The organism is Nonomuraea sp. NPDC049750 (assembly GCF_040659625.1).
Lineage (GTDB): Bacteria > Actinomycetota > Actinomycetes > Streptosporangiales > Streptosporangiaceae > Nonomuraea.
In genome coordinates this window covers 54,671-109,767 of the sequence record NZ_JBFANB010000034.1, presented here as the reverse complement: position 1 = coordinate 109,767, position 55,097 = coordinate 54,671, and the positions used below count along the sequence as shown (strand labels likewise).

Annotated in this window: 54 protein-coding genes (2 of these 54 running past the window's edge); 29 read left to right on the top strand and 25 right to left on the bottom strand. The window is 70.1% G+C overall.

The window, feature by feature from the left end; genetic code table 11:
• Window positions 1-471, top strand: partial view of a DUF47 family protein gene (locus AB0J16_RS49595; RefSeq protein ID WP_225294450.1) — the 3' portion only. 147 nt of this gene lie to the left of the window's left edge; only the last 471 of its 618 coding nucleotides appear in the window; its start codon lies off the left edge, out of view; its stop codon occupies window positions 469-471.
• 5 nt (window positions 472-476) lie between these two features.
• Window positions 477-1,481 carry an inorganic phosphate transporter gene (locus AB0J16_RS49590; protein WP_357959007.1) on the top strand — a complete coding sequence of 335 codons (1,005 nt, stop codon included), beginning with the start codon at window positions 477-479 and terminating at the stop codon, window positions 1,479-1,481.
• Here the strand turns inward: AB0J16_RS49590 and mshD are convergent.
• Window positions 1,414-2,382, bottom strand: a complete 969-nt coding sequence (gene mshD, locus AB0J16_RS49585; RefSeq protein WP_358553297.1) for a mycothiol synthase — start codon at window positions 2,380-2,382, stop codon at window positions 1,414-1,416. The two genes, AB0J16_RS49590 and mshD, sit on opposite strands and share 68 nt — an antisense overlap.
• A 108-nt stretch (window positions 2,383-2,490) precedes the next feature.
• Between mshD and AB0J16_RS49580 the strand changes: the two genes are divergently transcribed.
• Entirely contained in the window at window positions 2,491-4,275 is a 1,785-nt protein-coding gene (locus AB0J16_RS49580) for a bifunctional metallophosphatase/5'-nucleotidase (protein WP_358553295.1), read from the top strand.
• 99 nt (window positions 4,276-4,374) lie between these two features.
• Here AB0J16_RS49580 and AB0J16_RS49575 read toward each other — a convergent pair whose 3' ends face one another.
• Window positions 4,375-5,835, bottom strand: a complete 1,461-nt coding sequence (locus AB0J16_RS49575; RefSeq protein ID WP_358553293.1) for an MFS transporter — start codon at window positions 5,833-5,835, stop codon at window positions 4,375-4,377.
• Between the two features lie 256 nt (window positions 5,836-6,091).
• Between AB0J16_RS49575 and AB0J16_RS49570 the strand changes: the two genes are divergently transcribed.
• From AB0J16_RS49570 to AB0J16_RS49550, 5 genes are all read left to right on the top strand, one after another.
• Window positions 6,092-6,904: a DeoR/GlpR family DNA-binding transcription regulator gene (locus tag AB0J16_RS49570; protein ID WP_358553291.1), complete on the top strand. Its 813-nt coding sequence runs from the start codon at window positions 6,092-6,094 to the stop codon at window positions 6,902-6,904.
• Window positions 6,905-6,990: 86 nt separating this feature from the next.
• Window positions 6,991-8,040, top strand: coding sequence for an alcohol dehydrogenase catalytic domain-containing protein (locus AB0J16_RS49565; protein WP_358553289.1), 1,050 nt, complete (start codon window positions 6,991-6,993; stop codon window positions 8,038-8,040).
• 1 nt (window position 8,041) lies between these two features.
• On the top strand, window positions 8,042-8,878 hold the full coding sequence (locus AB0J16_RS49560; RefSeq protein WP_358553287.1) for a fructose-bisphosphate aldolase: 837 nt from the start codon (window positions 8,042-8,044) through the stop codon (window positions 8,876-8,878).
• Window positions 8,879-8,885: 7 nt separating this feature from the next.
• Window positions 8,886-10,325, top strand: a complete 1,440-nt coding sequence (locus AB0J16_RS49555) for an FGGY family carbohydrate kinase (protein ID WP_358553285.1) — start codon at window positions 8,886-8,888, stop codon at window positions 10,323-10,325.
• Window positions 10,322-11,302, top strand: a complete 981-nt coding sequence (locus AB0J16_RS49550; protein ID WP_358553283.1) for a D-glycerate dehydrogenase — start codon at window positions 10,322-10,324, stop codon at window positions 11,300-11,302. Before AB0J16_RS49555 ends, AB0J16_RS49550 begins: the two co-directional genes overlap by 4 nt.
• Here the strand turns inward: AB0J16_RS49550 and AB0J16_RS49545 are convergent.
• The gene (locus tag AB0J16_RS49545; RefSeq protein ID WP_358553280.1) at window positions 11,259-12,650 is read right to left on the bottom strand and encodes an ATP-binding protein; all 1,392 of its coding nucleotides are present in this window, start codon (window positions 12,648-12,650) and stop codon (window positions 11,259-11,261) included. The two genes, AB0J16_RS49550 and AB0J16_RS49545, sit on opposite strands and share 44 nt — an antisense overlap.
• A gap of 270 nt (window positions 12,651-12,920) precedes the next feature.
• Here AB0J16_RS49545 and AB0J16_RS49540 point away from each other — a divergent pair, with 270 nt between their 5' ends.
• Window positions 12,921-13,910 carry an NAD-dependent epimerase/dehydratase family protein gene (locus AB0J16_RS49540; protein ID WP_358553278.1) on the top strand — a complete coding sequence of 330 codons (990 nt, stop codon included), beginning with the start codon at window positions 12,921-12,923 and terminating at the stop codon, window positions 13,908-13,910.
• Between the two features lie 72 nt (window positions 13,911-13,982).
• A complete protein-coding gene (locus tag AB0J16_RS49535; protein ID WP_358553276.1) occupies window positions 13,983-15,389 on the top strand; it encodes a cytosine permease in 1,407 nt (468 codons plus the stop codon).
• 82 nt (window positions 15,390-15,471) lie between these two features.
• On the opposite strand, the gene AB0J16_RS49530 is transcribed toward AB0J16_RS49535, so the two are convergent.
• Entirely contained in the window at window positions 15,472-17,241 is a 1,770-nt protein-coding gene (locus AB0J16_RS49530) for an alkyl sulfatase dimerization domain-containing protein (RefSeq protein ID WP_358553274.1), read from the bottom strand.
• A gap of 79 nt (window positions 17,242-17,320) precedes the next feature.
• Between AB0J16_RS49530 and AB0J16_RS49525 the strand changes: the two genes are divergently transcribed.
• The 4 genes from AB0J16_RS49525 to AB0J16_RS49510 are packed head-to-tail and all read left to right on the top strand — an operon-like array spanning window position 17,321 to window position 20,268.
• Window positions 17,321-17,962, top strand: a complete 642-nt coding sequence (locus tag AB0J16_RS49525; protein WP_358553272.1) for an HAD family phosphatase — start codon at window positions 17,321-17,323, stop codon at window positions 17,960-17,962.
• Window positions 17,963-18,002: 40 nt separating this feature from the next.
• Window positions 18,003-18,476: a GNAT family N-acetyltransferase gene (locus tag AB0J16_RS49520; RefSeq protein WP_358553270.1), complete on the top strand. Its 474-nt coding sequence runs from the start codon at window positions 18,003-18,005 to the stop codon at window positions 18,474-18,476.
• A gap of 18 nt (window positions 18,477-18,494) precedes the next feature.
• Window positions 18,495-19,433 (top strand): ribose-phosphate pyrophosphokinase, encoded by a 939-nt coding sequence (locus AB0J16_RS49515; RefSeq protein ID WP_358553268.1) that lies wholly within the window; start codon window positions 18,495-18,497, stop codon window positions 19,431-19,433.
• A gap of 58 nt (window positions 19,434-19,491) precedes the next feature.
• A complete protein-coding gene (locus AB0J16_RS49510; RefSeq protein ID WP_358553266.1) occupies window positions 19,492-20,268 on the top strand; it encodes an SDR family oxidoreductase in 777 nt (258 codons plus the stop codon).
• Window positions 20,269-20,295: 27 nt separating this feature from the next.
• Here AB0J16_RS49510 and AB0J16_RS49505 read toward each other — a convergent pair whose 3' ends face one another.
• Entirely contained in the window at window positions 20,296-21,054 is a 759-nt protein-coding gene (locus tag AB0J16_RS49505) for an SDR family oxidoreductase (RefSeq protein ID WP_358553263.1), read from the bottom strand.
• 10 nt (window positions 21,055-21,064) lie between these two features.
• On the opposite strand from AB0J16_RS49505, the gene AB0J16_RS49500 reads away from it, so the two are divergent.
• Window positions 21,065-21,793 carry a nucleotidyltransferase domain-containing protein gene (locus AB0J16_RS49500; RefSeq protein ID WP_358553261.1) on the top strand — a complete coding sequence of 243 codons (729 nt, stop codon included), beginning with the start codon at window positions 21,065-21,067 and terminating at the stop codon, window positions 21,791-21,793.
• A 65-nt stretch (window positions 21,794-21,858) separates the two neighbouring features.
• Complete coding sequence (locus AB0J16_RS49495) at window positions 21,859-22,497, top strand: maleylpyruvate isomerase N-terminal domain-containing protein (RefSeq protein ID WP_358553259.1); 639 nt, start codon at window positions 21,859-21,861, stop codon at window positions 22,495-22,497.
• 13 nt (window positions 22,498-22,510) lie between these two features.
• Here AB0J16_RS49495 and AB0J16_RS49490 read toward each other — a convergent pair whose 3' ends face one another.
• Window positions 22,511-23,092, bottom strand: coding sequence for a helix-turn-helix domain-containing protein (locus AB0J16_RS49490; protein WP_358553257.1), 582 nt, complete (start codon window positions 23,090-23,092; stop codon window positions 22,511-22,513).
• A 73-nt stretch (window positions 23,093-23,165) separates the two neighbouring features.
• Here AB0J16_RS49490 and AB0J16_RS49485 point away from each other — a divergent pair, with 73 nt between their 5' ends.
• Together AB0J16_RS49485 and AB0J16_RS49480 are read left to right on the top strand one after the other, a co-directional pair.
• Window positions 23,166-24,341 (top strand): FAD-dependent monooxygenase, encoded by a 1,176-nt coding sequence (locus AB0J16_RS49485; RefSeq protein ID WP_358553255.1) that lies wholly within the window; start codon window positions 23,166-23,168, stop codon window positions 24,339-24,341.
• A gap of 68 nt (window positions 24,342-24,409) precedes the next feature.
• The gene (locus AB0J16_RS49480) at window positions 24,410-25,234 is read left to right on the top strand and encodes an NmrA family NAD(P)-binding protein (protein ID WP_358553253.1); all 825 of its coding nucleotides are present in this window, start codon (window positions 24,410-24,412) and stop codon (window positions 25,232-25,234) included.
• On the opposite strand, the gene AB0J16_RS49475 is transcribed toward AB0J16_RS49480, so the two are convergent.
• From AB0J16_RS49475 to AB0J16_RS49450, 6 genes are all read right to left on the bottom strand, one after another.
• The gene (locus AB0J16_RS49475) at window positions 25,224-26,228 is read right to left on the bottom strand and encodes an ABC transporter ATP-binding protein (RefSeq protein ID WP_358553251.1); all 1,005 of its coding nucleotides are present in this window, start codon (window positions 26,226-26,228) and stop codon (window positions 25,224-25,226) included. The two genes, AB0J16_RS49480 and AB0J16_RS49475, sit on opposite strands and share 11 nt — an antisense overlap.
• Window positions 26,225-27,199 carry an ABC transporter ATP-binding protein gene (locus AB0J16_RS49470; RefSeq protein WP_358553248.1) on the bottom strand — a complete coding sequence of 325 codons (975 nt, stop codon included), beginning with the start codon at window positions 27,197-27,199 and terminating at the stop codon, window positions 26,225-26,227. The genes AB0J16_RS49475 and AB0J16_RS49470 overlap by 4 nt, the downstream gene beginning before the upstream one ends.
• Window positions 27,196-28,080, bottom strand: a complete 885-nt coding sequence (locus AB0J16_RS49465; RefSeq protein WP_357959081.1) for an ABC transporter permease — start codon at window positions 28,078-28,080, stop codon at window positions 27,196-27,198. Before AB0J16_RS49465 ends, AB0J16_RS49470 begins: the two co-directional genes overlap by 4 nt.
• Window positions 28,077-29,129, bottom strand: coding sequence for an ABC transporter permease (locus AB0J16_RS49460; protein ID WP_358553246.1), 1,053 nt, complete (start codon window positions 29,127-29,129; stop codon window positions 28,077-28,079). The genes AB0J16_RS49465 and AB0J16_RS49460 overlap by 4 nt, the downstream gene beginning before the upstream one ends.
• Complete coding sequence (locus tag AB0J16_RS49455; protein WP_358553244.1) at window positions 29,126-30,940, bottom strand: ABC transporter substrate-binding protein; 1,815 nt, start codon at window positions 30,938-30,940, stop codon at window positions 29,126-29,128. The genes AB0J16_RS49460 and AB0J16_RS49455 overlap by 4 nt, the downstream gene beginning before the upstream one ends.
• Window positions 30,941-31,058: 118 nt before the next feature.
• Window positions 31,059-32,687, bottom strand: a complete 1,629-nt coding sequence (locus AB0J16_RS49450; protein WP_358553242.1) for an ABC-F family ATP-binding cassette domain-containing protein — start codon at window positions 32,685-32,687, stop codon at window positions 31,059-31,061.
• Window positions 32,688-32,715: 28 nt separating this feature from the next.
• Between AB0J16_RS49450 and AB0J16_RS49445 the strand changes: the two genes are divergently transcribed.
• Together AB0J16_RS49445 and AB0J16_RS49440 are read left to right on the top strand one after the other, a co-directional pair.
• Window positions 32,716-33,063, top strand: coding sequence for a DUF2809 domain-containing protein (locus AB0J16_RS49445; protein WP_358553240.1), 348 nt, complete (start codon window positions 32,716-32,718; stop codon window positions 33,061-33,063).
• Window positions 33,064-33,183: 120 nt separating this feature from the next.
• Window positions 33,184-34,713 carry an amino acid permease gene (locus AB0J16_RS49440; RefSeq protein WP_358553238.1) on the top strand — a complete coding sequence of 510 codons (1,530 nt, stop codon included), beginning with the start codon at window positions 33,184-33,186 and terminating at the stop codon, window positions 34,711-34,713.
• A 5-nt stretch (window positions 34,714-34,718) separates the two neighbouring features.
• Here AB0J16_RS49440 and lipB read toward each other — a convergent pair whose 3' ends face one another.
• The 5 genes from lipB to AB0J16_RS49415 all read right to left on the bottom strand — a co-directional run bounded on the left by lipB (window position 34,719) and on the right by AB0J16_RS49415 (window position 38,197).
• On the bottom strand, window positions 34,719-35,354 hold the full coding sequence (gene lipB, locus AB0J16_RS49435) for a lipoyl(octanoyl) transferase LipB (RefSeq protein WP_358553236.1): 636 nt from the start codon (window positions 35,352-35,354) through the stop codon (window positions 34,719-34,721).
• 201 nt (window positions 35,355-35,555) lie between these two features.
• A complete protein-coding gene (locus tag AB0J16_RS49430) occupies window positions 35,556-36,215 on the bottom strand; it encodes a polysaccharide lyase (RefSeq protein WP_358553323.1) in 660 nt (219 codons plus the stop codon).
• A 282-nt stretch (window positions 36,216-36,497) separates the two neighbouring features.
• Window positions 36,498-36,680, bottom strand: a complete 183-nt coding sequence (locus AB0J16_RS49425; protein WP_219529398.1) for a PspC domain-containing protein — start codon at window positions 36,678-36,680, stop codon at window positions 36,498-36,500.
• Window positions 36,681-36,740: 60 nt separating this feature from the next.
• Window positions 36,741-37,247 carry an HAD domain-containing protein gene (locus tag AB0J16_RS49420; protein WP_358553233.1) on the bottom strand — a complete coding sequence of 169 codons (507 nt, stop codon included), beginning with the start codon at window positions 37,245-37,247 and terminating at the stop codon, window positions 36,741-36,743.
• A 32-nt stretch (window positions 37,248-37,279) separates the two neighbouring features.
• On the bottom strand, window positions 37,280-38,197 hold the full coding sequence (locus AB0J16_RS49415; RefSeq protein WP_358553231.1) for an AraC family transcriptional regulator: 918 nt from the start codon (window positions 38,195-38,197) through the stop codon (window positions 37,280-37,282).
• Between the two features lie 74 nt (window positions 38,198-38,271).
• Between AB0J16_RS49415 and AB0J16_RS49410 the strand changes: the two genes are divergently transcribed.
• Entirely contained in the window at window positions 38,272-39,084 is an 813-nt protein-coding gene (locus AB0J16_RS49410; protein ID WP_358553229.1) for an NAD(P)H-binding protein, read from the top strand.
• A gap of 115 nt (window positions 39,085-39,199) precedes the next feature.
• Here the strand turns inward: AB0J16_RS49410 and AB0J16_RS49405 are convergent, their stop codons facing one another.
• From AB0J16_RS49405 to AB0J16_RS49380, 6 genes are all read right to left on the bottom strand, one after another.
• Window positions 39,200-39,961: an ATP-binding cassette domain-containing protein gene (locus tag AB0J16_RS49405; protein WP_358553227.1), complete on the bottom strand. Its 762-nt coding sequence runs from the start codon at window positions 39,959-39,961 to the stop codon at window positions 39,200-39,202.
• A gap of 73 nt (window positions 39,962-40,034) precedes the next feature.
• A complete protein-coding gene (locus tag AB0J16_RS49400) occupies window positions 40,035-40,976 on the bottom strand; it encodes an ABC transporter ATP-binding protein (RefSeq protein ID WP_358553225.1) in 942 nt (313 codons plus the stop codon).
• Entirely contained in the window at window positions 40,976-41,818 is an 843-nt protein-coding gene (locus AB0J16_RS49395; RefSeq protein WP_358553223.1) for an ABC transporter permease, read from the bottom strand. Before AB0J16_RS49395 ends, AB0J16_RS49400 begins: the two co-directional genes overlap by 1 nt.
• Window positions 41,815-42,729, bottom strand: a complete 915-nt coding sequence (locus AB0J16_RS49390) for an ABC transporter permease (RefSeq protein WP_358553221.1) — start codon at window positions 42,727-42,729, stop codon at window positions 41,815-41,817. Before AB0J16_RS49390 ends, AB0J16_RS49395 begins: the two co-directional genes overlap by 4 nt.
• A 2-nt stretch (window positions 42,730-42,731) precedes the next feature.
• Window positions 42,732-44,339, bottom strand: a complete 1,608-nt coding sequence (locus tag AB0J16_RS49385; RefSeq protein WP_358553219.1) for an ABC transporter substrate-binding protein — start codon at window positions 44,337-44,339, stop codon at window positions 42,732-42,734.
• A complete protein-coding gene (locus AB0J16_RS49380; RefSeq protein ID WP_358553217.1) occupies window positions 44,336-45,469 on the bottom strand; it encodes a C45 family peptidase in 1,134 nt (377 codons plus the stop codon). Before AB0J16_RS49380 ends, AB0J16_RS49385 begins: the two co-directional genes overlap by 4 nt.
• Before the next feature lie 114 nt (window positions 45,470-45,583).
• Here AB0J16_RS49380 and AB0J16_RS49375 point away from each other — a divergent pair, with 114 nt between their 5' ends.
• A complete protein-coding gene (locus AB0J16_RS49375; RefSeq protein WP_358553215.1) occupies window positions 45,584-46,465 on the top strand; it encodes a MurR/RpiR family transcriptional regulator in 882 nt (293 codons plus the stop codon).
• Window positions 46,466-46,506: 41 nt separating this feature from the next.
• Window positions 46,507-47,337 carry an undecaprenyl-diphosphate phosphatase gene (locus tag AB0J16_RS49370; protein WP_358553213.1) on the top strand — a complete coding sequence of 277 codons (831 nt, stop codon included), beginning with the start codon at window positions 46,507-46,509 and terminating at the stop codon, window positions 47,335-47,337.
• A 4-nt stretch (window positions 47,338-47,341) separates the two neighbouring features.
• On the opposite strand, the gene AB0J16_RS49365 is transcribed toward AB0J16_RS49370, so the two are convergent.
• A complete protein-coding gene (locus AB0J16_RS49365) occupies window positions 47,342-48,499 on the bottom strand; it encodes an MFS transporter (RefSeq protein ID WP_358553211.1) in 1,158 nt (385 codons plus the stop codon).
• 83 nt (window positions 48,500-48,582) lie between these two features.
• Between AB0J16_RS49365 and AB0J16_RS49360 the strand changes: the two genes are divergently transcribed.
• The 3 genes from AB0J16_RS49360 (at window position 48,583) to AB0J16_RS49350 (ending at window position 52,513) form a co-directional block, all read left to right on the top strand.
• On the top strand, window positions 48,583-48,900 hold the full coding sequence (locus AB0J16_RS49360; protein WP_358553209.1) for a helix-turn-helix transcriptional regulator: 318 nt from the start codon (window positions 48,583-48,585) through the stop codon (window positions 48,898-48,900).
• A 76-nt stretch (window positions 48,901-48,976) separates the two neighbouring features.
• Window positions 48,977-51,646 carry an ATP-dependent helicase C-terminal domain-containing protein gene (locus AB0J16_RS49355; RefSeq protein ID WP_358553207.1) on the top strand — a complete coding sequence of 890 codons (2,670 nt, stop codon included), beginning with the start codon at window positions 48,977-48,979 and terminating at the stop codon, window positions 51,644-51,646.
• 102 nt (window positions 51,647-51,748) lie between these two features.
• Window positions 51,749-52,513, top strand: coding sequence for a hypothetical protein (locus AB0J16_RS49350; RefSeq protein WP_358553205.1), 765 nt, complete (start codon window positions 51,749-51,751; stop codon window positions 52,511-52,513).
• Between the two features lie 93 nt (window positions 52,514-52,606).
• Here the strand turns inward: AB0J16_RS49350 and AB0J16_RS49345 are convergent, their stop codons facing one another.
• Entirely contained in the window at window positions 52,607-53,782 is a 1,176-nt protein-coding gene (locus AB0J16_RS49345; protein ID WP_358553203.1) for a pyridoxal-phosphate dependent enzyme, read from the bottom strand.
• A gap of 58 nt (window positions 53,783-53,840) precedes the next feature.
• On the opposite strand from AB0J16_RS49345, the gene AB0J16_RS49340 reads away from it, so the two are divergent.
• The 3 genes in view from AB0J16_RS49340 to AB0J16_RS49330 are tightly spaced (at most 19 nt apart) and all read left to right on the top strand, a layout consistent with a single transcriptional unit that may run on beyond the window.
• On the top strand, window positions 53,841-54,671 hold the full coding sequence (locus AB0J16_RS49340; protein ID WP_358553201.1) for an SPFH domain-containing protein: 831 nt from the start codon (window positions 53,841-53,843) through the stop codon (window positions 54,669-54,671).
• Window positions 54,664-54,825, top strand: a complete 162-nt coding sequence (locus tag AB0J16_RS49335; RefSeq protein WP_225294533.1) for a hypothetical protein — start codon at window positions 54,664-54,666, stop codon at window positions 54,823-54,825. Before AB0J16_RS49340 ends, AB0J16_RS49335 begins: the two co-directional genes overlap by 8 nt.
• A gap of 19 nt (window positions 54,826-54,844) precedes the next feature.
• Window positions 54,845-55,097, top strand: the 5' portion of a protein-coding gene (locus AB0J16_RS49330) for an amidase (RefSeq protein WP_358553199.1). It continues 1,193 nt past the right edge of the window; 253 of the gene's 1,446 nt are visible here — the first part of the coding sequence; its start codon is at window positions 54,845-54,847; the stop codon falls past the right edge of the window.

The following is a 55,097-nucleotide window of genomic DNA, read 5'->3' as shown; positions in this document are numbered from 1 at the left end:
TGCGAGCACGCCGGGGACGAACGCACCCATGCGATCATGAACCGCCTCAATGAGAGCTTCATCACTCCGTTCGACCGTGAGGACATCTACCGCCTCGCCTCGAACCTCGATGACGTGATGGACGCCATGGAGGCGGCATCCGATCTCATCGTGCTCTACCAGATCGATCACCTCCCCAAGGACGTCGTCCGCCAGGTGGAGGTGCTGGAGCGGGCCGCCGAACTGACCGCCGAGGCGATGCCGCGCCTGCGGTCGATGAAGAACCTCAACGAGTACTGGATCGAGGTCAACCGGTTGGAAAACCAGGGCGACCAGGTCTACAGAAGGCTGCTGGCCAAGCTGTTCAGCGGTGAGTACGACGCGTTGACGGTCATGAAGATGAAGGAGGTCGTCGACGCGCTCGAAGAGGCGGCCGACGCCTTCGAGCACGTCGCCAACACGGTCGAGTCGATCGCGGTCAAGGAAAGCTAACCTCTGTGGACCTTTCGCTCGCCCTCGTCATCGGCGTGGTCGTCATCGCACTGGCCTTCGACTACACCAACGGGTTCCACGACGCGGCGAACGCCATCGCGACCTCGGTCTCGACTCGCGCGCTCACGCCCAGGGCCGCGTTGTTCATGGCCGCCGCGATGAACTTCATCGGCGCCCACCTGGGCACCCAGGTCGCCGCGACCGTCGGCAAGGGCATCATCGACGCGCCGGACGGCTCGCATGGCCTGGTCATCGTGGCCTCAGCGCTCATCGGCGCCATCTGCTGGAACCTGATCACCTGGTACTTCGGCCTGCCCTCCTCCTCCAGCCACGCCCTCATCGGTGGCCTGGTCGGCGCGGCCCTCGCGTCGGCCAGTGCCGTCCACTGGGACGGCGTGCTGGAGAAGGTGGTGGTCCCGATGGTGCTCTCGCCGCTGCTCGGGTTCACGCTGGCCGGCGCGATCATGATCGCAATATATTGGATCTTCCGCAACAGCCAGCCCGGCAAGACCAACCGCGGCTTCCGCTACGCGCAGACCGTCTCGGCCGCCGCCATGGCGCTCGGCCACGGCCTGCAGGACGCGCAGAAGACGATGGGCGTCATCTTCCTGTCCCTCGTCGTCGGCGGCTACATCAGCCCGGGGTCGGAGATCCCGCAGTGGGTCATCCTCGCGTCGGCGGGGGCGATCTCGCTCGGCACGTACTCCGGCGGCTGGCGCATCATGCGTACGCTGGGCCGCCGGATCATCGCGCTCGACCCGCCGCAGGGCTTCGCCGCCGAGTCCGCGGCGGCAGTGGTCCTGTACACGGCGGCGATCGGGTTCGGGGCGCCCATCTCCACCACGCACACGATCACCTCGGCGATCATGGGCGTCGGCGCCACCAAGCGGCTCTCGGCCGTGCGCTGGGGCGTCGCGGGCAACATCGTGACCGGGTGGATCCTTACGATTCCGGCTGCGGCTCTGGTGGCCGCTGTGTCCTACTTTGCCCTGCATTGGGTGGTGGAATAACGGCATACATCACGTCGACGTCCCAGCGGTCGAAGCCCAGGGACTCGTACAGGCGGATCGCCGCCGTGTTGGCCTCGTCCACGTAGAGCATCGCCTGGGCGAGGCCACGCGCGCGTAGATGGTCCAGACCCGCCAGCGTGAGCGCCTTGCCCAGCCCGGTGCCCTGCTGGGAGGGGTCGACGCCGACGACGTACACCTCGCCGATCGGTTCGTGGCCGTGCTCCGACGAGCCGTGGATCTTGGTCCAGTGGAAGCCGGCCAGCCGCTCGCCGCGGAAGGCCAGGAAGAAGCCCTCCGGGTCGAACCAGGGCTCCTGCTCGCGCTGGCGCAGGTCGCTCGCGGTCCAGGCGCCCTGTTCTGGGTGGTGGGCGAAGGCCGCGGCGTTGACCTTGAGCCACGCCTCCTCGTCCTGACCTGGTACGAAGGTGCGCAGCCGTACTCCCTCAGGCATCTCGAAAGCGGGCAGCGGCGAGGACAGGGACCGGCGCATCTGCCAGAGCGAGCGCACGCGCTCGAACCCCGCCGACGCCGCCAGGACGCCCGCGCCCTCATGATCGCCGTGCGCCCACAGGCGCAGGCTGCCACCCGACACCTCGAGTACGGCCCGCAGCAGCCGCGTGCCATGCCCCTTCCGGCGGCGAGCCGGGTGGATGGCCAGTTCGCCGCTGGGACCCTCGACCTCGTCGGTGGGATCTATGTGGGCATAGCCCACCAAAGCCTCATCTTCGTCGTACAAGAGCAGGGAACGGGCCTGCGGATCACCGCCATAGCGCAGGTGGAGCATGACATGCTCGTTGAGCGGGCGGACGCCGTCGGCCTCCGTCGCCGCGTCCACCACGCCGAGCACCTGAGCGATTTCGCGGTCATCAAGTCGTTGTCTGATCTCCACGTGCGCTGTCACAGTCCGAACTCTAGGGGTACTGCTGGCAAATAACGCCATGTGGCGGGCCGATGAATCGTTACCTTTGCGACATTGGCTGCATAGGTTCCGGCCGTAACGTCTTAGGCCATGACCTCACGTTCCCTCCTCCGGCTAGTGCTGGCCGGAGCCGTCGCCGCGGGCGGGTTCGCCGCGGCGACCGCCCCCGCGAACGCGAGCAAGGCACCCAAGACCGTTCCGGTACGGCTGCTCGCGCTCAACGACTTCCACGGCAACCTCGAACCCCCGACCGGATCCTCCGGCCGGATGGTCGACGAGAACGGCGCCACCGTCGAGGCGGGCGGCGCCGCGTACGTCGCCACGCACATGAAGGCCCTCAGCGACAAGAACACGATCGCGGTGGCCCAGGGCGACCTGATCGGCGCGAGTCCGCTGATCTCGGCGGCCTACCACGACGAGCCGTCCGTCGAGTTCATGGGCAAGCTCGGGCTCAAGGTGGCCGCGGTCGGCAACCACGAGTTCGACGAGGGATACACGGAGCTGCGCCGGATCATGAAGGGCGGCTGCCACCCGGTGGACGGGTGCTCGCCGGCCGGCACGTGGAAGGGCGCCCAGTACGACTACGTCGGCGCCAACGTGCTGTTCAAGAACCCGAACGAGAAGTCCGACGCGCTCGCGGCGCTGGGCGCGCCGCAGAGCCAGGTCAAGAAGCTGATGAGCGACTGGGGCGTGCCCGCCCTGCCGCCGGTCAGCGTCAAGTGGATGAACGGCGTGCCGATCGGCTTCATCGGCCTGGTCACCCAGACCACCCCGAACATCGTCACCGCCGAGGGCATCAAGAACCTCAAGTTCGTGGACGAGGTCAAGGCCGCGAACCTGGCGTCCAAGCTGCTCAAGCTGGTGGGCGTCAAGGCCCAGGTCGTACTTGTGCATGAGGGTGACCAGGTGACGGCGGGCCAGTCGCCGGACGCCTGCAGCGCCGTCCCGGGCGCGGGCAACCGCATCGCCACGCAGGTCGACCCCGAGATCGACGTGATTCTCAGCGGCCACTCGCACCAGGCGTACCTGTGCAAGGTCAAGGACCCCGCAGGTCAGGACCGCCTGTACTCGCAGGGTGGCTCGTTCGGCCGCGTCATCACGAAGGTCGATCTCAACGTGAACGTCAAGACGCGGGACATCGACCGCGCCTCGGTGGTGGCGGACAACCAGATCGTGACCCGTACGGTCACCCCGGATCACGAAATTTCCGCCTTCGTGCAGACCTGGAAGGACCGGGTCGCCCCGGTCGCCAACAAGCCCGTCGGCCGGATCACCGCGGACATCACCAACACCGCGGCCCCCAGCGGCGAGTCCGCGCTCGGCGACCTCATCGCCGACGGCCAGCTGGCCGCCACCAAGACCGGCGGAAACGCGCAGATCGCCCTGATGAACCCGGGTGGCGTTCGGGCCTCGCTCACCTTCGCCGGCTCCGCGGCGGGCGAGGGCGACGGCGTGGTCACCTATGGCGAGGCGTTCACCGTGCAGCCGTTCAACAACCTGATGCAGGTCGTGACGCTGACCGGTGCGCAGCTCAAGACGGTCCTGGAGCAGCAGTTCACCGGCGGGCCGAATGCCCAGCCGTTCACCAAGATCCTCCAGCCGTCGGCGAACTTCACCTATACCTACAGCAGCGGCGCGGCGTGGGGGTCCAAGGTGTCGAACATGAAGATCGACGGCGTCGCGGTGACAGACGCGCAGACGATCCGGGTCGCGGCCAACAACTTCCTGGTCGGCGGCGGTGACGCCTTCCTCGGCTTCAAGGACGGTACGGACCTCTGGAGCGGGCCGCTGGACATCGACGCCTTCGTCGACCAGCTGGGCCGCGACAATCCGATCGCCCCGCCCGCCACGACCCGCATCACCGTAACCCCCTAGCGAACTAGCGAGGGGCCCGCTTCTGACAACGAGAAGCGGGCCCTTCTTTCTTCGTCGCCTGACGCTCTCTTCCGCCCGATGCTCTTCTTCGCCTGATGGTCAGCCGGCGATCGGCTCCACCTTGCGGATCAGGAGGCCGAAGCAGAGCGCGCCCAGCACCGCCACCACACCGGTCACCAGCAGCGGGACCACGAACGACCCCGTGGCCTGGGCGAGGGCGCCGATGACGATCGGGCTGAGCGCGCTGGCGATGTTGGCCGCGAAGTTCTGCAACCCGCCGAGCGTGGCGACCTGGTGCGCGGGCGCGACGTCGGCGGGCAGGCACCAGAGCGACACGATGGCGAACGCGATCGCGGCGTAGCTGATGCTCAGCAGGGTCAGTGCCAGCGCGGCGCTCTCCACCAGGACGGCGGCCGCGACAGTGGAACTCAGCAGCATGCCCGCCACCAGGCAGGTCTTCCTGGCCCTGGTGAGGCTCCAGCCGCGCTTGAGCAGCCAGTCACCGGCGATCCCGCCCGCCCAGCCACCCGCCACGGCCGTCAGACCGGGGATCATGCCGAAGAAGCCCAGCTTGAGCAGGTCGAAGCCGCGATCCTGGACGAGGTAGCTCGGGAACCAGGTGAGGAAGAAGGTGACCACGAAGTTCAGGCAGGAGAAGCCGCCGATCATGCCCCAGACCACGCGGTGCCGCAGCAACCACGCCACGCTCCCACGCCGCTCCGGCGCGAAAGAAGTACCGGGCGTGCCGGTCGGGGCGCCACCGGAGGCGCCGGGCGAGGTAGCGGACGAGCTCTCGACAGACGTACCGGTCGAGGTAGCGGACGAGCTCTCGACAGACGTACCGGTCGAGGTAGCGGACGAGGTGTCGACAGACGTGCCGGTCGAGGTAGCGGCGGACGTGCCGGTGATGTGGGCGCGTTCGGCGGCGTTCGGCTTGGGGTGGGACTTCGGTGAGCGGTAGTACGACCACCACCCGATCGTCCACAGCACCCCCAGAGCGGCCATCACCACGAACGCCGCATGCCACCCGAACCCCGCGATGATCGCCGTGATGATCGGCACCGCCAGCGCGGACCCGATGCGGGCGCCACTGTCATAGAAAGCGGTCGCCCTCCCCCGCTCACTGGGCGGGAACCACAGCGACACCGCCTTGGCGCTGGCCGGATAGGCGCCGCTCTCGCCGATGCCGAGGCCGAGCCTGAAGCCCAGCAGCACGCCGAAGCTGCTGGCCAGCGCGGTGAGCCCGGTGAACACCGACCACCACAGCACGCACGCCCCGTACATGATCCGGGCGCCGAACCGGTCGATGAGCCAGCCCGCGGGCAGCTGCATCACCGCGTACGTCCAGGAGAACGCGCTGAGGATCAGCCCCTGCTCGGTCGGGGTGAGGCTCAGGTCCTGGGTCATGAAGGGCAGGGCGACGGAGAGCGCGGCCCGGTCGACGTAGTTGATGGCGAGTCCGCCGAAGCAGAAGGCCGCCACCACCCACCGCACACGGGTTGCCCGGCCCCTGTCGGGAGCCGGTGATCGTGGCGCTGCGGCGGTCTCGTGCTTCACCATGCTGACCTCCTCGCGAGATTACGGCACGGCACCAATTTGATCGTTTCGCTCAGATCCTGCCGTGCTGTGATGTGGTTAACAGGATGCTCGTTACACGCAACCTCGCTGTCAAGACCTGGAAACAAACGCGCAATCAGGGCGTCGTTCCGAGTTAAACGCTCATATCAATGAGCGATTCGCGCAGAGACTTGACAAGCAACTCTGCTCGATACAATCATCAAAATGACCGATTCAATCATCCAGAAGGTGGTGCACGGTGAGCCGTTTGCCCAGCAGGGCGCGCCGCGAGCGCATCATGGAGCTCCTCGCCGCCCACACGGACGGCACCGTCGAGGTGGAGCGGCTGAGCGAGACGCTCGACGTCTCCCTCGCCACGGTCCGCCGCGACCTCGCCCAGCTGCGCGAGGAAGGCCGCATCACCAGGACGTACGGCGGGGCGGTGCTCGGCGGCGGCACCACCGAGATCTCCGTACGCCAGCGCCGCATGAAGCACGTACGGCAGAAGGACGCGATCGCCCGCCAGGCCGCCGAGTACGTCGAGGACGACCAGGTGGTCCTGCTCGACGCCGGCACGACCACCGAGCGGCTGGCCCGCTACCTGCTGGGCAAGTCCGGGCTCACCGTCTTCACCAACGGCCTCGGGGCGGTCAACACGCTGGTGGAGGAGGAGGGTGTCGACGTCGTGGTGATGGGCGGGCGGCTGCGCCGCATCAACCAGACCATGACGGGTCCGGGGGCCGAGGAGATGGTCAGGGGGCTGTACGCGGACATCGCCTTCCTGGGCGCCGACGCCGTGCATCCGACCCGGGGCATCGCCTCGCGCACCTTCGAGCAGAGCTCGCTGAAGACGCTGATGAGCCAGCACACGCGCCGGCTGGTCGTGGTGGCCGACTCCGCCAAGCTCCTGGACGACGCCAGCTCCTACTGGTCGCCGATCGATCGCCCCTGGACGCTCCTCACCGACGACGGGGCCGACCCCGAGGCGCTGGCCGCCCTGCGCGCGGCGAGCGGCGGCGACCTGCGGATCGTGGTGTGCCCGACGACGGACCTCCCACCGACCGACAGGTAATGACCATCGCACTCCCGCCGACCCGCACGCACCGACCCCCACCGACCCGCAGGCAGCGACGACCGACCCCCACCGAGCGAGAGGCCATGATGAAACAGGCAGTGTTGCGCGCCCCAGAGCGCCTGGACGTGTCCCAGGTCGAGCGGCCCGCGCTGGAGCCGGGCGACGTCCTGGTCCGCGTGGAGAGCTCCCTTGTGTGTGGCACCGATATCCGCATCTACCAGGGCACCAAGAAGCGGAACGTCACCTATCCCACCGTGATGGGTCACGAGTTCGCCGGGACGATCGCCGAGGTGGCCGGCGCCCTGCCGGCCGGGCTGTCCATCGGGGACCAGGTGGCGGTCTATCCGCTGGTGCCGTGCGACGCCTGCGTGGCGTGTGTCAAGGACCGCGGCAACATCTGCCGCAACCGGGTCGCCTTCGGCTACCAACTGCCCGGCGGTTTCTCCCAGTACGTCCGGGTGCCCGCGCAGGCGGTCGAGGCGGGCAACCTGGTGCCCGTGCCCGGCGTGTCCGCCGCGGAGGCCGCCATCGTGGAGCCCCTGGCCTGCGCCTACAACGGCCAGCTGCTGGCCGGCGCGCCGGGCGCGGAGACCATGCTGGTCAGCGGGTGCGGGCCGCTGGGGCTCATGCACGTACGGCTGGCCAGGGAGCTGGGCGTCCCGCGGGTCGTGGCGGTCGATCCGATCCCGGAGCGGCTCGAAGCCGCGCTGGCGTCCGGGGCCGAGCTCGCGCTGTCCCCCGGCGAAGGCGCCGCGGCCGACGTGCTGGAGTGGACCGGCGGGGCGGGTGTCGACGTGCTCATCGCCGCCGTGGGGCGGCTCGACGCCGTGCATCCCTACCTGGCCTGCCTGGCGCCCGGTGCCAGGGTCAGCATGTTCGCGGGGTTCGGTGGCGAGGGCAGCGTGCTGGAGATCCCGGCCAACGACATCCACTACAACGAGTGGTCCGTCGTGGGCGCCTCCTCGTGCCGGCTCGACGGCTTCACGAAGATCGCCGAAATGATCTCCGCGGGCGATCTCAGGGTGGATGACCTGGTCGGCACCCAGTTCCCGATAGACGACATGGCCAAGGCCATCGACCTGGCCGCTTCAGGCCGCGACCTTCGCGTCGGCATATCTCCTTGGAAGGACTGACATGACGGCATACGCCACACTCGATATCAACCCGACGGGCACGACCAGCGCTCTGGGCCGGACGATCCGGCTGCGCCGGCTGTTCGGCGCCACGGGCCGGACGGTCACCGTGGCCCTCGACCAGGCGGTGCCGCGCGGCGTCGCCCCGCGCCTGGCCGGGATCGCACCCACGTACGACGGCATCGCGGCGGCGGGTCCCGACGCCGTGACGATGTTCAAGGGCATCGCCGGGCACGTGATCGCCCACAATCCCACGCGCGTCCCCTGGATCCTCAAGGCGTCGACGTTCTCCGTGGACTTCCACGCCCACTACGACGCGGTCGTGGCCACCGTGTCCGACGCGATCCGCCTGGGCGCCGAGGCGGTCGCCGTAGGCATCAGCGCCGGGTCCTCCAACCAGGCGCGCGACCTCGAACTGCTGTCGGGCGTCGTGGAGAGCGCCGGCGCGGTCGGGCTGCCCGTGGTCTGCCACGCCTACCCCAGCGGGGAGCTGTGGGAGGACAGGAAGGGCAGCGTCGAGGCGATCCTGTACGCCGCCAGGGCCGCCGCCGAGCTGGGCGTCGACGTGGTCAAGACCTGGTACTCCGGCTCGACGGAGACCTTCCGCGAGATCGTCGAGGGCACGCCCGCGATCGTCGTGGCCGCCGGCGGCGCCAAGGCCGACAGCCCGTTGCAGGTGCTCCGGCAGGCGGCCTCGGTGATCGAGGCGGGCGGGCGAGGCGTCACCTTCGGCCGGAACGTGTGGGGCGCGGAGGATCCCGGCAAGATGGTGCGTGCCCTCCGCGCGGTCGTCCATGAGGACGTCGAGCCGGAGAAGGCCGCGGAGCTGCTGAAGTAGGGACCACATGGCCACCTATCTGGGGATCGACCTCGGCACATCGGCGACCAAGACCGTCCTGGTCGACGGCGCCGGCCGGGTGCTCGCCCGCGGCCGCGCCGACCACCGTCCCGCTCACCGGCAGGCGCGGGGCCGGGTGGACACGGCGGAATGGGCGCGCAGCGTGCGGCTGGCCTGCCACGATCTCGGCGACGCCACCCGCGCCGACGCCGTGGGCCTGGCCGTGCACTGCCCGGTCGCGATCCCGCTCGACGACGCCGGCGACGCCGTCGCGCCCGGCCTGTGCTGGGACCATCCCGCGCTTCCCGACCTCGTGGAGGCGTACGCCAAGGCACGCGGCGACGAGGCGGCCGCCCTGGTGGGCAATGCCGCCTTTCCGGCCACTGCCATGGGGCTGGCCTGGCGGTTCTTCGCCGAGCACGAGCCGGAGACCTTGGCTCGTACGCGCACGATGGGGTTCGTCGGCACCTGGCTGGGGCACCGGCTGACCGGCCGCGACGCGATCGACCCCACGCAGGCCTCCTACAGCGGCCTGTTCGCCTGCACCGACGGCTGTGACTGGATCGACGACCTCGCCGAGCTGGTGGGGGTGCCCAGGCACGTCCTGCCGCCGGTGGTCCCGTCGCTGTCGCCCCTCGGTGCTCTCCTTCCCGAGGCCGCCGCCGAGCTGGGGCTGCGCCCCGGCATCCCGGTCGTCACCGGGGCGGCCGACACGGCGGCCGCCGCCTGCCTGCTCGACATCCACGGGTCTCGCGCGCCGCTGTACACGGTGGGCACGACGCATGTGGTCACGCGGAGCTCCGCCGTACCTGATCGGGCGCCGCGGGTGTTGCAGCGCGCGGACGTACGGCCGGGCAGATGGCTGTGGCATTCCGCGACCAACGGCGGCGTGGCTCTGTCAGTCGCGGCGCGGCTGCTCGGCTACGGCGACGCGGTGGAGGAGCTGATCGCCAGAGCCGGAGCGGCCACGATCGCGCAGGCCGAGGCGGCGCCCGTGTTCATCCCGCATGTGACACCCGAGCGCGGCCCGCTGTGGCTGGAACGGCCGCGCACCGCCCTGCTCGGCTACCTGCCCGATACCGACGCCTGGTCGGCGGCGTGGGGCGCGGTCGAGGGGGTGGCCTTCGCGGTACGCCTGATGCTGGGCGACTCCGCCCATGTCGTTATGGTGGGCTCGCTGGATTACGCCGGGATCGTGGCGGACCTGTTCGGACGGCCGGTCCATCTCGTGGAGGAGACGTACCTGCCCGCGATGGGAGCCGCGGCGATGGCCGCCGAGGGGACGGACGGGGTCATACTCCCCGCGCCGCCGTATCGGCGCATCGGCCCGCGTCCCGAGTGGGTGCACGTCGTCGCCGCGCGGTGGGAGTCGTACGGCGAGACCTGGGGCAGGATCGTGGGCCGCCCCGCCCCCACGGCACCCCCGATGAGCGAGGAGAGTCGATGATCTACGTGACCCGCACCCTGACCGACGCCGCCATGGCGCTCGTGCGCTCGCTCGGCCGACCCGTGGTGTGCGGCGAGGAGGACCCGCCCGACCGCGCCACGCTGCTGCGCCTGGCCGCGGGCGCGGAGGGGGTCGTGTGTACGCTCACCGAGCGCATCGACGCCGAGTTCCTCGACGCGGCGGGCCCATCGCTGCGGGTCGTCGCCAACACCGCGGTCGGCTACGACAACATCGACGTGGCCGCGGCCACCGAGCGCGGGATCCAGGTCACCAACACTCCTGGGGTGCTCGACGGCGCCACCGCCGACCTGACGATGGCGCTGATCCTGGCCGCCGCGCGCAGGGTGCTGGACGGCGACCGACTGCTGCGGGAGCGTACTCCATGGGTCTGGGGGCCGCGCATGCTGCTCGGGCTCGATCTCAGTGCCGGGGCGTCGCTCGGCGTGGTCGGCTACGGCCGCATCGGGCGGGCCGTGGCGCGGCGCGCCCGCGCGTTCGACATGGAGATCCTGGCCACGCCCACCTCCTCGCCGCTGCCGGAGGACGATGAGCGGGGCGTCGAGTTCGTCGAGCTGCCCGAGCTGCTGGAGCGCGCCGACGTGGTCAGCCTGCACTGCCCGCTCACCCCGGCCACCCGCCACCTCATCGACGCCGACGCCCTGGGCCGCATGAAGCGCACCGCGATCCTGGTCAACACCGCTCGTGGCGGCATCGTCGACGAGGACGCGCTGGTGAAGGCGCTGCGGGCGGGGACGATCGCGGGGGCGGCCCTCGACGTGTTCGAGGGCGAGCCGGCGGTGAACCCGGCGCTGGTCGAGCTCGGCAACACCGTGCTGACCCCGCACATCGGCAGCGCGGGCACGGCGACCCGCGAGCGGATGTGCCACCTGTCGGTGTCGAACGTCGCGGCCGTGCTGGACGGGCGCGAACCGCTCACACCGGTGAATCTCCATCCAGGTACAGCGGCAGACGGGTGACGAACTGGGCGCCTGGATGGTGGTCGGTGATCGTCAGGGTCCCCCGGTGCGCCTGGGCGATCTCTCTCGACAGGGCCAGGCCGAGTCCGCTGCCCTCCTTGTCCCTGGCCCGGCCCTCGGCCAGGCGGGTGAAGCGCTCGAAGACATGCTCGCGCTCCTCCGCCACGATACCCGCTCCGTCATCGGTGACCGTGATGTCGACGGTCCGGTCCCTTTGGTTGACCTCCACCTGGAGGTCGATCTTGGAGGTGGCGTGCCGGGTGGCGTTGTCGAGCAGGTTGGTCAGCAGCCGGTCCAGCTGGATGCGGGAGCCCATGACCGGTGCCTCGCCCATCACGTGGGTGACGACGCTGATGTCGCCTCCCGCACGGCGCCGCCCCTGCTCCTCCGCCAGCTGGCAGGCGTCGACGACGTGCCATTCGATGACGGCGCCCGCGTCGAGCCGGGCCAACATCAGGAGCTCCTCGATGATGTCCGTCAGACGGTCGGCTGACTTCAGGGCCCGGGCGCCCGTCGACGCCCAGTCCGTGTCGTCCGGGTAGGCGCTGGCCACCTCCAGCTGGGTGCGCAGCGCGGTGATGGGGCTGCGGAGCTCGTGCGAGGCGTCGGCCACGAAGCGGCGTTGCGTCTCGGCGGAGCGTTCCAGCCGGTCGAGGGTGTCGTTGGTGGTCACGGCGAGGTTGGAGATCTCGTCCCCGGCGCCGGGTACGGGAACCCGGCGGCTCAGGTCGTGACCGGTGATCTCGGCCAGCTCGGCCCGGATGCGTTCGACCGGGCGCAGGGTGTGGCCGACCACGACCCAGGTGATGCCCGCGACACCGAGCAGCATCAGTGGGGTGCCGAGGAAGATCAGGGCATAGAGCCACCCAAGTGCCCGGTTGACGTCGCTCAGCGAGGACGCGCCATACACGGTTATCAGGCCGTACGACGTCCGCGACTGCATGGCCATGACCAGGTACTTGGATCCGTGCTCCACACTGTCGCTGTCGCCGGTGAGCTCGATCTCGGTGGCATAGATCGTTTCCGGCTGGGGCAGCCGCAGGTTCGCGATGGGGGGCTGCCCTCTCAGGTTGTGGCTGGAGGCGAGGACGATGCCCTCGGCGGAGACGACCTGCAGGAGGGGTACGCGGGCCGGCGCCGGGAGCAGGCTGCGCAGCTCCTTCGTCCGGGCGTCGTTGGCCACTCGCCGTACGGCCAGCTCCACCCGGTTCTGCACGGCGCCGCGGAGGTTGCCCGGCAACGTGCTCAGGGTGAGGCCGACCGTGGCGGCGAAGACCACGGCCGCGACCAGAGTCGCGATCATGGTCAGGCGCGCCCGCATCGAGCAGGGGAAGATCCTTTTCACCATTCCATGGTCCCTAGCATCACTATCTGTGACACTTCCCCATTATGCCGCGAGGAACAGCATTGACACTGACCTGCTGATATATCTACCTTTACAGCGCTAAATTGTCGCGGAGAGTAAGGGACCCCACTGTCGGCGACGCCTTGGTTTCACTGCTGGCGATGCCTTGGTTTCGCTGTCGGCGATTCCGCGGTCGGTGGTTTCGCTGCTGGCGATTCCGCTGTCGGCGTGCACGGCTACCGGGTGGCGACCGGGATCGGCAGGGTGGTGGCCATGAGGCTTCTGGTGCTGGGCGGGACGGAGTTCGTGGGGCGGGCCTTCGTCGAGGAGGCTGTCGCATCCGGCTGGGACGTGACCGTGTTCAACCGGGGCACGCATGCCCCGCCGCCCACGGTGACGGCGCTGCGGGGCGAGCGGGCGAAGCCGGGCGGGCTGGCGGCGCTCGACCGTGGTCAGTGGGACGTCGTGGTCGACACCTGGTCGTGGGCGCCGTCCGCCGTACGCGACGCGGCGAGGCTGCTGGCCGGGCGAGCGGGACACTACGTCTACGTGTCCAGCCGGTCCGTCTACACCTACCCGACGGCGGCCGGTGCCGGAGAGGACGCTCCGGTGGTGGCGGCCTCGGCCGATGACGGCGACGAAGTGGGTTACGCGCGGTTCAAGGCCGGTGGGGAGCTGGCGGCGGTGGCGGCCTTCGGGGAGCGGGCGCTGCTGGCGCGGGCCGGGTTGATCCTGGGGCCGCACGAGAACATCGGGCGGCTGCCGTGGTGGTTGAACAGGATCGCGCGTGGCGGGCCGGTGCTCGCGCCGGGGCCGGCCGAGCTGCCCCTGCAGTACGTGGACGCGCGCGACATGGCCCAGTGGTGCCTTGACGCGGCCAAGGACGGGCTGGGTGGGGCCTACAACGTGGTGAGCCCATCGGGATTCGTCACCATGGAGGAGCTGCTGCGGACCTGCGTACACGTGACCGGGTCCGAAGCCGAGCTGCGGTGGGTGGAGCCGGAGCCGATCCTGGCGGCCGGCGTGCAGCCGTGGACCGATCTGCCGATCTGGCTGCTGGGCGAGGACCACGACACCATGCACCGAGGTGACGTGTCGAAGGCGGTGGCGGCCGGGCTGCGGTTCCGGCCGGTGGCCGAGACGGTGGCCGACACGTGGGCGTGGCTGCGGAGCATCGGCGGGCGGGCGCCCATGCGTCCTGACCGGCCGCCGGTCGGCCTGGACCCGAAGGTGGAGGCCACGCTGCTGGGGCTCGACGGCTGATCCCGGCTGCTTTGGGGCAGCCGCGGTGCCGGTGCTCTGGGGCGGCGCGGTTGCCGGGTGTACCGTCCGATCATGGACATGATGACCGTCGAGCAGAACGGCATCAACGCCGTTCCGGCAGCCGAGCGGCGGGGCACGCCTCGGGACCTGTTATGGCCATGGGCCGGCGCCAACCTCTCCCTCTTCGGCGTCGCCTTCGGCGTCTACATCGTCGGGCTCGGTCTGGGCGTCGTCCCGGCGATCATCACGGGAGCGATCGGTTACGCGCTCTCGTTCGGGCTGGTCGGGCTGGTCGCCATCGCGGGCACCCGGTCGGGGGTGCCGACGATGACGCTCGGCCGCGCCCCCTTCGGCTACCAGGGCAACAAGCTGCCGGCCGTACTCTCCTATGTCTCGAACGTCGGCTGGGAGATCGTGCTCGTGACGCTGTCGGCGCAGGGCGGCGCGGCGATCCTGAAGCGGGTCGCGCCCGGCATTCCCGGCACGACCGCCATGGCGGTCTGCTTCGCGGTCGCCGCGTTGCTCACGATCGTGGTCGGGGTGTACGGCCACGCGTTGATCATGGCGGTGCAGCGGTATCTGACGTACGCGTTCATCGTGCTGACCGTCGTGTACATGATCCTCATGGCCCCGAAGCTCGGCACCTCGCTGGACACCACCGCGGGCCCCGGCGGCTGGGTGGGCGCGGTCATCTTCGCGATGACGCTGCTCGGCCTGGGCTGGGTCAACTGCGGCGCCGACTACTCGCGCTACCTGCCCACCGCGTCCAAGCCCTCGTCGGTGGCGCTGTGGACGACGGTGGGCGGGGCGGTGCCGCCCATGGTGCTGCTCGTCTTCGGCGTGCTGCTGGCCGGCGGCGACCCCAAGCTGGCCCAGGCCGCGGGCGCGGATCCGGTCGGGGCGCTGGCGGCGGCGCTGCCGACCTGGTTCCTGCTGCCGTACCTGCTGACCGCCATCGGTGGCTTCCTGGCCGGGGCGATCATGGACATCTACTCGTCCGGGCTGTCCATGCTGGCGCTGGGGGTGCCGATCAAGCGGCACTACGCGGTGCTGGTCGACGGCGCGCTGATGGTGCTCGGCGGCTACTACCTGCTGTTCGTCTCGACCAGCTTCCTGGCGACCTTCCAGGCGTTCCTGGCGATCATCGGGGTGGTGATGGCCGCCTGGGTGGCCGTCTTCCTCGTCGACATGTGGCTCCGGCGGGCTGGTGGCCGGTCGTACGATGAGCGGCTGCTTCGGCCCGGGGCACCCGCTCTGAACTGGTCCGGGGTGATCTCGCTGGTCGCGGCGTCTGTCGTGGGTGTCGGGCTCATCACCTCCACCGACCCGAACATCGCCCGGGTGGTCGGTTTCCTGATGAGCGATCAGATGAGGGCGGGGACGTTCGGGGCGGCCAATATCGGCGTGGTGGTCGCGCTGGTGCTGGCGGGGGTCCTCTACTTCGCGATTTCGAGTCTGGCGCCCCGCCGTAGCGGCTGAGGACCCCGGACGGTCTCACCCCCTGTGACGGTCCGTGGTGGCTGGGGTCTTTTGGGAGATACCCCCTCCGGGGGACACCGCGTTAGGCGGTCACGATGGCGAAGTCGGGGATCGGGTGGTCGAGTACGGCCACCAAGCGCCGCAGTACGCCGATGTCGCCTTCTCGTTCGACCCGCTCGACCCCCCGGCCGGCCAGCAGGCCGAGCAGTTGCGCCTTGGTCAGCCGCAAGGTCAGGTCGACCGGCCCCTCGGGCGGGTCGGCGTGCTGGATGAGCGCGCCGTTCGACAGCGTGGTCCGGTACCTCTCGCCCAGGTCGGTCAGGTGCCAGTCGATGGACAGGCTCTCGTTCCAGGCCCGCGGCCCGTCGATCCGGATGGCGATCGAGTCGAGGATCTGGTCGACGCCGAGCGCCGCGACCAGGCCGGGCGCGGCCCGCTCCGTGGCGGCCGGCACGACGCCGTCGCTCAGCTCCAGCGCGCCCGTCAGGTAGAGGTTACGCCAGGTGGCGTTCTCCGCGCCGTGCCCGAGCCGGGTGTACACCTCGGCGAGCAGGTCACGCGCCTCCTTGTTGCCCTCGTCGGCGAAGACCGCGTGGTTGAGCAGCTGGGCGGCAAAGCGCAGGTCGTTCTCCTTGAGATAGCGCCGGGCGAAGGCGACGACGGCCGCCCCGCCGCCGAGGCACTCCACGTAGCGGGTCGCGCTCTCCCTCGGCGGGTGCTCCCACAGGTGCGCGGGGTTGCCGTCGAACCAGCCCAGGTAGCGCTGGTAGATGGCCTTGACGCTGTGGCCGACCGGCCCGTGGTAGCCGTGCGTGTGCCAGACCTGCTCCAGTTCGGGTGGCACCCGCATGGCCTCGGCGATCTCGGCTCCGGTCAGGCCCTTGTTCATCAGCCGGAGGGTCTGGTCGTGCAGGTAGGAGTACAGGTCACGCTGCTGCGACAGGAACCGGGTGATCTCCGGCCCGCCCCAGGTGGGCCAGTGGTGCGAGGCGAAGGCGACGTCGAGCTCGGGCGCGAACAGCGTGACCGTCTCGTCCAGCTGCCGGGCCAGGGCCTTGGCGTCCCGTAGGGGCAGGAGGTTGTGCGGGTTGCGGGTGGCGTTCTCGCCCAGGCACAGGGCCCGGCGGCCGGGCAGGTACAGGGTCAGCTCCGGTGGCGACTGGGCGAGCTGGAAGACGATGCGTACCCCGTCGACCGTCTCCTCCTGTCCCGTACGTTCGACGTCGACCGTGGGGGCGATGAGCGAGATGGAGCGGGTCTTGCCCAGGCCCGGACCGATCTGGCCATCGGGTGATCGTTCGAGGGCCTGGCCGTACAGGTAGACGGATCGGCGGGCCGTGGCGGACCAGGCGTGCAGGTGCTCGCGGGCGACGTTCCGCAGGAAGCCCGCGGGCGCCAGGACCGGCACGCCGCCGCCGGTGACGCCGCGTACGCCGCCGAAGTGGTCGACGTGCGGATGCGTGTAGATCACCCCGGTCACGGGCCGGGCTCCGCGATGGGTTCGATAGAGGCGCAGCGCCGCGGCGGCGCACTCGGTGGAGATGAGCGGGTCGATGATGATCACACCGGAGTCGCCCTCGACGATCGACATGTTCGACAGCTCGAACCCGCGCACCTGGTAGACGCCGTCCGTCACCTCGTACAGCCCCTGCCTGGCGGAGAGCCGCGCCTGCCGCCACAGGCTGGGATGCGCGCTGCCAGGGCACTCCTGCTCCAGGAAGGCGGCCGACTCGCCGTCCCAGATGACCTTGCTGTCGGCGGCGCTGACCACCGCCGGGCTGAACTTCGCGATGAAGCCGCGATCCGCCGCCGCCTCGAAGTCGTTGGAATCGTGGAGTGGAAGGTCGGCCATGCCCAGGCCCATTCCCGAGAACCGGTCAACGCATATCCTCGTTAATGGGCAATCCCGACAAAGCCCGCTAGGGGGTTCCGTGGAAGCGTGCGTGTTCGACCTCGACGGCGTACTCGTCGACTCCGAGCCGGTCTGGGAGGAGGTACGGCGGGCGTTCGTCGCCGAACACGGCGGCACCTGGCAGGAGGACACCCAGTCCAGGCTCATGGGGATGAGCACCCAGGAATGGGCTGCCTACCTGCACGAACTCGGTGTGGCGCTGCCTCCGGACGAGATCGCGCGCGGCGTGGTGGACCAGATGGCCGAGCGCTATCGGCACGGCGTACCGCTGATGAAGGGGGCGCCCGAGGCGGTGCGGCGCCTGGCGGCGGACCTCACGCTGGGACTGGCCAGCTCCTCGCCGCGTGCGTTGATCGAGGTGGTGCTGGACGCGGCCGAGTTCCGTGACTGCTTCGCCGTCACCGTCTCCACCGAGGAGGTACCGCGCGGCAAGCCCGCCCCGGACGGCTACCTGGAGGCGACCGCCAAGCTGGGAGTCGACCCGCGCGGGTGCGTGGCGGTGGAGGATTCGAGCAACGGCCTGCGCTCGGCGCACGCGGCCGGGATGCGGGTGATCGCCGTTCCCCATCCCCGCTATCCGCCCGCCCCCGACGCGCTGGCGCTCGCCTGGAAGGTCGTCCCCGACCTCGACTCCCTCACGGTCGCGGCGCTCGAACGATGACCCGGCTCAGAAACCCCCTCACGATGGCGGCGCTCCAGCGATGATCCGACTCAGAACTCCCGCCGATCTCGACGCGTGTGTGCGGGCGCTGGCCGAAGTTCAGGCCGCCGACCGCTACCCCGTGGACTGGCCCGACGATCCGCACAGCTGGCTCACGCCCGGCGACCTGCTCCGCGCCTGGATCGCCCTGGACGAGCAGGGCGCCATAGTCGGCCATGTCGGGCTCGCTCAGGTCGAGTCGCGGGTGGCCGAGCTGGTCAGCACGCCCGTCCGCGCGTCCGTGACCCGTCTGTTCGTCACGCCGCCCGCCCGGCGCGGCGGGCTCGCCGCCCGTCTGCTGGACACCGCCCTCGCCGACGCGGACGGACGTCTCACCCTGGAGGTCTCCGCCGAGGGCCGGGCGGCCATCGGCGCCTACGAGAGGTACGGCTGGCAGCGCGTCGCCACCTCACGCGCCCGATGGCTCAACGCGGCCGGTGAACCCGCCCTGGTGCACCATTACCTGAGCCCGTGAAGCTATCCTTTCGGAATCGTGCGAGACATCACGGTATTCAGCGGCAGCGCCCACCCTGCCCTGGCTGAGGAGATCTGCTCCCACCTGGGCACCCCGCTCCACCCGGTCAAGGTCAACCGCTTCGCCAACGACGTGCTGGAGGTCCAGCTCCAGGCCAACTGCAGAGAACGCGACGTCTTCATCATCCAGCCGCTGGTTCCCCCCGTACAGGAGAACCTGGTCGAGCTGCTGCTGATGCTCGACGCCGCCCGTGGGGCGTCCGCCGCCAGGACGACCGTCGTGATGCCCCATTACGCCTTTGCTCGGAGCGACAAAAAGGACATGCCGCGCATCTCCATGGGGGCCAGGCTGGTGGCGGATCTGTTGGTGACGGCGGGCGCCGGGCGGGTGCTGACGATGACGCTGCACTCGCCGCAGGTGCACGGCTTCTTCAGCGTGCCCGTCGACCACCTGCACGCGCTGCGCGAGCTGGCCGCCCATTTCCGCCGGCACGACCTGTCCAACACCGTCGTCGTCTCCCCGGACCTGGGCAACGCCAAGGAGGCCGCGCACTTCGCCCGGCTGCTCGGCGCCGACGTGGCGATGGGGGCCAAGCAGCGCTTCAGCGACGACCGGGTGGTGATCAGCTCGGTGATCGGCGAGGTCAAGGGCAAGGACGTGATCATCCTGGACGACGAGATCGCCAAGGGCACGACCGTCATCGAGCTGCTCGACCGGCTGCGTGAGCGTGGCGTCAACTCCGTACGCGTGGCGTGCACGCATGGGCTGTTCGCGGCCGGGTCGATCGAGCGGCTGAGCGCGCTGCCCGAGGTCGAGGAGATCGTCTGCACCAACACCGTGCCCGTGCCCAAACCGACGGACAAGCTCACGGTCCTGTCGATCGCCCCGGCGCTGGCCGAGGCGATGCGGCGGATCCACGACGGCGAGTCGGTGAGCGCGCTGTTCAGCGCGCCGTGACGAAAGGTGATCACGAGGGCCTCTCGCAATCGTGGATCGAGCACGACATGCTCCTCGGATGATCGATACGAAACTCGCCGGTCGGACCGTTCTCGTCACCGGTGCCAGTGGCGGGATCGGGGCGGCGGTCGCGCGGGCCTTCTCGGCTGAGGGGGCGCGGGTGGCGGTGCACTACTTCAGCGAGAGGACCGCTCCCCCTGGCATCACCTGGGAGCACGTCACCCCCGCCGGGGACGTCGCCGAGACGCTGGCCGCCGGGCTCCGCGACGCGGTGGCCGTACCCGCCGACCTACGTGAGCCGGAGGCGGCGCGGCAGCTGTTCGATGCGGTCGAGCGGCTGCTGGGGCCGGTCGACGTGCTGGTGAACAACGCCGCGCACTGCGAGACCCCGGACACCTTCGGCGCCCTGACCGCCGACGGCCTGCGCCGCCACTACGAGGTCAACGCGATCGCCCCCGCGCTGCTCGTCTCCGAACTGGCGAGCCGGCAGCGGGACGGCCGCGAGCCGTGCGTGGTGAACGTCTCCACGGACGCCGCCCGCGCCTTCCCCGGTCAGATCGGGTACGGGACGTCCAAGGCGGCGCTGGAGGCCCTTACGCGGGCGGCCGCGCTCGACCTCGGCGCGACCGGCATCCGGGTCAACGCGGTGGCTCCCGGCCCGGTGCAGACCGGCTGGATGGACGCCGAGATGTGCGCGCGGGTCGGCGAGATCGTGCCGCTGGGGCGGGTGGGAGAGCCCGCCGACATCGCCGACGCCGTCGTGTTCCTCGCCTCGCACCAGGCTCGGTGGATCACCGGTCAGGTCCTCCAGGTGGCGGGGGGCCACGCGCTCTGAGGAAGACGGTCCGTCGTGGACGCCGCGCTAGGCGAAGCCGCCGTTGCTCATCAGCAGTTGGCCGTTGATCCACTGGCCCTGTGGGGAGCACAGGAAGTCGACCAAGTCGGCGGTCTCCTTGGGCGTGCCGAGGCGGTTGAGTGGGGTCTGGCGGAGGTGCCGCTCCCGGATCTCGTCCGACATCCAGCCGGTGTCCACCGGGCCGGGGTTGATGACGTTGGCGCTGACCCCGAGGTGGGCCAGCTCGCGGGCGGCGGCCAGGACGATGCGGTCCAGGGCGCCCTTGCTCGCGCCGTAGGGCAGGTTGCCGACCGTGTGGTCGCTGGTGAGGCCGATGATCCGGCCGGTCCCGTGGGCGCCCGAGAAGCGGCGGCCGTACTCGCGGACCAGCAGCCAGGTGGCCCGCGCGTTGACGGCGAAGTGGCGGTCGAAGCTCGCGAGGGTGGTGTCGAGCAGGCCGGAGGCGACCGATTCGCAGTGGCACATCACCAGGGCGGTGACGTTGCCCAGCCGGCGTTCGGCCTCGTCGAAGATCCGTGCGGGGGCGTCGGCGTCCGTCAGGTCGGCCTCGATCGCCGCGCCGCGCCCGGCGAGGCTTTCCCCGATCACGTCGGCCGCCCCCGGCTCGGCGCCCCAGGACATGCGCTCGTCGTACGGGGTCCAGTACGTATAGGCGATGTCCCAGCCCGCGGCCGCCAGCTGGCGGGCGATGCCGGCGCCGATGCCGACAGTGCGGCCCACGCCGGTGACCAGGGCCACTTTTCCGTCGCGTCTCGTGTCGACCATAGTGGCCATCATGCATGGGCCAACCGATCTTCTGCTAACCCGTTTCCTGCACGACATCAGGCCGGCCGTACCCCTGGTCGCCCTGTGGGCGCACGGGTCGCTCGCGGCGGGTGACTACCAGCCGGGCAAGAGCGATCTCGATCTCATCGCGGTGGTCGAGACCGACCTCACCGAGGAGCAGCGGCAGGGGCTGGCCAAGCTGCACGAGGAGATCGTGCTGCCGCTCGCCGAGCATCTGCACTGCTCCTACATGCCCGAACACCGGCTGGGCGACTTCGCGACCGACCATGTGACCTGGGCGCACCAGGAGCTGTACGAGCGGCCGGTCACCCCGGTGACCCGTCGTGAGCTGCACTCGGGCGCTCTCGAGCTGTACGGCGCGCCGCCCGCGGGCCTGCTGCCGCCGGTGTCGGACGAGGAGCTGAGCGAGTTCATCCGGGCGGATCTCCGGGACTTCTGGCTGGTCAAGACGCGCACGCGCAAGCTGTGGCTGCGGGACATCTGGGTGGATCTCGGGATGATCACCGTGGCGAGGGCGACGGTCACGTTGCGGGACGGGCGGCTGATCACCAAGCGGGAGGCCCTGGACGTGCTGGCCGAGCTCGGTGCGCCGATGAACGTGGTGGCGGACATCCGAGCCCGCAGGTACGGCCTGCCGCGGCCGTTCCTGAGCCGGTTCAGGCGCGCGACCCTGGCCAGGGTCTTCATCAGGTCGGCGATCAGGCGCGCCCTCGGCTGACGGTCAGGACAGTACCCCGGATAGTCTTTGCCGGGTCACCACCAGAAAACGGGGAAAGGCGGGACATGGGGGAGATCAGGGAGTCCTATCTGGTCGCCGCGTCGTCCGCGGTGGCACTGCTGCGTGAGCCGGCCGTGGCCGCCGCGTGGGAGAAGCCGAGCGCGTTGACCGAGTTCAGCGTGGCCGGCCTCGCCGCGCACCTGGCCCACCAGATCGTCCGGGTCGACAACCTGCTCGAGGACGGCGGGCCGCCCGGTGAGCCGATCCCGCTGATCGAGCACTTCACCAGGTCGCCGTGGGTGCAGGCGGGCCTCGACCACGAGAGCAACGTGGGCATCCGGCGGGCCGGTGAGGTGGCCGCCGCCGACGGCCCGGTGGCGCTGGCCGCCAAGGCGGGCGAGCTGTTCGACCGGCAGCGGGTCGCCCTGCCCGCGCAGCCCAGCGACAAGGTGGTCTATCTGCCGTGGTCGGGCTGGTCGCTCCGGTTCGACGACCTCCTGCTCACCCGCCTGATGGAGCTGGTCGTGCACTCCGACGACCTGGCCGCCAGCGTGGGTGTGGAGACTCCGGAGCTGCCGTCCTCGGTCGTCGAGCCGGTCGTCGAGCTGCTGGCGCGGCTGGCCGTACACCGTCATGGCGCGACGGCGGTGATCCGCACGCTGAGCAGGGCCGAGCGGGCGCCCGCCACGATCAGCGCCTTCTAAGCCACACGAGAAGCTACCTCTGGACCATGCGCAGGGCCGCGACCACCTCGCGGCCCGACAGCGCGCTGTCGGGATCGATGAGCCACTGCGACAGGAACCCCGTCAGCATGGCCTGGTAGAACGTGCCGACCAGCCGCGCCCGCTCCGGCTCCGCCGCCGGGTCGATGCCCTCGAACAACTCCGCGAGCCCCTGGCGCCCCTCCTGAATGCCGGCCACGAGCTGCTCCCGGATGTCGGGCAGGTGGTCGATCTGGCCCAGCAGCTCGAACTGGGTGACCCAGAGCGGCCGCAGCCGGTCGAATGACTCGATCACCCGGTCCCATGCCGCCTCGAAGCGTTCGAGCGGCTCCGTGTCGGCCTTGACGTCGGCGTGCTTGACGTCGGCGGCCAGCGTCGCCGCCAGGTCGTCGCCCCACTCCCGCATCACCTCGAACAGCACCTCGTTCATCAGCGCGTCCTTCGACCTGAAGTGATAGCCGATGCCCGCCAGGCTCACTCCGGAGGCCGTGGCGATGTCGCGCGCCGTCGTGCGCGAGTAGCCCTTCTCGATCAGGCAGCGCTTGGCCCCGGCCAGCAGGTCTTCACGATTTCCCATGCCCAGAGTCTAACACAAACGTCTCAGAAATCCGTACTAGACAAGCGTCTGAGACGACTGTACCTTTCAGGGCATGACGAACATCCTGATCTCCGGCGCGAGCATCGCCGGCACCGCGACGGCTTACTGGCTGCGGCGGCACGGCTTCACCCCCACCGTGGTGGAGCGGGCGCCCTCGATCCGCGAGGGCGGCTACAAGGTCGACATCCGCGGGGTGGCGCTCGACGTGGTCGAGCGGATGGGCCTGCTCGACGCGGTCCGCGCCAGGAGCACCGACATGCGGATCGCGACGCACTACGACGGCAAGGGCCGGCGAATCGCGGAGATGGACGCCGACCTGTTCGGCGGGCGCGAGGGCGCCGACGCCGAGATCATGCGCGGCGACCTCAACGAACTCCTCTACGACCTGACCCGCGACGACGTGGAGTACATCTTCGACGACTCGATCACCGGCATCGCCGAGGACGGGACGGTGACGTTCGAGCGGTCGGCGCCGCGGCGGTTCGACCTGGTCGTCGGGGCCGACGGGATGCATTCCAACACGCGCGGACTGGTCTTCGGCGCGGAGTCGGCGTTCGTGCGCGATCTCGGCTACTACATCTCGATCTGTACGGTCCCCAACCGCCTGGGCCTCGACCGTGAGGAGGCGGTCCACGCCGCCCCCGGCCGGACCGCGAACGTCTACAGCACCAAGCAGGACAGCCACGCCAAGGCGCTGTTCATGTGGTCGTCGCAGCCGCTCGCCTACGACCGCCGCGACCCGGAGCAGCAGAAGGAGTTGCTGGTCCAGGCCATGGCCGGGGTCGAGTGGGAGGTGCCGGCGCTGCTGGAGGCCGTGCGCGGGTCGACGGACTTCTACTTCGACTCCGTCAGCCAGATCCACATGGACCGCTGGTCCAAGGGCCGGGTCGTGCTGGTCGGCGACGCCGCCTACTGCGCCTCGCCGGCGTCGGGCCAGGGCACCAGCCTCGCACTGGTGGGGGCGTACGTGCTGGCCGGTGAGCTGGCCGCCGGCGGCGGCGTGGACGGCTACGAGCGGGAGATGCGCGCCTTCGTGGACGCCAACCAGAAGCTGGGCCCGGCCAACGTCAAGGGCATGGTGCTGCCCTCACGCGCGGTCATCTGGTTCCAGACCAGGATGCTCAGGCTGCTCCCCCACCTGCCCGGCCGCGACCGGATGATCGACCGCGTCACCGGACCCATGGCCCGCGCCGCGACGGCCATCACGCTGAAGACTTACGTGGAATAAAGCGTTCCGTTCTGGTAGACTAAGGAATCGAACGTTCCGTTCCGCATAAATGCCAGAAGGAGCCTGTCATGACGATCCTCGTCACCGGTGCCACCGGAACCGTCGGCCGCCTCATCGTCGACGAGCTCGCCCGGAACGGGCACCAGGTGCGGGCCCTGACCCGCGACCCGGCCAAGGCCGGCCTGCCCGAGGGTGTGGAGGTCGTCGCCGGGGACCTGGCCGAGCCGGGCAGCCTCACGACCGCCTTCGAGGGCGTCCAGGCCGTTCACCTCATCAACTTCGCCGGCGACGACTACGCGCCGCTGAAGACCGGCGAGCAGATCGTGGAGCTGGCCGTCAAGTCGGGCGTGCGCAAGGTCACCGTCCTGGGCGGGCGCGCCGACGGCCCGCTGGAGCAGGCCCTGGCCGCCAGTGAGCTGGAGTGGACGCTGCTGACGCCGGTCGAGTTCATGTCCAACACGCTCCAGTGGTGGGCCCAGACGATCAAGGCCGAGGGCGCCATCAGGGAGCCGTTCGGCAGCCGGCTCAGCGCCATGGTGCATGAGCGTGACATCGCCGCGGTGGCGGCCACCGTGCTGACGAGCGATGGCCACGCGGGGAAGACGTACACGCTGACCGGGCCGCAGGCCGTCACCACCACGGAGAAGGTGCGCATCCTCAGCGAAGCCGTCGGCCAGGAGATCCGCTTCGTCGAGCTCTCCGAGGCCGAGGCCCGCGCGAAGTGGAGCGCCGACGGCATGGGCGCGGAGACGATCGAGTTCCTCATCGGCGCGCTCGGCAACACCCCCGAGATCGGCTACACGGTGGTCCCGACCGTCGAGCAGGTCACCGGCCGGGCACCGCGTTCCTTCGCCGAGTGGGCCGCCGAGCACGCCACGGCGTTCAAGCGCTGAGCTCCGCGTAATGGCAGGCCGCCCGCGCCGCCGGGGTGGCGGGCAGGATGTCGAGCTGCTGCGACCTGCACTTGGCGTCCACGCCCGCCTCAGCCGCCTTGCCGGAGGCGAGCACCTGGCAGCGGGCGTGGAAGCGGCAGCCACCCGGGATCCGCGTCGGGTCCGGCGGCTCACCGGTCAGCACGATCCGCTCGGGCGACTCCGGCAGCACCGACATCAGGGCCTGGGTGTACGGATGGCGGGGTGCGGTCAGCACTTGCTCGACCGGCCCCGCCTCGACGATCCGGCCGAGGTACATGACCGCGACCCGATCGGCGATGTTCCAGGCCAGCCCGAGGTCGTGGGTGACGACCAACGCCGACAGGCCCAGGTCCGCGCGGAGCCGGAGCAGCAGCGCGAGGATCTCACCCCGCACCGAGGCGTCCAGCGAGGCCACCGGCTCGTCGGCGACCAGCACCTTCGGGTTGAGGGCCAGCGCGCCGGCGATGACCACGCGCTGACGCTGACCGCCCGACAGCTCGTGCGGGTAGCGCAGGAAGAACCGCTCAGGAGGCCGCAACCCGGCCCTGGACAGCGCCTCGGCCACGATCTCCCGCTCGCCGGACAGGCCGTGGATGCGCGGCCCTTCGGCGACCGCCTCGTACACGGTGTGCCGCGGGTTCAGCGAGCCCATCGGGTCCTGGAGGACCAGCTGCACGGCCTTCCGGTACGCCTTGAGCGCCTTGGAGTGGTAGTCCAGCTCCTTACCGTCATAGACGACCGACCCCGAAGTAGGCCGTTCCAGGCCCATCAGCGTGCGCGCCAGCGTGGTCTTGCCGCAGCCGGACTCACCGACGAGGGCCACGATCTCACCGGCGCCGATCGCCAGGTTCACCCCGTCGACCGCGCGGGCCCGCCGCCCGCGGGAGGGGAACTCCACATGCAGGTCACGGGCCTCCAGCAGGGTGGTGTGCCCCGTGGCGACGGTCTCCGAGGACGTCTCCGTCTCGGTCATGAGGCCTCCTCCTTCGCCCGTACGTGCACGCAGGCAGCGCTACGGCTGTCGCCCGCGGGCCAGAGCTCGACATCGAGGGTCGCGCACTCCTCCAGCGCCACCGGGCAGCGCGGATGGAAGGCGCAGCCGGTGGGCAGGTCCATCGGGTCCGGCGGATCGCCGCCGAGGCCCTTGGGCGCCAGCCGCGACACCGGGTCGCCGACCGTGGGGAACGCCGCCGCCAGTGCCCGCGTGTAGGGATGCTTGGCCTCGTGGAACACCTCGCGCGACGGGCCGTGCTCCACGACGCGGCCCGCGTACATGACCGCGAGCTGCCCGCAGACGTCGGCGAGCACCGACAGGTCGTGCGAGATCATGATCAGCGAGATGTTCTTCTCGGCGATCAGCTCCTTGATCAGCGTCAGGACCTGGGCCTGGACCATCACGTCGAGCGCGGTCGTCGGCTCGTCGGCGATGATCAGCCGGGGCGAGCAGGCCAGGGCCATCGCGATCATCACGCGCTGCCGCTGGCCGCCGGACAGCTCGTGCGGGTAGCTGCGGGCCCGCCAGGCGGGCAGGCCGACCTGTTCGAGCAGCTCGGCGACCCGTTTGCCGGCCTGGTCGGGCTTGGCCAGGTTGTGCACCAGCAGCGGCTCGGCGATCTGGTCGCCGATCTTGCGGACCGGGTTGAGACCGTGCTGGGCGCCCTGGAAGACGATCGACGCCTCGGCCCAGCGGACCGCGCGCATGCGGCCCCACTTCATGGCCAGGATGTCCTCGCCGTCGAGCAGGATCCGGCCGCCGACGCGGGCGTCGCGGGGCAGGAGCCGCAGCAGCGCCATGGCCAGTGTCGACTTGCCGGATCCCGACTCACCGGCTACCCCGAGCGCCGCGCCCGACTCCAGTTTCAGCGACACTCCCCGTACGGCGGGCACCTCGCCGGAGGCGATCCGGTAGGTCACCGAGAGGTCGTCGAGTTCGAGGAGAGTCATGCGCCCGCCTTCCTGAGTCGCGGGTTGAGCACGGCTTCCAGCGCGCGTCCCACCAGCGTGAACGCCATGACGACGGCCAGGATGCAGAGGCCGGGAATGAGGATGTACCACCACGCGCCCTGGGTGGCGGCGCCGAAGTCGTAGGACGCGCGCAGCATCGTGCCCCAGGAGGTCTTGTTCGAGCTGACGCCGAGGAAGGCCAGCGTGGATTCGGTGACGATCGCGCTGGCGACCTCCAGCGTGGTGCTGGCCAGCAGCAGCGGCGCCACGTTCGGCAGCACGTGCCGCGTGGTGATGTGCCAGTGCCCGCCGCCGAGCGCCTTGGACCGCTCGATGTACGGCCTGGCCTCGACGGACAGCGTCTGAGACCTGATCAGCCGGGCGGTGGACGGCCAGGTGGTGATGCCGATGGCCACGATGATCGTGGCCGTGCTGCCGCCCAGGATGGCCGCCAGCACCAGCGCCGTGATCAGCGAGGGCAGCACCAGGAACCAGTCGGTGACCCGCATGAGCACGGCCCCGATCCAGCCGCGGAAGTGCCCGGCGGCGATGCCGATGACCATGCCGATCACGATGCTCAGCAGGGCGGCGAGGAAGCCGATGAGCAGCGAGGTACGCGAGCCCCACCAGACCATCAGCAGGACGGACCGGCCGGACTCGTCGGTGCCGAAGGGCTCCGCGAGGCTGGGCGCCGCCCACTTGGCGCCCGTGCCGGACACCACGCTGGTCACGCCGTCGCTGATGAACAGGGGCGCGACCAGCGCCAGGAGAACCGCGGCGACGAGCACCACCAGCCCGGCCATCCCGGCCCGCTCCTGACGGAAACTCCGCCAGAAGCGGCCGAGCGCCAGACGCCTGCGAGACGTGGCCACGGCGGTCATGCCGACCTCACCCTCGGGTCGATGATGTGATAGACCACGTCGGCCAGCGTGTTCATGAGGATCACGGCCACCGTGATCAGCATGAACGTGCCCTGCATGAGTGTGAAGTCGGGCACCCTGACCGCCTCGTAGAACAGCTGCCCGAGCCCCGGCCAGCTGTAGATCGTCTCGACGGTGACCGCGCCGCCGACCACGAAGCCGATGCGCATGAAGACCAGCGTCACCGTCGGCAGCAGCGCGTTGGGGACCGCGTGGCGGCGGCGCACCTGGTCGTCGCGCAGGCCCTTGGCGCGGGCCACGTTCACGTAGTCCTGGCTGACCTCCTCCAGCAGCGACGAGCGCATGACCAGCAGGTATTGGGCGTAGACCACGGCCACGAGAGTCAGGCACGGCAGCACCATGTGCATGCCGACGTCGAGCACGTAGGCGAAACCGTCGGGCGCGTCCACGCTCTCGATGCCCCGGGTGGGGAACAGGCCGGGGATCGGGCCGATCCCGACGCCGAACACCATGAGCAGGAGCAGCCCCAGCCAGAACGTCGGCATGGACCACAGCACCAGCGAGATGCCCGTGGAGACCTGGTCGAAGCGGCTGCCGCGCTGCCATCCGGCCCGCTGGCCCTGCCAGATCCCGAGGCCGACCGCGATGACCAGGCCCCCGCCCGCGAGCAGCAGCGTCGCGGGGAACCGCTCGCCGATGAGGCTGAGGACCGGCCGGTTGTACTCGTAGGAGGTGCCCAGGTCGAGGTGGAGCGTCTTGCCGACGAAGTCGAAGAACTGGTCGATCAGCGACTTGTCCAGGCCGAGCCGGTGCCGCTCCAGGGCGAGCTGCGTCGGGGTCATGTTGCGGCCCTGCGCCAGGTTGCGCACCGGGTCGCCGGGCAGCAGCCGGAACACGAAGAACGTGCCGACGATCACCATCGCGATGCTGAACAACGCCCCGCCGACCTTCGACAGCGCGTACTTCAGCGTGCCGCGGTAGGCGGGGCGGTCATCACCGGAGCCCGCCGCCTGGACGGCGGGCTCCGCTGCTTCGAGCGGTGTGGTCATTCGCGCTCGTCGGCGACGCTCTTGCGACGCCGGGTCAAGAGGAAGGCCACCAGTCCGATGACCACCACTCCGCCGACCACACCGGCGATGAGGCCGGTGTTGGAGCCGCCATCGCTGCCGGCCGCGCTGGTGCCGCCGGTGGCCTTGACGTCCATGGCGTAGAACGGGTAGCCGCTGCTGCCGCCGTAGAACAGACCCTTGTCCTCGGGGACCGGGGTGATGCTGGTGATGCGGTCCTTGCGGTAACCCTCAAGGTCGTTCGGGTAGTAGATCGCGATCACCGGAGCGTCGGTGTAGAGGCGCTCCTGCATCTTCTTGATGATCTCGACGCGCTTGGCCCGGTCGAGCTCCTTGAGCTGCTCCTGGTAGAGCTTCTCGAAGGTGGGGTCGCAGTAGAACGACTCGGTGCCGCCACCCTCGCCCGACGGGGTGGGCCGGCGGCTGCACAGGTGCGTGGCCAGGACCTCCTCGGGGTCGGGGTTGACCGACCAGCCGCTGATCGCGATGTCGTACAGGCCCGTGACGCCCGTCTGCTCGCTGAACTTGCTGGAGTCGAGCTTCACCGTGGTCAGCGTGACGCCGATCTCCTTGAAGAAGCCCGTCAGGTATTCGGCGAGCTTGTCCTCGATCGGGGTGTCGGTGTGGATGCTGAAGCGGAACTCCAGCTTCCTCTTGCCGTCTGGCATCGTACGGACGCCGTCGGCGCCCTTCTTGTAACCGGCGTCGTCGAGGATCTTGTTGGCCTTGGCGACGTCATAGGTGACCTTCTGGTCGCCCGTGGCCTCCCAGAAGAACTCCTTGTACATCGGCGGGATGATCGAGCCGTCGGCGGGCTTGGCCAGTCCGCTCTGCACCTCGTCGGCCAGCTTCTGCTTGTCGATCGCGTAGTGCAGCGCGGTGCGCACCTTCGGGTCCTTCAGCGCGGGGTGACCGTCGCCGACAGGCTTGTTGTCCGTGGTGGTGGCGCCGGGGTTGACCTCCAGGTACGCCGCGCGGCGGCCCTGGGTGTTCCACTGCTCGATGTTGGGGTCGCCCTTGATCGACTCGAAGTCCGGCGGCGTCATGCGGCCGATCAGGTCGATGTCACCCTTCTTCAGACCGGCGATGGCGGCCTGCGGGTTGTCATAGAAGATGAACTGCAGTTCGTCGACCTTGGGCTTGCCCCGCCAGTAGTCGGGGTTGGCCTTGAGCTTGACGAACTGGTCCTTCTTCTGCTCGACCGCGATGTACGGCCCGCTGCCCACGGCCGGGTAGACGTCGGCCTCGTACTTGGCCATGTCGGTGACCTTCTCCCAGACGTGCTTGGGCACGATCGGGATCGGGTTCTCCAGCATGGACGCCTGCGGCGCCTTGGTCTTGATGACCAGGTCCTGGCCGTTGGCGGTGACGCTCTCGAAGTTCTCGACGGCCGGGCCGTTGGCGGTCTTGGCCGCGTCGTCCGTCATGACCTTGTTGAAGGTCCAGGCCGCGTCCTCGGCGGTGACCGGCGTACCGTCGGACCACTTGGTGCTGCGGATCTTGAACGTCCACGTGAGCCCGTCGGGCGAGGTCGTCCACGACTCGGCCAGGTCCGGGCTGGGCTGCAGCGTCTTGGGGTCGGGCGTGGTCAGGAAGCTGTACATCTCGCGCTGGATCGCCGACGAGACCAGCCTGACCGCCAGGAAGGGGTTCATCGAGTCCATCGACTGCGTGGCGCCGATGCGGACGATCTTCTTCCCCGCTGCCGGTTCCGCGGCTTGGGCCGCCTGGCCCTGACCTGCGACTAATACCGCTACGCCCAGCAGAGCCAGGCGTGCGAACCATTTCCTCATTGTGCCTCACCTTCAGGCGGGGGTGTCCTGTGTAGAGAAAGGCACACCATACGAACACTGCGTGTCAACGAGTGCCGGAAAATTGTTTCACCTTCGTTTCCTTGAGCGGTGTAAATTTTCAGACCGACTCAAGAACTGTCCCGTCGCTCAGTCTCAGGCGACGATCGACGTGCACGGCGTCGAGCATCCGCCGATCGTGGGTGACGAGCAGCAGCGTGCCTGGGTAGCTCGACAGGGCCGACTCCAACTGCTCGATCGCGGGGAGGTCGAGGTGGTTCGTCGGCTCGTCCAGCACGAGTAGATTAACGCCTCTAGCCTGCAGCAACGCCAAAGCCGCGCGGGTGCGCTCGCCGGGCGACAGCGTGTCGGCGGGCCGCAGCACGTGCGCGGCCCGCAGCCCGAACTTCGCCAGCAGCGTCCGCACCTCGGCGGGCGGCAGCTCCGGCGTCTGCGCGCCGAACGCGTCGAGCAGCGGCTCCCCGCCCTCGAACAGCCCTCTGACCTGATCCACCTCGCCGACCACCACGCCGGGCCCGAGTGTGGCGTGCCCCTCGTCGAGCGGGGTGCGGCCGAGCAGCGCGGCCAGCAGCGTCGTCTTGCCCGAGCCGTTGGACCCGGTGATCGCCACCCGCTCGGCCCAGCCGATCTCCAGGTCGACCGGGCCGAGCGTGAACGCGCCCCGTCGGACCACCGCGCCGCGCAGCGTGGCCACCACCGCGCCGGAACGCGGCGCGGCGGCGATCTCCATCCGCAGCTCCCACTCCTTGCGCGGCTCCTCGACCACCTCGAGGCGCTCGATGAGCTTCTCCGACTGGCGGGCCTTGGCGGCCTGCTTCTCGGTCGTCTCGATGCGCGTGTTGCGGCCGATCTTGTCGTTGTCGGTCGCCTTGCGCCGGGCGTTCCTGACGCCCTTCTCCATCCAGGCCCGCTGTGTCCTGGCGCGGGATTCCAGCTGGGCGCGGGTGTCTGCGTACTCCTCGTACCGCTCGCGGGCGTGCCTCCTGGCCACCTCGCGCTCGTCCAGGTAGGCCTGGTAGCCGCCGCCGTACAGGCGGATCTGCTGCTGGGCCAGGTCAAGTTCCAGCACCTTGGTGACGGTCCTGGCCAGGAACTCCCGGTCGTGGCTGACCACCACCGTGCCGGCCCGCAGGCCCTGGACGAAGCCCTCAAGCCGGTCGAGCCCGTCAAGGTCGAGGTCGTTGGTCGGCTCGTCGAGCAGGAACAGGTCATAGCGGCTGAGCAGCAGCGAGGCCAGTCCCGCGCGGGCCGCCTGGCCGCCCGACAGCGAGGTCATGGGCTGGTCCATGCCCACCGGCAGCCCGATCTCGGCCGCCCGCTCCTCCAGGTCGGCGCCGCCGAGCGCGAGCCAGCGCTCCAGCGCGACGCTGTAGGCGTCGTCGGCGCCCGGCCGCGCCTCGACCAGGCCCTGGGTGGCGTCGTCGAGCTCCCGCTGCGCCTGCTCCACGCCGGTACGCCTGGCCAGGAACCGCCCGACCGTCTCACCGGGGCGGCGCTCCGGCTCCTGCGGCAGGTGGCCGACCGTGGCCGTGGCCGGACTGAGGCGTATGGAGCCCTGCTCGGGCCGGTCGATCCCGGCCAGCAGGCGCAGCAGCGTGGACTTCCCGGCGCCGTTGGCCCCGACGAGCCCGATGACGTCGCCGGGGGCCACCACCAGATCCAGGTTCGAGAACAGGATCCGCTCGCCGTGCCCCGCCGCAAGGTCCTTGACCACCATCGTCGCGCTCATGTAGGCCGATGCTACTAACGTGAGCCAAATGTCTCGCTGGCTCGTGCTCGCCGCCGCTGTCGTCACCGTTGTGGCCGGGCTGGGGGTGCGGCTGCTGTGGGACGGACCGTTCGCCAAGTACGCGGGCGACGCGCTCTACACGGTCCTGATCTACCTGCTCGTCGTGCTGGTCCTGCCGCGCGTCCGGCCGGTGTGGGCCGCGCTGGGGTCGGCCGCGCTGAGCTGGGCGATCGAGTTCGCCCAGCTCTGGGAGATCCCGCCGCTGCTGCGGCCGCTGCTGGGCAGCACGTTCAACCCGCCCGACCTGTTCTGGTACGCCGTGGGCGCCGCCGTGGCTTGTACTGCGCATTTAGCGACGAGGTCCACATTTAGGTAAAGAACGGTCCTTACCAGCTCGAAACTCCGCTGTAACGCCTTGCCTGTGACATGGAAATGGTCTAGAGATAGACCAAATCCTAGAGAGTCCTCCGCCGCGCATCCCCCCAAGGAGACCTCAATGACCACAGAAGAGGATTCCAGGCGCCTCGCCGAGCTCGGTTACAAGCAGGAGCTGTCAAGGACCTGGAGCGGTTTCTCCAACTTCGCCATCTCCTTCTCCATCATCTCGATCCTCGCCGGCTGCTTCACCACCTTCGGCCAGGCCTGGAACAACGGTGGCCCCATCGCCATCTCCTGGGGCTGGCCGCTGATCTCCGTCTTCATCCTGATCATCGGTCTCTGCATGTCGGAGCTGGTCTCCGCGTACCCGACGGCGGGCGGCATCTACTGGTGGGCCGCCACCATGGGCAAGCCGATCCACGGCTGGTTCACCGGCTGGCTCAACCTGATCGGCCTCATCGCGGTCACCGCGTCGGTCGACTACGGCTGCGCGACGTTCCTGAACATCACCATCAACCGGCTCACCGGCGGCGGCTGGGAGGCCTCGCTCGGGAACGCCTTCCTGCTGTTCGTGATCATTCTGGTGCTCCACGCGCTGATCAACATCTACAGCCACCGGCTCATCTCCATGCTGCAGAACGTCTCGGTCTGGTGGCACGTGGCGGGTGCCGCGATCGTGGTGGCGATCCTGATCTTCGCTCCGAGCCACCACCAGACGGTCGGCTTCGTCTTCACCGACACCATCAACAACTCCGGCTTCGGCGACGGCGACGGCGGCATTCCGTTCTGGTTCTACGTGCTGCCGCTGGGCTTCCTGCTCACCCAGTACACGATCACCGGCTTCGACGCCTGCGCGCACGTGTCGGAGGAGACCCAGGGCGCCTCCACGGCGGCCGCCCGCGGACTCTGGCAGTCGATCTTCTACTCGGCGATCGGCGGCTGGATCCTGCTGCTGGCCTTCCTGTTCGCCGCGACGAACGTGGACGAGATCAACAAGCAGGGCGGCTTCGTGGGCGCCATCTTCGAGACCGCGCTCTCCTCGCCGCTGGCCACCGCGGTCTTCGCGATCTCCACGATCGGCCAGTTCTTCTGCGGGATGAGCTGCGTGACCTCGATGTCGCGGATGACCTACGCGTTCTCGCGAGACGGCGCCGTGCCGGGCTGGCGGCTGTGGTCGAAGGTCGACCGCAACCGGACGCCGGTCAACGCCATCCTCGCGGGCTGCGTGGTGGCCGCGCTGATCACGCTGCCCGCGCTCTGGGCGCCGCCCGGCTCGACCACTCCGGTGGCCTTCCTCGCCGTCGTGTCGATCGCGGTCATCGGGCTGTACCTGGCGTTCCTCATCCCGATCTGGCTGCGGCTACGCATGGGCGACAACTTCCGGCCCGGCCCGTGGACCCTTGGCCGGAAATATCGGGCCATGTGCTGGATCGCCTGCATTGAGATCGTGATCATCTCGATCTACTTCATCATGCCGATCAAGCCCTCGGCGATCCCCGGCAACGAGAACTTCACCTGGACGGACGTGAACTACGCCCCGGTCCTGGTCGGGGTTGTGCTCCTCGGCATCGCCCTGTGGTGGAAGCTGTCGGCCAAGCACTGGTTCACCGGGCCCCGCCGGACCATCGACGAACTGCCCATGCCTTAAGACGCTTACGACGCTTCAAAGGCGGTGGCCACGGCCGCCCGGACGGTGTCCATGGACGTGGCCTCCAGCTCTCTCTTGAGCGAGGTCATGTCCACGTCGGGCATGCCGCAGGCGACGGCCCAGTGCCACGGCTCCAGGTCGCCGTCGACGTTGAGCGCGAAGCCGTGGCTGGTGACGCCACGGCTCTGCCGCATCCCGATGGACGCGACCTTGCGCCCCGTCTCGGACGTCCAGACGCCGGTCAGCAGCTCGGAGCCGGGCGGGGTGTCGCGGCGCTCCGCGGGCAGCCCCAGCGCGCCCAGGGCCTCGACCAGCCGGAGCTCCACTTCCCGTACGTAGTCGACGATGCCCTCCTCCTCGCCCAACTTGACGATGAGGTAGCCGACGAGCTGGCCGGGACCGTGGTAGGTGAGCTGGCCCCCGCGGCCGGTCTCGACCACGGGGATGCCGCGCGACGGGTCCGGCAGGTGGGTCACCGGCGTGCGGCGCCCGACCGTGTAGACCGACGGGTGGCTCAGCAGCCAGAGCGTGTCCGGCCGCTCGTCTCGTTGGCGCTCACCGACGAGGTCGGTCATGCGCTCCATCGCCTTGTCGTAATCGACGAGCTCATCCTGGACGAGTGTCAGCGGCCTAGCCCTCATGCGTTCCAGCATAGGACGCCCCAGGCGGTGTTTCTAAAGCCATGTCCTGCTGCATGACGCCCAGCGCGGCACCTCGCGGGGTCGCCCTGCCCCGCGAGTCATCTTCGGCCGCCAGCCAACCCCCGGCTGACTCCCTCCTCCGCCTCGCGATGCACCACCCTGGACCGCTGCTCGCTACCGACGGCCGCTTTGCAACACTCCCTAGTCCTTCGCGGGGTTGACCGCGTTGAACGATGTGCCCACGGCGACATTGTCGTGGAAGATCACCCGGTTCTCGACGAGGGTCGGTGCGGTGTTCCAAGCGGGCTTGTAGAGCCCCCACTTCAGATAGCCCTTGGTCTCGGCGTCGTCGTTGAAGGTGTTGGCCCCGGTGGCACTCACGACCTTCTTCCAGCCGGGCGTCTTGTCAGTCTGATGCCAGCCGGTGAGGGCGCCGTCGCTGCCGTGGCTCCACTTGATGTGGAACACGAAGTCGTGCCACCGCCCCGGCTGCGCGTCGGCCAGGTCGTAGCTGGCCTTCTGGAGGGACTCGGACGTCGAGCAGCGGTTGCCGTCGGAGTTGACGCGCAGTTGAAACTTACCGGTGGGCTGCACGGTGATGAACGCGCTCGGCCACTTCTGCGCCTCGCACTTGTCGCGCCACGGCTTCCACTGGAAGACGATCTCCTCCCTGGAATCCTTCTCCCACGTACTCGGGATGTAGATGCTGAAACCGTAGTAGGCCGTGATGCCCGACCTGAAGTGGCTGGCCTTGTTGTGGAGCGTGTGCGATTCCGCCCTGACTCCGCCCTCGACCTCCGGATCGCCGTATTTCAGCTGGCTCATGACCGCGTGCTCACCGGTCCGCCCGAGGGAACTCATCCCGAGCGAGTGCGTGCAGCATTCATTGACCTCGAGTGCGGTACCCGAGGAGATCTCGCCCTTCTCGTAGGTGAACCTAAGAGTGCCCGCCGCAGCGCTCGTGGCAGTCGCGGTACCCGCCGCCGTGGCCGGTCTCGTGGCCGACAGCGCGGCGCAGCCGGCAACCAGTGCCACACAGGCAGCACCCAGCCGGTAGTTCCGGGATATCACTTTTGCCACCTTCCGTCGCGTACGCAATGGAGCGCGACCCTAACGGGGGGTGGTATGTCCCGGGTATGTCGACTAGTAGCGCTTCGGCTCCTCGGGGACGAGGATCCACATGGCCACGTAGACCACCCAGAGCGGCCCGGGGATGAGCGACAGCAGCAGCCAGAGGATCCGGACGAGGGTGGGGGGCAGGCCCATCTTGTCGGCGAGACCGCCGCAGACGCCGGCCAGGATTCTGTGCTCTCGTGAGCGGTACATTGTTTCCTCCGTGTGGTTGCACCTATCTGGAAAACGGATGTCCAGGCTGGAGATATCCCACTAGGCACCCTGAGAAAACCCTGAGAGGGTCAGCCACTCATGCGCCTGGGCGAGGTGTTGGCTGGTCAGGCCCTGTCTCGGATCAACATGAATGAGCAGGAAATCATCGAGACCCTGAGCGCCCCTGAGGTATTCCTCGTCCTCCAGCCATACCTGGTCGTCGAACCATACGAACGGCCTGCGGCCGACATAAGCGGCTACGTGCGGGGTCTTAAACATTTCCCCGTACAAACCGCCTTGGTCCGGTCCCATAGGGATGACGGGCAGCTCGGGCAGGCCGAGCCGGGGCCCGATCCACTCGTTGGCGTGCTGCTCCCAGGTCGTCGCCCAGACCAGCTCGGCCCCGGTCACCAGGGCCAGCTCCAGCAGCCTGGTGCCGTGCCTGGCGTTGAGCTGCACCGTGTAGACCTGATCGCCGACCGTGCAGTGGTAGCGGCGGAAGTCGGGCGTGGGCCGGCTGAACGGGTTGAGCACGCCGTCGACGTCGATCAGCAGCAGCGGTCTCATCGGACCGCCCGGTGTTCCTGCGGGCTGCGGTCTCACCGGACCGCCCCCCGATGCTCCTGCGGGCTGACGCCGCGTACCCGCTTGAAGGCCGCGCTGAGCGCGAACGGGCTGCCGTAGCCGACCTGTCTGGCCACCGAGCCGACCGTCGCGTCGGGCTCGCGCAGCAGGTCGGCGGCCAGCGCCAGCCGCCAGCCGGTCAGGAACGCCATGGGCGGCTCGCCGACCAGCTCGGTGAAGCGCCTGGCCAGCGAAGCCCGCGAGACGCCCACCTGCGCGGCCAGCGCGGCGACCGTCCACGGGTGGGCCGGGTTGTTGTGCAGCATCCGCATGGCCCGGCCCACCACCGGATCGCTCTGCGCCCGATACCAGGCCGGCGCCTCGTGGGTGGCGAACCATGACCGCAGCACGGAGATGAGCAGCAGGTCGAGCAGCCGGTCGAGGACCGCTTCCTGCCCCGGCTGCTCCTTGACGATCTCGGCGCCCAGCAGCGGGACGAGCGGGTCACCCCGCTGGACCAGCAGCGTGGGCAGTGCCTCCAGCAGCCGCCTGCTCACCTCCCCCTCCATGAGGTAGGCGCAGGTGATCATCACGGTTTCGCCGTCCGCGGCGTTGCCCCAGGTGCGTACGCCCAGGTCCATGGCCTGGGCGAGCGACACTCCATCGACCGTCGTGCAGTGCTGGCCGGGATGAATGACGATCTGCGGCGGCGTGGACGGGCTGTCGGCCACCGTGTACGGCTTGGGCCCGCGAATGATCGCCACCTCTCCAGGACACAGCCGGACGACGTCCCCCTCATCGGGCACCACCCACGCCTCACCGCGCACCATCACCACCACCGTGAGCGGGGCCTCGTCCTGGATGCGCAGCGACCAGGGCGGATCGAGCAGACAGCGGAGCATGAAGGCGCCCCTCGCCCGCGGACCGTCGAGCAGGGCGGCTAGCTGGTCCATGGCCTAGACGATCGCATATGGGATTGCGCTTCTCAACCATGGAGAGTCTCAGCCTTCGGCGGCTTACTTGAGCCATGACAACTTTGGTGCTGGGCGGCACCGGCAAGACCGGCCGCCGCGTGGCGAACAGGCTCACCGTTCTCGACCACCCGTGGCGGATCGGCTCCCGCTCCGCGCGACCGCCCTTCGACTGGACCGACCGATCCACCTGGGCGCCCGCGCTGGACGGCGTCGACTCCGTGTACGTGACCTACTATCCCGACCTCGCCTTCCCCGGCGCCCTGGCAGACATCCAGGCCTTCACCTCGCTCGCCGTGGCCGGCGGCGTCGGCCGGCTGGTCCTGCTCTCCGGCCGGGGCGAACCGATGGCCGAGGCGGCCGAGCAGGTCGTCCAGTCGTCCGGGGCCGACTGGACGATCGTGCGGTGCAGCTGGTTCATGCAGAACTTCAGCGAGGGCTACCTGCTGGACCCGGTGCTCGAAGGGGTCATAGCGCTGCCGATCGCGGACGTGCCGGAGCCGTTCGTGGACGTGGACGACATCGCGGACGTCGTGGTGGCGGCGCTGACCGAGGACGGCCACGGTGGCAAGCTGTACGAGCTGACCGGGCCGAGGCTGCTCACCTTCGCTGACGTGGCCGCCGAGCTGGCCAAGGCGACGGGGCGGGACATCGTCTACGTCCCGGTGACAGCTGAGGAGTTCGCGGCCGGGGCCCGCGAGCAGGGCGTGCCCGAGAACGAGATCGAGGGGCTGAACGGGCTGTTCGCCGAGGTCCTGGACGGCCGCAACGCGCACCTCGCCGACGGCGTCCACCAGGCGCTCGGCCGGCCCGCCCGGGACTTCACCGACTACGCCACAGCGAACAAGGCGATCTGGACCGTACGTTGACGCCCCACCTGGACCGCGCGCCACGCGCCACCTGGACCGTGCGTTAACGCCCCGCCTGGGCCGCGCGCCACGCGCCACCTGGACCGTGCGCTAACGCACCACCTGGACCGTGCGCTCAGCGCACCACTTTGGCCGGATCCCAGCCGGGGCCGGGCACCGAGGCCAGCAGCAGGCGCGTGTAGGGGTGCTCGGGCTCGGCCAGCACCCGCTCGACCGGGCCCCGCTCCACGACCACCCCCCGATGCAGCACCAGCGTCTCCTCGCACAGGTGCCGGACCACGGCCAGGTCGTGGCTGACGAACAGCAGGGCCACGCCCGCGTCGCGACGTACCTGGGCCAGCAGCTCCAGGATCTGGGCCTGGATGGAGACGTCGAGCGCGGCCACGGCCTCGTCGAGCACCAGCACCGACGGCTCGACCGCGAGCGCCCTGGCGATGGCGAGGCGCTGCCGCTGGCCGCCGCTCAGCTGGTGCGGGCGCGCGCCGGCCTCGCGGCTGCCGAGGCCCACCTGGTCGAGCAGTTCGGCGGCGCGGGCGGGCGGCTTGCCATGCAGGCGGAGCGAGGTGTGCAGGCATTCGGTCGCGGTCAGCCGGGGGTCCAGCGAGAGATAGGGGTCCTGGAAGACCATCTGGATCTCGCGGGCCCGGCGCAGCCTGGCCGCCCTGCTGCGCTCCTTCGGGCCGCGGGCGCGGCCGGCCACGGTGATCGTGCCGGAGTCGGGGGTGACCAGGCCGACCAGCATGCGGGCGATCGTGGTCTTGCCGGAACCGGACTCGCCGACCAGCCCGAGCGAGCCGCCCGGCGCCAGCTCGAAGGAGACCTCGTCGGCGGCCACGGTGCCTTGGAAGGACTTGCTGAGCTTCTGTACGGCCAGCATCAGGCCTCCACGAGGTCTCGTACGGGCGGCACCGGGCCGTGAGCGGCGAGCATCAGGCCGTGGACGGCAGTCATCAGGCCTCCACAAGGCGGCAGGCGGCCGAGCCGCCCGCGACGGTCAGGGGCCGCGGCTGCCAGGCGTCGCAGTCGCCGGTGGCGTGCGGGCAGCGCGGCGCGAACGGGCAGCCGGTGAACGCGTCGTCGAGCGACGGCGGCCGGCCGGGGATGGGGCGGATCGGGCGCGGGTCGCCGAGCTCGGGCGTGCAGGCGAGCAGCCCGGCCGTGTACGGGTGCCGCGGGTCCGCGAACAGCTCCTTGGCCGGCCGCGACTCCACCACCGCACCGGCGTACAGCACGTGCACCCGGTCACAGTAGGCGGCGGCCAGGTGCAGGTCGTGCGTGATGAACAGCATGCCGAGCTCCCGTTCGGCCTGGATCCGGCGCAGCAGCGCGAGCGTTTCGGCCTGGGTGGTCACGTCGAGCGCGCTGGTCGCCTCGTCGGCCAGGAGCAGGGCCGGGTCGGCGGCCAGCGCGGCGGCGATGACCACGCGCTGGAGCATGCCGCCGGACAGCTCGTGCGGATACTGCCGCACGCACCGCTCGGGGTCGCGCAGGCCGACGGCGGCCAGCAGCTCCAGCGCCCGCGTACGGGCCTCCGCCTTGGATCGGCCCAGGGTGAGCACCATGCGTTCGGTGAGGAAGTCACCGATCCGGCGTACCGGGTTGAGCGACGAGCGCGGATCCTGGTAGATCATCGACACCTGGGCGGCCCGCAGGTCCCTGAGCGCCGCGGGGCCCATCGAGAGCACGTCGTCGCCGGAGACCAGCACCCGGCCCGACACCCGCGCCCCCTGCGGCAGCAGGCGCAGCACCGCGCGGGCGATCGTGGACTTGCCCGAGCCGGACTCGCCGACCAGGCCGACGACCTCGCCCTTGCCGACGCTCAGCGACACCTCGCGCAGGATCGGCCGCCGGCCGCCCGCCTCGATCGTGAGGTCCTCCACGGAGAGCAGCATCAGATTCCCCTCACGCCCATGCGGTCGGCGAGCCGTACGCCGATCACGTTGAACGACACGACCACCAGGGCGATGGCCGCGCCGGGCACCAGCACGGGCAGGAAGGCGCCCTGCACAATCGCCGGCTGCCCCTCCTTGACCATGAGGCCCCAGTCGGAGGACGGCGGCTGCGCGCCGAACCCCAGGAAGCTCAGCGTGGCCAGGCTCATCAGCCCCTCGCCGAACAGCACCACGAGGTAGCCGACGATCGAGCGGCCCATGTTCGGCACCAGGTGGCGTACGCAGATCGCCAGGCCGCCCATGCCCTGCACCCGATAGGCGTCGATGTACGGCTTGCCGCACTCGGCCAGCGCGACGCTCCTGGTGTACTTGGCGATCGTCGGGGCGTAGGCCAGGCCCAGCGCGATGACCGCCGTGGTCATGCCGTTGCCGAAGACGGCCACGATCAGCACCACGAACAGCAGCCCGGGGAAGGCGTACATCACGTCGGTCACCCTGGACACCACCGCGTCGACCCAGCCCCGGTGCCAGGCGGCCAGCGTGCCCAGGGCGACGCCGAGGGCCGAGGCGATGGCCAGCAGCAGCAGCGGGCCGACCAGCGAGGTGCGGGCGCCGTACAGGATGCGGGTGAGCAGGTCGCGGCCCGACTGGTCGGCGCCGAGCAGGTGCTCGGGCGAGAGCGGCGCGAGCGAGGCGCCGAAGTCGACCGCGTCCGGCTCGAACGGCGTGATCAGCGGCGCGCACACCGCGCCGACCACGACCAGGCCGAGGAAGGCGGCGGCGAGCAGGTAGCCGAGCGGCCGGGCCGGTCGCGGCGACAGCGTGGTGGCCAGAGCGGTCATGCCCGCCTCCTTGCTCGGGGGTCGATCAGCGGCTGGACCAGCTCCACCAGCGTGGTCACCACGATGTAGGCGGTGACCATGAGCAGCAGCACCGCCTGCGTCACGGGGAAGTCGTGCGTGTTGATCGCGTTGACCAGCAGCGAGCCGATGCCGCTGAGGCCGAACGCGGTCTCCACGGTCACCGTCCCGGCCAGCATCCCGGCGGTCACCAGCCCGCACATGGTCACGATCGGGCCCAGCGCGCCGCGGAAGACGTGCCGGACCACGATCAGCCGCTCGGACAGCCCGGAGGCGCGGGCGACGGTCACGTGGTCGAGCTCGCGCTGCTCGACCATGGCCTGCCTGGTGACCCGGCTGATGATCGCCAGCGCGCCGAGCGCCAGCGTCACGGCCGGCAGGGTCAGGTGCCAGAGCGAGCCGCCACCCATGACGGGGAACCAGCCGAGCCGGACGCCGAACAGCGAGATCAGCACGGTAGCCACCACGAAGGGCGGCACGGAGGTGGCGAACGTCGTGCCCGCCACCACCGCCGCGTCGGTCCGCCCGCCGCGCACCGCCGCCAGCACGCCCAGCGCGATGCCGAACACCACGAACAGCACGGCCGCGTAGGCGACCAGCCCGAGCGTGCTCGGCAACCGCGCCGCGAGCAGGTCGCCCACCTGGTCGTTGTACTGCGTGGACCGGCCCAGGTCGCCGGTCACGGCGTCGCCGAGCCAGCGCCCGAACTGGACGAGGAACGGGTCGTCCAGGTGGTACTGGGCGCGGACGGCCTCCAGGTATTCGGGCGTCAGGTTCTCCTTGCCGCCCGCCAGGAACGTCACCGGGTCGCCGGGCGCCGCGTACGACGCCCCGAAGATGACGAACGAGGTGACCAGCAGCGTCGCGAGCACCCCCGTCAGCTTGCGGACCATGCTCAGCCCTTGGCCCCGAGGTCGGCGGCCCACGGGTAGCCCATGTAGACCTGGGAGGCGGGCGGCCCGGTCACCTTGCCACCGAGCACGACCGCGGACGGCACCTCGACGAGCGAGATCCACACCATGTCGGCGGTGAAGCGCCGCTGCAGCTCGATGACGTCCTTGGCGCGCTGGGCGTCGTCGGTGCCGGCCAGCGCCTTCGCGACGAGCGCGTCGTATTCGGGCGAGCTGAAGCCGACCCAGTTGTTGGCCGAGCCCGTCAGGCCGTTGTCGTAGAAGCCGATCGGGTCGGACTTGGTGATGTACCAGTCGTCGGGCACCAGGTCGACCTGGGCGCGCAGCGCCTTGTCGGTGTAGAAGCTGCCGAACTCCGACGGCGGCACGGTCTTGATCTGCGCGGTGAGCCCGATCTTCTTGGCCGCGTCGACCACCGCGTTGGCGATCACCGTACGGGTCTCGTCCCCGTTGGTGGCCACCACGATCGGCTCCTTGGGCGTGCCTGCCTCCTGGACGAGCTTCTTGGCCTCGTCGAGCGACGGCGTCTCGGGCGCGCCGGACAGCTGGTCATAGGCCGTCTGGAAGGCCTGCTTCTCGTACGACCAGGCGCCCGCGCCCACCGGCACCTTCCACGGCCTGGCCAGCCCGGCGAACCCGGACTTGGCGATGCCGGCCCGGTCGACCGCCAGCGACAGCGCCCGGCGGATCTTCGGGTCCTTCAGCACGCCACGGTCGGTGGGCAGCAGCACGAACACCCGCGTGGTGGGCCCGTAGGCGACGTTGACCGCCTGGTTGCCCTGCAGCGCGACCGCAGGGCCGGTGCTGGAGAGGTAGGCGCCGTCGGCCGCGCCCGTCGTCAGGCTGTTGACCAGCGCGGTGTCGCCGGCCCATTTGAAGGTCACCGTCTTGGTGAGCGGCTTGACGTCCTTGTTCCAGTACGCGTCATAGCGCTCGATGGACAGCTCGGTGCCCGACTTCCAGTCCTTCACCTGGTACGGCCCGCTGCAGGCGTCCTCGTGGCCCGGTGTGCCGTACTCCTTGCCGAGTTTGTCCACGACCTTCTGGTTCAGCACGATGCCCGCGCCGCCCGCCATGGCCTGGACGAACAGCGCGTTCGGCTTCTTGAACGCGATCGTGACCTGGCCCTCGCCGGACTTGCTGATCGACTCGACGTCCTCGAACTCGTCGGATTCGTCCATGCCCTCGCCCGAATGCCGCTTCAGGCTCCACACGACGTCCTCGGCGGTGACCGGCGAGCCGTCGTGGAAGGTGGCGTCCGTGCGCAGGGTCATGACCATGGTCTTGGGGTCGGGCTGGTCGATCTTCTCGGCCAGCCACGGCTTGACCGTCATGTCGGGCTGCGTCTGCATGAGCCGCTCGCAGACGTTGGCCAGGACCGTGCGGTTGTCGGTGTTGCCGTCGATGTCCATGTCCAGCGTGCCCGGCTCCTCGTCGAGCAGCCAGGTGGCCGACTCGAGCGCGCCGGTCGCCTTGACCGTCTGGTTCACCAGCGTGAGCTTGGCCGGGTCGGGCGCCTTGGTGGTGGCGGCCGGGCCACCGCACGCGGCGGTGAGACCGATCAGCCCGGCCACAGCGAGTGTCTTCTTCACAACGTCTCTTCTCCGTGCGGTCCGTCGTAGAGGTTCCAGGGCACGCGCTCGTACTCGTGGTCGCAGGGCGTGCCGGCGGCGATCAAGTAGTCGCCCGTGGTGAGGTCGACGCAGCTCGACAGCAGGGTGGCCCACTGCTTGACAGGGGGCTGGCTCTCGTCCGGGTGGGTGCAGAGCGACTCGGGGTAGCCGAGGTGGTCGGACATGGCGTGCCTGATCAGCTTGCGCGCCTCGTCACTGCCGGACGCGTGGCGTACGGCGCGCAGCCCGCCCTCCGCGCGCGGCACCCGGAACAGCGAGTCGGCCGAGCCGGGGCGGTAGGTGGCGGCGAGCTGGGGCGGCATGAACGCCTGATAGTGGTTGCCATGCACGAGCAGTCCGTCGGTGGGATACATCCAGCCGACCGCGCCGGGCGTGGTCTCCAGGTCGATCGCGAAGCCGGCGCGGTGGGTGACCAGCGCGTTGCTGGCGATGTGGGCCCGCGACTTGGTCAGCGCCTCCAGCGCCGAGTTGAGGTCGGCGCTGTCGAGGACCCGGCGCCTGATCAGCGTCTGCGGCACGCCGATCGCGTCGTCGAAGCGGCCGCCGAGCCCGTTGGCGTTGAGCGCGATGCCCGCCGAGTTGGCCCCCTGCCGCCCGACTTGGCCCGCCTCGACGTGCATGATCACGGTGGGCCTGCCCGGCTGGACCACCCTGAGCACCATGACCGTGTCGGCCACGCCGGCCCGCCAGTCCCAGTTCTGGCCCGCGTACACGTGGCCGTCGCCGGACGCCTGCTCCAGCAGGGCGAAGGAGGTGCACCCGTCCGGCTCCATGGAGTTGAACGTGGTGTCGTAGATGATCTCCCCGCGCGCGTTCAGCGCGACGATGTCGAGGAACTCGACGCCGGCGCCCTCCGCGATGCCCTCCATCTCCTCGACCAGGTCGGGGGCGAACGCCTTGCTCGGCTCCACCCAGCGCGCCGCCCGCTGCGTCACCTGGGGCCAGGCCAGGCCACTGGAGTGGGCGAACGCCTCTGCGTAGTAGGCCAGCGCCCGGTGGATCCGTTCGCGGGCCTGCTCGCCGTACTGGCGCCCGCGTTCTCGCGGACTCCCGGCGATCTCGACGACGGGCAGGGAAGTGAGGCTCAATGGTGCTCCTTGGACCGGCCGATGCCTGTAACGTTCATTTCAGTGAGGCAACGAGTCCGTAGCGGTCGTTTCCAGGCAAGAGTAATGAGCGCTACACAGGAGTCAAGGTTCGTAATGGAAAATTCACACAGTCCGATCGAGCAGCTCAGGAGCACGGTGAAGCAGCTCTGGGACGAGCTGTCTCCCGCCGAGCGAGCCGTGTGCCAGTTCTTGATCTCCGCCGCGCCCGAGCAGATCCTCTTCTCCAGCGCGCAGGAGCTGGGCGCGGCCTCCGGCACGAGCAACGCCACCGTGATCCGCACCATGCAGCGGCTCGGCTTCGGCGGGCTGCCGGGGCTCAAGCGGGCGCTCGCCGGTGAGTTCACCTCGGCCGTGGCGCCCGACGTACGCATGCGGCAACGCATCAGCCATGTCGGCCACGACCTGTCGGCGATCTGGGACCGGGTCTTCGACGAGGCCCGCGAGCGCCTCGACCACGGCCGCCGGCTCTATGACGCGGAGGCGTTCCAGCGCGCGATCGAGGTGATGGCCCACGCGAGCTCGGTGCTCGTTTACGGCGCGGGCGCCTCCGAGCCGTCGGCCCGTTACTTCGCGCTCAAGCTGGGCCGTCGTGGCCACCGGGCCCGCGCGGTCTCGGCCACCGGCTTCGCGCTGGCCGACGATCTGCTCTCGCTCCAGCACGGCGAGGCCGTCGTCATCTTCCAGCCCGGCCGCAAACTCAGGGAGCTCACGGTCCTGATCGACCGGGCGCACGCGGTGGGCGCCGGCGTGATCCTCATCTCGGACGAGCTGGGTGGCACTTTCGCCGATCGCGTCGATGCCGTACTGGCCGCCCCCCACACGCCCACCGGCATCAGCGCCGAGCCGCTGACCGGCATCATCGTGGCCGACGCGCTGCTGCTGGCCCTCGATTCGCTCGACGAGACCCGCTCCGTGGAGCACTCACACCAGCTGACCGCACTCCGCGAGCAACTGCTGGGCCCCCGTATCCGCTAGCCTCGCCTCGTCACTTACGCGGGTATGGGGAAGGTGTAGTCGTGATCGGCTGGCTCGAAGCGGTGGTGCTGGGGCTGATTCAGGGCCTCACGGAGTTCCTGCCGATCTCCTCAAGTGCCCATATTCGCGTGGTGTCCGCGTTCTTCGGCTGGCAGGATCCCGGCGCCGCGTTCACGGCGGTGATCCAGCTCGGCACCGAGACGGCGGTGCTGATCTACTTCAGGAAAGAGATCTGGGAGATCATCTCCACCTGGACCCGCGCCCTGTGGACGCCCGAACTGCGCAGCCACTACGCCGCCCGCATGGGCTGGTACGTGATCGTCGGCTCCCTGCCCATCGGCATCCTGGGCCTGGTGTTCAAGGACCAGATCGAGACGGTCTTCCGCGACCTGCGCCTGGTGGGCACCACGCTGATCGTCTTCGGCATCATCCTCTGGTTCGCCGACTACACCGCCCGCAACAGGCTCACGCTGGAGAAGCACCTGAGCTTCACGCACGCCATCGTCTACGGCTTCGCGCAGGCCCTGGCGCTGATCCCCGGCGTCTCCCGCTCCGGTGGCACGATCACGGCGGGCCTGTTGCTCGACTACCGGCGCGAGGACGCCGCCAAATACTCCTTCCTGCTGGCCATCCCCGCGGTCCTGTCGTCGGGCCTGCTGGAGGTCGCCCAGATCGGCGGGGGCCAGGCACCCACCTGGGGGCCGACCATCCTGGCGACGGTCATCTCGTTCGTCGTCGGCTACGCGGCGGTGGCCTGGTTCCTGAAGTACATCAGCCAGCACCGCTTCACCGGGTTCGTCATCTATCGCATCCTGCTCGGGCTGTTCGTCATCCTCGCGGTCACCATCGGCTGGATCCCCGCCCAGGGCTGACGCCTCAGACAGACACCCTCTTACTGGACTCACTGGCCGAACGTGTCGGCTCCGGCCGATAGGTCGCCAGCGTGAAGACCAGCGCCAGCAGCGCGAGCCCGGTGGCCAGCACGATCACGCCCGCCCTGCCGTACCCGTCGAGCGCCAGGCCGCCGGTGATGCCCGCCACGAACAACCCGACGTACTGCGCCGAAGACAGCAGTCCAAGGCCGATCGGCACGTTGTGCGGCACGGCCGCCACGGTCCTGTACTGCTGCGCCGGCGCGACCAGCCATCCGAGCGCGCCCCAGCAGAGCGCCCACACCAGGGCGATGGGCAGGGCGAGGTTCGCGACCGGGATGAGCGCCAGGAACACCGTCGAGGCGGCGATGCCGATCAGCACCATCCGCCGCGGCCCGTACTTGTCGGTGAACCGCCCGCCGACCTGGTTGCCCACGACCCCGCCGATCCCCCACGCCCACAGCACGGCGGGCAGCGGCAGGTCGAACAGCGAGCCGATGTAGGTGTAGGCGGCGAACCCGGCGGCGAACATCAGCAACTGCGTCGTCAGCACCGCCAGCACTCGCCGGTCGGCCAGCGGGGCGAACCGGTCGGCCAGCCGTCCCGTGGTCTCGATCATGACGTCGGGCACCACGGCGACCACCCCGGCGAAGCCGAGCACACCGAGCGCGACCACGAGCCAGATCGTCGCCCGCCAGCTCAACGCGGACCCGAGCCAGGTACCCAGTGGCACGCCGATCGCCGACGCGACGCTCAGGCCGCCCATCACCAGCGCGAGCGCTCGGCCACGGCGTTCGGGCGAACTCAGCGCCGTGGCGACCCCGGAGGCGGTCGGCGTGAACATCGCCGCCCCCGCCGCCGCGACCACGCGGGTGACCATCACCAGCGGGTACGTAGGCGCCAGCGCGGTCAACGTGTTGCCCAGCACGAACACGGCCAGCGCGATCAGCAGCACCCGCCTGCGGGACAGCCGCGCGGTCAGGGCGGCCAGCACCGGCGACAGCAACGCGTAGGCCAGCGCGAACACGGTCATCAGCTGGCCGGCCGCCGATAACGAGATATCCAGATCATGTGAAATGGGCGCCAGCAGCCCGGCGGTGACGAACATGCCGGTGCCGACGGCGAAATTCCCGAGCGCGAGAGGATAGAGCCGACTGCTCACTGAGTCTCCTTCAGTTTGATGCTCATCAAACTGGACTATCGTTGGATTGTTGTCAAACAATGCGACGGAGGTAAGGTCGGACCATGCGCCTGCTTCCACATCCGGCCACTGCCGACATCCAGCTCACCGAGGTGTTGCGGGCGCTGTCCGACCCCATACGCATGGAGATCGTCATCCGGCTGGCCAGCCGCGGCGAGATAACCTGCACCGCGGCGTGCGACGACCTCGGCGTCCACAAGTCGACGGCCTCACACCACTACCGGACGCTGCGCGAGGCCGGGGTGATCATGTCGAGACAGGAGGGGCGGCTGAAGTACATCAGCCTGCGGCGCGACGGCCTCGACGCCCGCTTCCCCGGCCTGCTCGACGCGATCCTTTTGGCGGCTCATGTCCCGGTCTGAGAGGTGGTCCGCGTCTGACGGCCGCCCGCTGCCCCAGACTGACGGGCGGCGGGCGTCCCCGGCTGACGGGCGGCCGGTGTCCCCGGCTGATGGACTGCCCATCCGGCAAGTCCTGCCCGAGCTGCTCGACGTGCTCGACCGCGCCGGCTCGGCCGTCCTGACCTCGCCGCCCGGCACGGGCAAGACCACCGTCGTCCCGCTCGCCCTGGCATCGGCCGGGCTACGGGTGCTGGTGGCGGAGCCGCGGCGACTGGCCGTACGAGCCGCGGCCAAGCGGATGGGCGTCAGCTACACGATCCGCGGCGAACGGCACACCGGCGCGAACCCCCTGGTGGAGGTCGTCACCACCGGCGTACTCCTGCAGCGGCTCCAACGCGACCAGGAGCTCTCTGGCGTGGACGTGGTGATGCTCGACGAATGCCACGAACGCCACCTCGACGCCGACACGGCGCTCGCTTTCCTGCTCGACGTACGGGACACGCTCCGCCCTGACCTGCGGCTCCTCGCCGCCTCGGCCACCGCGGACGCCGCCCCCTGGTCGCGTCTGCTCGGCGACGCGCCGATCGTCCACGCGTCGGGGGCGACGCACCCCGTCGAGATCGTGTGGACGCCACCGGTACGCCCGGTCGCCCCACCACACGGGCTCCGGGTCGACCCTGCCCTGCTCTCGCATGTCGCCCAGGTGGTACGGCAGGCGCTGGCGGAACAGGAGGGCGACATCCTGTGCTTCCTGCCCGGCACAGGCGAGATCGCCAGGGTGGCCGCCCTGCTCAGCGGCACGCTCTCGGGCGACGGACTTTCGGGCGATGGGCGCTCGGGCGGCGGGCGCTCCGGCGGCCGGTCCTCCGGCGGCGTCGAGATACTTCAGGTGCATGGGCAGGCGCCGGCCCGGGTCCAGGACGCGGTGCTGTCGCCCGGGTCGGCGCGCAGGGTGGTGCTGGCCACGTCGGTGGCGGAGTCGAGCCTGACCGTGCCGGGGGTGCGGGTGGTGGTGGACTCGGGCCTGGCCAGGGAGCCCCGCACCGACCACGCCCGGGGCCTCGGCTCGCTCACCACCGTACGAGTCTCGAAAGCGTCGGCCGACCAGCGCGCCGGCCGGGCCGGACGGGAGGCTCCCGGCACGGTGTACAGGTGCTGGACGGCGGCGGAGCACGAGCGGTTGGCCGACCATGCACGGCCGGAGATCGCGCTGGCAGACCTCACGGGCTTCGCACTCCAGGCCGCCTGCTGGGGCGACCCGGACGCCTCAGGCCTCGCCCTGCTCGACCCGCCACCACCCGCCGCGATGACCGCCGCCACCCGCACCCTCCACACCCTGGGCGCCCTGGAACCAGCCCCCGGCACCACCACGCCCTCGTACGCGCCGGACGACACCGACCAGGTGACCGGTGACAGCGCTGGCCGAGTAACCGGGGACGACGCCAGCCAGACAATCGGTGACGGCGCCGGTCAAGCAACCGATGGCGGCGCCGGCCGGGTGATGTGGCGGGTGACCGCGCGAGGGCGGCGGATGGCGCTGGTCGGCGTGCACCCGCGCCTGGCCAGAGCGCTCCTCGACCTCGGACCGCGCGCCGCCGAGGTGGTGGCGCTCCTGTCCGACCAAATCCCCCGCGAGGCGGGTGACGACCTCGTGGAGATCTGGCGCTCGGCCCGCCACGGCCGCGACGGCTTCACGGCCCGCTGGCGCCAGGAGGTCCGCCGCCTCACCAGAAGCACCCCACCCCCGGACCGACCCGCCCCACCACCGAACCGGCGGGCCACGTCACCGGACCGGGGGCCCGCGTCACCGGACGAGCGGGAGATGACCGACGACGCGATGGCCGGGCTGGCGGTGGCCTTGGCGTTTCCCGAGCGGGTGGCGCGGCGGCGGGGCGGTGGATACCTGATGGCGTCCGGCACCCAGGCGCAGTTGGCCGAGGGGTCGCGGCTCGGCGAGGCGAAGTGGCTGGCCGTGGCGGTGGCCGACCGTCCCACCGGCTCGGCGTCGGCCCGGATCCGGCAGGCCGTGGTGATCGACGAGGAGACGGCCAGGCTGGCGTTCCCGGTCACCACTGAGGAGGAGATCGCGTGGCGGACCCCGCCGGGCGAGCGCCGCGGCGATGTGTCCGCCCGCGTCGTCGAGCGGCTCGGCGCGATCGAGCTCTCCGCCACCCCGCTCAAGAACGCCGACGTACGCGAGGCCATCCTGTACGGCCTGCGTACCGAGGACGTACTGACCTGGACCAAGGAAGCCACCGCCCTCAGGGACCGCCTGGCGTTCTGCCATCGCGAACTCGGCGACCCATGGCTCCCGATGGACGACCTGGCGGAGATCGCCGAACGCTGGCTGGAGCCTGAGCTGTCCCGCGCCCGCCGCCGCGCCGACCTGGAGCGCATCGACGTGGCCACCGCCCTGAAGCGGCTGATCCCATGGAGCCGACGGCTGGACGAGGTGGCACCCGAGCGCGTCGCGGTGCCCAGCGGCTCCCGAGTCCGGGTGGACTATTCGGGCGGGCAACCGGTGCTGGCGGTAAAGCTGCAGGAGCTGTTCGGCTGGACGGAGACGCCGAAGATCGCGGGCGTGCCGCTCCTCGTACACCTGCTCTCCCCCGCCGGACGCCCGGTGGCGGTCACCGCGGACCTTGCCTCGTTCTGGCGCGAGGGCTACCGTGCGGTCCGCGCGGAGCTACGCGGCCGCTACCCCCGCCACCCCTGGCCGGAGGACCCGCTCACAGCGGCCCCCACCCGCCGCGCGAACCCGAGATGACCCCGTGGCCGGACGAACCCGACCGACTGGCGCATAAACCGACTGACGGACGAACTGGGACCGGAACCGACCGACGGATGAGCCAGGTGGGACGGAGCCGAGATGACCGATGACCGGCTGCTTGAGGCGGCGCGCAACAACGCCGAGTGGTGCGACGCGGTGTGCCGCTCGCACGGGTCCCCCGGCACGTTCAGCGCGCTGAGCTGGACCAACCCCGGCGTCAGCCCTACCTACTACCCCGATGCCGTCACCCTCTCCCCCGAGGCGACGTGGGCCGACCTGCTGGCCGGGGTCGAGGGCAAGCGGAGCGCCTCGGTCAAGGACAGTTTCGCGGTGCTCCAGCCGCCGCCCGGGTGGGACCTGCTGTTCGAGGCCGAGTGGATCCACCGCCCGGCCGCCACGACGACCGGCGAGGCCACCGCCCTGACCGACGAGGCCACCGCCTCAACCGGCGAGACAACTGCCCCGACCGGCGTGGCCATCGCCCCGGCGGCGACCGGGGACGTCATCGTCTGGGAGGCGGTCCGCGACGCGGGCACGCTCCGCGACTGGGAGCGCGCCTGTTTTCCGGCGGATGACGGGGATCTGTTCCGGCCGTCACTGCTGAGCGAGGTCACCGTGCTGGCGGGCCGGATCGACGGCGACATCGTGTGCGGGGCCGCGCTCAACGCGAGCGGCAGTGTCGTGGGCGTCTCGAACGTGTTCGCCTTGGGCTGCGACCTGGACGCTGCCTGGTCGGGCACGGTAGCTCTGGCGGCCGAGCTGTTCCCCGGCCGCCCACTGGTCGGCTACGAGACCGACCCGACCCCCGCGTCCCGGCACGGCTTCACCCCGATCGGCCCGCTCCGGGTGTGGCTGAAGGCGTGACCCCGGACGCGCCGCCCCGACCCGGCGGCGCCACAGCGGACCTCAGCGCACATCGCCAGGCCATGGACGACCTCACCGCATGCACAGACGACCTCACAGCACGTCGTCCATGGTCGGGTTCGTCAGTACCTCGACCGTCTCAGACCCCACCCCCACATCCTTGAACCCGCTGGACGTGGCGACACAGACCACCGGCCCGTCGAAGTCCCGCCCCAGCCTGCGGTAGGCGGCCAGCCCCGCCGCTCCCGACAGTTCCTGCCACAGCCCCTGCCTGGCCAGCGCCCGTTGCGCCGCCCGCATCTCCTCGTCGGTGACCAGCAGTGCCTCTCCGTCGCTGTCGCGCACCGCCCGTACGCCCCGGTGCCCGCCCACCGAGCCGCCGATGCCGTACGCGTCCGTGTGCCCGAGCGAGACGATCGCGGCCGGCGCCCCCGTGGCGACGGCCCGCGCGTGGGGACCGCCCGCGGCGGGCTCGCAGGAGAACATGCGCGGCGTCGTACCCGCCAGCCCGAGCCGGCGCAGCTCGGTGAACCCCTTCCAGACCCCGTAGAGCAGCTCCGCGTAGCCCGTCGGCGCGAACACCGCCGCCGGCACCCCGCCGAGCTGCAGGAACAGCTCGTACGCGATCGTCTTGTAGCCCTCGGCCCCGAACGGGTGCCCGGTGTGGGTGACGGTCAGGTTGCTGACCGGGTGGTAGCCGAGCCGGTCCACGATCTCGCGCATCAGCGGCCAGCGCGCCTCGACCGGCACGGCGAGCACCTTGGCCCCGTACGCGCGGACGAGCGAATGGACGGCGGGCGGCGCGTCGGCCGAGGCCAGCACGATGGCGGGCAGGCCGGCGCGGGCGGCGTAGGCGGCGGCCGAGGCGCCGTGATTGCCAGACGAGGCCACCACCACGCCGGGCGCGCCCGCGCCCACGGCCGCGCTGACGGCGACCCGGTTGAGCCGGTCCTTGTGCGACCAGGTGGGGTTGCGCGACTCGTCCTTGACGTACACGCCCTCCAGCGGGATCAGCGGCGTGCCGCCCTCGCCCAGTGTGGGCGCGTGCAGTGGCGGCAGCAGCGGTGACCAGCGCGCGAGGTCGGGGCCCGGCTCCTGCTCGAACAGGGTGGCGCTGACCCGGGCGTAGTCATAGTCGACCTCGACCGGATAGGCCAATGACGCGGTGCTCGTTCTGGGGCAGCCGCGGGTCAGCGGCGGCCACAGCGGATACGTGATCGAGGGGTCGCCCAGGGAGCGCTGGCCGGTGGCCAGAGATGGTCCGTTCACGCGGCCCAAGCCTAGACGCGCTATCATTGTGATATCACTTCGATAGCAAGGAGTCGGGATGGAACGATACGCCTTCCGCCTGAACGGTTTCCTGGTCGTCCTCGTCCTGCTGGTGCTCGCCGCCATAGCGGCCATCGGCTCGCCGGAGGTTCTGGGCATCGGGTGGATCGTCCTCTTCGCACTGGTCGCCAGCGGGTTCACCGTGGTCAACCCGAACGAGGCGAAGGTGGTGCAGTTCTTCGGCCGCTACATCGGCACGGTCGAGGACGCGGGCTTACAGTGGGTGCTGCCGTTCACCAACAAGACCACGATCACGCTGCGGGTCCGCAACTTCGAGACGGCCAAGCTCAAGGTCAACGACGCCGACGGCAACCCGGTCGAGATCGCCGCGGTGGTCGTCTACAAGGTGGACGACGCGGCCAAGGCCAAGTTCTCGGTGGATGACTATGAGGACTACGTCGAGATCCAGTCGGAGGCGGCCGTGCGGCACCTGGCCACCACGCACCCCTACGACTCGCACGACGCCGGTCGCACCAGCCTGCGCGACGGCACGGAGGTGGCCGCCGAGCTCACCACCGAGCTGCGCGAGCGCACCGAGCTGGCCGGGATCGAGGTGCTGGAGGCGCGCATCACGCACCTCGCGTACGCTCCCGAGATCGCCCAGGCCATGCTGGTCCGCCAGCAGGCCGCGCAGGTCGTGGCGGCACGCACCCGAATCGTCGAAGGCGCTGTGGGCATGGTCCAGCTCGCGCTCGATAGGCTGGCCGCCGAGCAGGTGGTGGAGCTGGATGAGGAGCGTAAGGCGCAAATGGTCTCCAACCTCTTGGTCGTCCTCTGCGGCGACCGGGCGATCCAGCCGGTGGTGAACACCGGCAGCCTGTATGCCTGAGCGCAAGAAGCTCCTGCTGCGCCTCGATCCGGCCGTCTACGACGCCCTCGCCAAGTGGGCGGCCGACGATCTGCGCAGCGTCAACGCGCAGATCGAGTTCGCGTTGCGGCTCGCGCTGAAGCAGGCCGGCCGGGAGCCTCGCAACGAAGGGTGAAAACCCGCACACTTTAAGCATGTTGTGGACAGGCAGGTCCGCCATCGAGATCGCGACGGCCGTACGTCAGGGTGAGGTCACGGCCGCGGCCGTCGTCGAGCAACACCTTCACGCGATCGCCGAGCGCGATCCAGGAGTCGGGGCGTTCCGGCTGGTCAGGGAGCGAGCCCTGGACGAGGCGCGGGCCGTGCAGGAGCGCCGCGACCTGGCCGACCTGCCGCTGGCGGGCGTACCCGTCGCGGTGAAGGACAACCTGGAGGTCGCGGGCGAGG

Excerpts from the sequence above, each read along its gene's own strand:
- AB0J16_RS49480 (WP_358553253.1), top strand. The coding sequence starts at position 24,410 with ATGACGATCCTCGTCACCGGTGCCACCGGAACCGTCGGCCGCCTCATC.
- AB0J16_RS49470 (WP_358553248.1), bottom strand. The coding sequence starts at position 27,199 with ATGACTCTCCTCGAACTCGACGACCTCTCGGTGACCTACCGGATCGCC.
- AB0J16_RS49500 (WP_358553261.1), top strand. The coding sequence starts at position 21,065 with ATGCATGGGCCAACCGATCTTCTGCTAACCCGTTTCCTGCACGACATC.
- AB0J16_RS49510 (WP_358553266.1), top strand. The coding sequence starts at position 19,492 with ATGATCGATACGAAACTCGCCGGTCGGACCGTTCTCGTCACCGGTGCC.
- AB0J16_RS49565 (WP_358553289.1), top strand. The coding sequence starts at position 6,991 with ATGATGAAACAGGCAGTGTTGCGCGCCCCAGAGCGCCTGGACGTGTCC.
- AB0J16_RS49505 (WP_358553263.1), bottom strand. The coding sequence starts at position 21,054 with ATGGTCGACACGAGACGCGACGGAAAAGTGGCCCTGGTCACCGGCGTG.
- AB0J16_RS49375 (WP_358553215.1), top strand. The coding sequence starts at position 45,584 with ATGGAAAATTCACACAGTCCGATCGAGCAGCTCAGGAGCACGGTGAAG.
- lipB (WP_358553236.1), bottom strand. The coding sequence starts at position 35,354 with ATGAGGGCTAGGCCGCTGACACTCGTCCAGGATGAGCTCGTCGATTAC.
- AB0J16_RS49390 (WP_358553221.1), bottom strand. The coding sequence starts at position 42,729 with ATGGTCCGCAAGCTGACGGGGGTGCTCGCGACGCTGCTGGTCACCTCG.
- AB0J16_RS49575 (WP_358553293.1), bottom strand. The coding sequence starts at position 5,835 with ATGGTGAAGCACGAGACCGCCGCAGCGCCACGATCACCGGCTCCCGAC.
- AB0J16_RS49340 (WP_358553201.1), top strand. The coding sequence starts at position 53,841 with ATGGAACGATACGCCTTCCGCCTGAACGGTTTCCTGGTCGTCCTCGTC.
- AB0J16_RS49545 (WP_358553280.1), bottom strand. The coding sequence starts at position 12,650 with ATGGTGAAAAGGATCTTCCCCTGCTCGATGCGGGCGCGCCTGACCATG.
- AB0J16_RS49555 (WP_358553285.1), top strand. The coding sequence starts at position 8,886 with ATGGCCACCTATCTGGGGATCGACCTCGGCACATCGGCGACCAAGACC.
- AB0J16_RS49475 (WP_358553251.1), bottom strand. The coding sequence starts at position 26,228 with ATGACCGAGACGGAGACGTCCTCGGAGACCGTCGCCACGGGGCACACC.
- AB0J16_RS49410 (WP_358553229.1), top strand. The coding sequence starts at position 38,272 with ATGACAACTTTGGTGCTGGGCGGCACCGGCAAGACCGGCCGCCGCGTG.
- AB0J16_RS49420 (WP_358553233.1), bottom strand. The coding sequence starts at position 37,247 with ATGAGACCGCTGCTGCTGATCGACGTCGACGGCGTGCTCAACCCGTTC.
- AB0J16_RS49450 (WP_358553242.1), bottom strand. The coding sequence starts at position 32,687 with ATGAGCGCGACGATGGTGGTCAAGGACCTTGCGGCGGGGCACGGCGAG.
- AB0J16_RS49580 (WP_358553295.1), top strand. The coding sequence starts at position 2,491 with ATGACCTCACGTTCCCTCCTCCGGCTAGTGCTGGCCGGAGCCGTCGCC.
- AB0J16_RS49445 (WP_358553240.1), top strand. The coding sequence starts at position 32,716 with ATGTCTCGCTGGCTCGTGCTCGCCGCCGCTGTCGTCACCGTTGTGGCC.
- AB0J16_RS49465 (WP_357959081.1), bottom strand. The coding sequence starts at position 28,080 with ATGACCGCCGTGGCCACGTCTCGCAGGCGTCTGGCGCTCGGCCGCTTC.
- AB0J16_RS49335 (WP_225294533.1), top strand. The coding sequence starts at position 54,664 with ATGCCTGAGCGCAAGAAGCTCCTGCTGCGCCTCGATCCGGCCGTCTAC.
- AB0J16_RS49550 (WP_358553283.1), top strand. The coding sequence starts at position 10,322 with ATGATCTACGTGACCCGCACCCTGACCGACGCCGCCATGGCGCTCGTG.
- AB0J16_RS49530 (WP_358553274.1), bottom strand. The coding sequence starts at position 17,241 with ATGGCCGACCTTCCACTCCACGATTCCAACGACTTCGAGGCGGCGGCG.
- AB0J16_RS49485 (WP_358553255.1), top strand. The coding sequence starts at position 23,166 with ATGACGAACATCCTGATCTCCGGCGCGAGCATCGCCGGCACCGCGACG.
- AB0J16_RS49405 (WP_358553227.1), bottom strand. The coding sequence starts at position 39,961 with ATGCTGGCCGTACAGAAGCTCAGCAAGTCCTTCCAAGGCACCGTGGCC.
- AB0J16_RS49350 (WP_358553205.1), top strand. The coding sequence starts at position 51,749 with ATGACCGATGACCGGCTGCTTGAGGCGGCGCGCAACAACGCCGAGTGG.
- AB0J16_RS49395 (WP_358553223.1), bottom strand. The coding sequence starts at position 41,818 with ATGACCGCTCTGGCCACCACGCTGTCGCCGCGACCGGCCCGGCCGCTC.
- AB0J16_RS49440 (WP_358553238.1), top strand. The coding sequence starts at position 33,184 with ATGACCACAGAAGAGGATTCCAGGCGCCTCGCCGAGCTCGGTTACAAG.
- AB0J16_RS49400 (WP_358553225.1), bottom strand. The coding sequence starts at position 40,976 with ATGCTGCTCTCCGTGGAGGACCTCACGATCGAGGCGGGCGGCCGGCGG.
- AB0J16_RS49490 (WP_358553257.1), bottom strand. The coding sequence starts at position 23,092 with ATGGGAAATCGTGAAGACCTGCTGGCCGGGGCCAAGCGCTGCCTGATC.
- AB0J16_RS49455 (WP_358553244.1), bottom strand. The coding sequence starts at position 30,940 with ATGAGGAAATGGTTCGCACGCCTGGCTCTGCTGGGCGTAGCGGTATTA.
- AB0J16_RS49425 (WP_219529398.1), bottom strand. The coding sequence starts at position 36,680 with ATGTACCGCTCACGAGAGCACAGAATCCTGGCCGGCGTCTGCGGCGGT.
- AB0J16_RS49360 (WP_358553209.1), top strand. The coding sequence starts at position 48,583 with ATGCGCCTGCTTCCACATCCGGCCACTGCCGACATCCAGCTCACCGAG.
- AB0J16_RS49430 (WP_358553323.1), bottom strand. The coding sequence starts at position 36,215 with ATGAGTTCCCTCGGGCGGACCGGTGAGCACGCGGTCATGAGCCAGCTG.
- AB0J16_RS49535 (WP_358553276.1), top strand. The coding sequence starts at position 13,983 with ATGGACATGATGACCGTCGAGCAGAACGGCATCAACGCCGTTCCGGCA.
- AB0J16_RS49415 (WP_358553231.1), bottom strand. The coding sequence starts at position 38,197 with ATGGACCAGCTAGCCGCCCTGCTCGACGGTCCGCGGGCGAGGGGCGCC.
- AB0J16_RS49560 (WP_358553287.1), top strand. The coding sequence starts at position 8,042 with ATGACGGCATACGCCACACTCGATATCAACCCGACGGGCACGACCAGC.
- AB0J16_RS49460 (WP_358553246.1), bottom strand. The coding sequence starts at position 29,129 with ATGACCACACCGCTCGAAGCAGCGGAGCCCGCCGTCCAGGCGGCGGGC.
- AB0J16_RS49495 (WP_358553259.1), top strand. The coding sequence starts at position 21,859 with ATGGGGGAGATCAGGGAGTCCTATCTGGTCGCCGCGTCGTCCGCGGTG.
- AB0J16_RS49520 (WP_358553270.1), top strand. The coding sequence starts at position 18,003 with ATGATCCGACTCAGAACTCCCGCCGATCTCGACGCGTGTGTGCGGGCG.
- AB0J16_RS49540 (WP_358553278.1), top strand. The coding sequence starts at position 12,921 with ATGAGGCTTCTGGTGCTGGGCGGGACGGAGTTCGTGGGGCGGGCCTTC.